The following is a 57,671-nucleotide window of genomic DNA, read 5'->3' on the forward strand; positions in this document are numbered from 1 at the left end:
GGCCATTGCTATTAGCCTTTACCTAAGCCGCCGGCCAGCTTACTCATGGCTTCCAGGCTTTCGTCGTATGCGGTCACCTGTTTCATGCCTTGTTGCAGTAACGCTTTGATGGCGGGTTCGGCATTAATGGCTAAATCAACCCGGGCATCGGTGCCACGTGTATAAGCCCCGAGAGTAATCAGGTCGCGGTTTTGCTGATAGGTGGAATAAACCTGGCGAATACGACGAGCCTGAAACAAATGTTCTTCACTCACTACCTGCGGCATAACCCGACTGATAGAGGCCTCAATGTCAATGGCCGGGTAATGGCCGCTTTCCGCCAGCGAGCGTGACAGTACAATATGACCGTCAAGAATTGCACGGGCGGAGTCGGCAATAGGGTCCTGCAAATCGTCACCTTCTGTCAGGACAGTATAAAAAGCCGTGATCGAGCCCTGATTTTCGCTGCCATTACCGGCGCGCTCTACCAGAGCCGGCAAGCGGGCAAATACTGAGGGCGGGTAGCCTTTAGTAGCCGGTGGCTCGCCTACCGCCAGCGCAATTTCACGCTGGGCCATAGCATAACGGGTTAACGAGTCGATAAGTAACAGAACATTCATGCCCTGATCGCGGAAGTATTCGGCAATAGTAACGGCGGTTTCGCAGCCCTTTAAACGCATCAGTGGCGAGGTATCGGCAGGTGCTGCAACGACAACCGCGCGCTGACGTTCTTCTTCGGTAAGGATATCGTGGATAAATTCTTTTACCTCGCGGCCCCGTTCACCCACCAGACCAACCACCACCACATCAGCTTTGGCACCGCGGGTCATCATACCGAGCAGCACACTTTTACCCACGCCACTGCCGGCGAATAATCCCATACGCTGTCCTACCCCTACGGTAGTGATGGCATTGATTGCACGCACGCCCACATCCATGGGTTCGGCGATAGTTCGCCGGGCCAGCGGATTAATTGGCGGTTTGGTGGTAGGCACCCGTTCAGTGGACTCAATGGGACCAAGCCCGTCAAGCGGCTGGCCATTGCCGTCTACTACTCTGCCAAGCATGCCTAACCCCACGGATAAACCGCTGTCCCGATTAAGCGGTAACACCCGTGAGCCGGGCACAATCCCGCGCACCGCCTCGGTGGGCATTAAATAGGTAATGTGATCGCCAAAGCCAACCACTTCGGCTTCTATTTCACCGTCGATGGTTTGCACCATACACTGGCTACCGACGGGTAATTGACAGCCTACCGCCTCAAGCGTCAGGCCAATGCCTCGAATAAGCTTACCGGCCGCGACAACCGGTGGTGATGGCACCTGCTTCTGAAGTTGTTGCAGGTGGGATACCAGACTAACTGTCATCAGATAAGCCCTGCTCTAACAGGAATTTATCGAGCACATTGCGACTGCGTCGTTCAATGGAAAGGTCTACAGCATTGTGCTGGGTAACAATATCGCAACCGCCGCGCTCCATGCCCGGAGTATCAATAAGTGTCCAGCCGCGTTCTTTGATGGTTTCTTCGCCAAAATGAGACTGCACCAGCTGGATATCTTCAGGATGAAGATGAATACTGTAGTGGTTTTCTTCCACCGGCAGCGCTTTAAGGCCTTCGCTGAGCGCCTGAAGAATAATGTCTTCGTTGGTTCTGACTTCCGTGCGGACTACCGAACGTGCCAGCGCTACGGCCAGTTTAACCACTTCTTTGCGAACCTGTTCATCTACCCTGGTTAACGGCTCATGAAGCTGCGTGACCAGCGATTCCCACAATTCGGTTTGCTGGCTGATTTGTGCCTGCCCCTGCTCAAGCCCCTGAGCCAGCCCGGCCTCGTGACCACTGGCCAGGCCTTCTTCATGGCCTTGCGCCTGGCCTTCGGTTTTACCTTCTTCAAAGCCGGTTTGTTTGCCTTCATTATAGCCTTCTTCATAAGCGGCCTGACGAATGGCTTCTATTTCCTCGGCAGTGGGCGGCTTAATTTCTTCCGGTTCTTCCGGTGGCTCATATTTCCAGTCGCTGCGGCGATTCAGCGCGTTAGTTTTGCTCTCTTGCGTTGACTCCGGCTGCTCAACATGTGGCAAATCCCAGCCTTTGGCGTCTTCGAGCTCTTCAACTGTGAATGATTTATAGGATTTCATAGCTTATCCTGTTAGAGGAATTCTTCGCCGCCACCGCCGCCAAGCATAATTTCACCGGCATCAGCCAGGCGTCGGGCCACCGACAGAATTTCTTTCTGTGCAGTTTCCACTTCGCTGATCCGCACCGGCCCCATGGCCTCAAGATCATCAGTGAGCATTTCTGCTGCACGTTTCGACATGTTGTTGGTGATCTTGTTCTTGAGTTCTTCGTCGGCGCCCTTAATGGCTTTAAGCAGCGAGTCCTGCTGCACCTCGCGCAGAATAGCCTGAATACCACGATCGTCCACATCCACCAGGTTGTCGAACACAAACATCAGATCCTGAATTTGCTGACTGAGTTCTTCGTCCTGCTCGCGAATCGCATCCATCAGTTGGCCTTCAATACTGGTATCCAGGTAATTCATAATATCGGCAGCAGACTTCAGGCCGCCCATTTTGGCTGCCTGGGTACCGGCCTGACCGGCAAACTGTTTCTCCATGATCTCATTAAGCTCCTGCAACGCAGCAGGTTGAACTTCTTCGAGGTTGGCTACCCGCATCAATAAATCCAGGCGAACTTTTTCGGGGAACTGCGACAAAATCTCGGCAGATTGCTCGGGCTCCAGATAAGACAACACGATGGTCTGGATCTGCGGGTGTTCGTTGCGAATAATACTCGCCACCTGCTTGGAATCCATCCACTTAAGGGAATCCAGGCCTTTAGCGCCGGAGCCCATCAGGATCTGATCAATCAGGTTGGCGGCTTTGTCTTCACCCAACGCGGCAGTTAACGCCCGTTTCACAAAGTCCTGACTCTGGAAACCAATGGTTGAGTAGTTCTGAATTTCTTCGATAAAATGCTTATGTACAGAGGTAATTTTTGCCTGTGTCATATCATCGATACGGGCCATGGCCGCACCGAGTTTTTGTACCTGTTTTGGCTCCAGATGTTTAAGGATCTGGGCAGCATCTTCTTCCGACAGGCTCAGTAGCAGGATCGCGGCTTTCTCAACGCCTTCGAGCTTACTTACGTCGTAAGTTTGTTCTTCTTGTGTGGCCAGTTCTTCTGCCATGTTACGACCCCTTAATTACTCATCCTGCAACAGCCAGCCCTTCACTACCTGGGCAGATAGTTCAGGTTCATTGGCCACCAGTGCACGCACCGCTTTTAACACATCTTCATCTTTATGCAGATCCGGTAACATTAACGAGCCATCCGGTGCAAAGCCAACCTGGCCGGCATCAAACTCGCTGGACAGCATGTTAATGGTATCATCACCCAGATCCAATCCTTCATCAGCGTCAAATTCATCACTAGCCTGACTATCCGCCGGATTGATCAGTTTTGACAGCATCGGTCTGATGACGGCAAAGATCAGCGTGATAACGACCAGTCCGCCCATTACCCACTTAAGTATAGGCATAAAGAAAGGTTGTTCCCAAAGTGGTAGCTCTTCCATATCACCGGCATCGATGCGACTGAACGGCATGCTGACCACTTCGAGGCTGTCACCACGGGTAACGTCGAAGCCGATACCGCCCTGCAGTAAACGGCGAATGCTAAGTAACTCTTCCTGGCTGCGGGCTTCACTGGTCACAGTGCCATCTTCAGCCGTGCTTTGTTGATAGTCCACCGCCACTGACACACTCAGACGACGGATCACACCAGTTTGTTGCTTGGTATGGCTGATAGTGGTGTCGAGTTCATAGTTGCGGGTTGATTCTTTAGTGGTACGGCCGGGGACCGGCGCAACCTGACCATTTCCTACTGCGTTTTCAGGAATATTAGCATCCAGTGGCGGCTGATTACTGATCGCGCCGGGAATGCCGGCGGCAACCGAACCCACAGAGTTTTCCTCGACCACCATTTCACTGCGCACGGCGGGTAAATCCGGGTTATACCGGCGCTGGGTTTGCTCTACCGCGGTAAAGTCCATGCTGACATCTACCTGCGCTGTGTAGTTACCAATACCCAGCACGGGGATCAAAATAGCATCAATTTTTTCCTGATATTCGCTCTCACGCTGACGTTCGATTTCATATTCTTTTCGTGCCCTGGCACTGACTGAATTTTGCGAGCCGGAGTTCAGTAACCGGCCGTTACTGTCGGTGACGGTCACTCTCTCTGGTTCCATGCCCTGCACCGCCGAGGCCACGATATCGACTACCGCGTCAACTTCTTCACCGGTTATTGCCGAGCCCCGTTTTGCGGTTAATACTACCGTAGCGCTGGCTTTTTTCTCACGGCGGGCAAACACGTTTTCTTTCGGCAATGCCAGCAGTACGCGGGCCTTTTTGATGCTGGCCATGTCTTCAATCGTGGCAGCCACCTGCATTTCCCGAGCGTGTTTGAGGCGTTCCATTTCCACCCGCTGTGACACGCCAAAGCCCATATCCTGCATGATAATGTCGCTGCCAGCCTGTTCGGCCTGCGCCAGACCTTCACGGCTCATACCCAGTTTAATTTTTTGGTATTCGTCGACCCGAACGTGAACGATATTACCTTCCAACTGATATTCAATCTGGTTGGCATCAAGATAATCGAGGGTTTCAATCAGCTCTTCGGTGTCCATTTTAGCCAGCGGACGGAAATCCGGTTCCTGGATAAACAACACCACAAAGATGGCGATAGCTACGCTGATTACCAACACAACGACCAGCGTCATCTGGCGCACCATATCGGTACTGCCAATGGTATCCATAAAGCCGGATTTTTGCTCGTTATCGGAATCCGACGCGTCAGAGACGGCCAGATTTGTTCCCGTTGCTTCAGCCACAGTCAGTTACTCCACTACACCGGCATATTCATGATTTGCTTGTACGCTTCCAGCACTTTGTTGCGCACCTGAACGGTGGCTTCAAACGCAATGCCAGACTTCTCTTTAGCCAGCATTACTTCCGCCAGGCTGAGGGATTTGTCGCCCATTTCGAAACGCTGAGTCATTTCTTTGGATTCGAGTTGCATACTGTTTACCTTCTCAACAGCATTGCCCAGCATCGCGGCAAAATCGCTTTTCGAAGTATTTAACTCTGTACTGACTTCAAGATTTTGCTGTGGATTAACGTCCAGACGAGTCTGCGCGATCATAGCCTGCATTTCCTGATACAAACTGTTGGCTTTAACGTCCATAACGGCTCCTGATGTGTGTTGATTGCCAGTCCGGTGGTGCCGGATTTATGGCTTTAATTGTACTTACTGGGATCTACAGCAAGGACCAGACCAACTTTTATTATTATTTAATATCAGAAGCTTACGTATTTATGCCAATTTTATGACGGCAATTGGAGGGTAGTAGCAAACAGGGCGCTGAAATAAGCGCCCTGCAGGTAGGTGGGTAAATGTAGTATCAGGCCGGTACTTCGATACCCTGCTCGCGCATGCGCGCCAGTTTATAGCGCAGCGTACGCGGGCTGATGCCGAGCTTTTCGGCCACATCCTTGCGCTTTCCTTTGCAGGACGCCAGAGTATCCAGAATGATCTGGTGCTCCTGGTAGCGCAGCTCCGAGCCCAGCCGGCTATCATCTTCTTCATAATCTGCTTCACTGGCAGAAGCAAAGGACTGCCCGCTCATAGGTTCGATCATCAGATCGCTGGCATCAATTACCTCGGATTCACATAGTATCAATGCTCGCTGACAAACATTTTCCAGTTCACGGACATTACCCGGCCAGCCATGCTGTAACAGTTTACTACGTGCTGACGCACTCAATTTTAACTGCCCTAATCCTTGCTGAGCAGCATGACGATTGATCAGGTGTTCGGCGAGAGGAATAATATCCCCTACCCGCTGTGCCAGTGGCAACCAGGTGATTGGAAACACATTCAGTCGGTAATATAAATCCTCCCGAAATTCGCCCCGGGCCACGGCTTCTTTAAGATCGCGGTTGCTGGTGGCAATCACCCGCACATCCAGTTCAATGGTTTTGCGAGCACCCAGACGCTCCACTTCTTTTTCCTGCAGGACACGTAATAACTTAGCTTGCAACGCCAGGTCCATCTCGGTGATTTCGTCGAGCAGCAAAGTGCCCCCCTGTGCTTGTTCGAACTTACCAGGACACGCCTGCACTGCGCCGGTAAATGCACCTTTCTCATATCCAAATAAGGTAGCCTCCAGCATATTTTCAGGAATGGCCGCACAGTTAATCGCCACAAAAGGTGACTGACTGCGCTGCGAATTGTCATGGATATAACGGGACAGCACTTCTTTACCCGAACCACTTGGCCCCAACACCATCACGGTTGCCTCTGAGCGAGCTACCTTACGCGCTAGTTGCAGTAATTCCAGGCTGCTACTGTCGCCTACAATGGGTTGACGGGACTCTACTTTTTGCGCCGGTGCATAGCGGCCAACCAGATTCAGCAGCACTTCGGGAGCAAAGGGTTTGGACAAATAATCCGTCGCACCATCGCGCATGGCACTCACGGCGTCATCCACTGTGGCATAAGCCGTCATCAGCAGTACCGGTAAATTGGCATCTTTGCTCTTAATCGCTTTTAATAGCGCCAGGCCATTCATTTCGCCCATCTGAATATCACTTACCACGATATCCACCGACTGCTTACTGAGCAGCATAATCGCCTGCTCTGCTGAATCGGCGGCGACCACCTGATAATCAGCCAGTAACAGCGTATCTACCAGCGCCTCGCGCAGGCCTGCATCATCCTCGACGATCAGTACGGTTGTTTTTGGCATGGGTTATTCCTCTGGTTGGGTGTCGGCAATTACCATATCACTGGCAAATGCGCGAGGTAACATTATGGAAAAACAGGCGCCTTCGTCGGCCAGATTTTCCACATTAATGCGGCCCTGATGTGCTTTCACCACCGACTGCACTACGGCCAGGCCAAGGCCGGTGCCATGCGTTTTGGTGGTGTAAAAGGGTTCGAAAATTTTATCTTTCAGGGCGTCAGAAATACCCGGTCCCTGATCACTGATGGTGATACACAACCAGCGGTTTAGTACGCTGAACTGCACGGTCACGTCACTGCCCTTCGGGCTAATCTGGCTGGCATTCTGGATCAGATTGAGTAAAGCACCCTGCAAAGCGGTAAGATTACCGGTGATCGACGCATTAATATGCTGACCTTTATAGATAACGAGCTGATCCTGGCTCTGAGTAATGGTTTGCGCTGTCGGCGCAATTGCCTCATACAGTTCTTGCACTGAGATATCGTTAACGACCTGTTGCTCACCGCTTTTGGCGAACAGCAACATGTCGTTGACCTGGCTCTCCAGTTCTTTGAGTCGGTCCTGCAGTTTATGCGCAAACTGAACGCCGGATTCCGGCTGCAGATTCTTGCGGGTCAGATTGGCCGCATACAGCATTGCCGCTGACAGTGGCGTACGAATTTGATGGGCCAGAGAAGCAACCATTTTGCCCAGTGAGGACAAGCGCTGCAGGTGACTCAGACGTGCTTGTAACTGGCGGGTTTCCGTCAGGTCGGTAAGCACGATAAGTTGCCCTGGTTCATTCACCAGCGGCGTAATAGACAGTTTAACCCGACGCCCGTCGAACAACGACACTTCGTGACCATCATCGGCGCGGGGTTTAAAAGAGCGGGCAATAATGGTTCGCCACAGCTCACCTTCGAGCGGCTCGCCAAGTAGCAGAGAGGCTTGCTCATTAGCTTGCTGGACATACCCTTTGCCATCCAGCACGATAACCCCGGCAGGCATAACCTGTAACAGGTGGTTAAGGCGGGACGCTTGTTGTCGTAAGGAGTCGAGTTCCTGCTGCTGTGATTGAGCAGTTTCGCGTACCAGCGATAAATCGGCCGCGGCCTGACGGCTTTTCCCCGGCTTTATCGATACTTCTTCTACGGTATTGGCAACACGACTATTTAATGCCATACATTCCTCGTCAATTTGCAGACACTTGTTGGACTGCTAAGGAATTAGCATTAGTCGTGCCAGAAATTTAGGCATTAAATTTCAATAAGATAAGTGATTTCTGACGAAGTCTTCGCTGTCAATATAATGACAAATGGAGGTTATCGGCGTTTACCTACAGAGATGGAGCTAACCGAATGATTAACTCTTTCTCAGGCCAACGGTGTTAGTCACGCTGAATATTGTACTTGCGCATTTTCTCAACCAGGGTGGTTCGGCGCATTCCCAGCTTATCGGCAGCCCGGGCGACAACCCACTCCTGCTGATCGAGGGCTTGCTGGATAAGATTAATCTCCAGCTCCGAGAGATACTCTTTGAGGTTTACCCCTTCATCCGGTAAATATCCGTTGATAGCCGGTTCAGGCTCAGATGTATCATCATCGTACCCGGCCGACTCGGCAAAGAGTTCATTGAAGGCATCCCGCTCAAGCACTTCTTCCGGGTAATCCGGCTCGAAGCGCTCCATATCACCATACTGATATTTTTGCGGCAGATCCTGCACATCGACAATCTGGCCTGGATAGAGGATCATCAGCCGTTCCACCAGGTTAGACAATTCGCGGACATTGCCCGACCAGGGGTGTTCCATCAGCGAACTGATAGCACGCTCGGTAAATTTCACCGGGTCAACACCATCCCCCTGAATGCGGCTGATCAACTCCTGCAACAGTAACGGGATATCCTCTCGGCGTTCACGCAGGGCCGGACTGTCAATAGGGAACACATTCAGACGGTAATATAAATCCTCGCGGAACTTATCATCGGCAATCATCTTTTCCAGATCGCGATGGGTAGCGGCGATAATTCGCACGTCACACTGTATGGGCCGGTTACCACCGACTCTTTCAAACATTCTTTCCTGCAGAACGCGCAGTAATTTCACCTGCATCTGCAGCGGCATATCACCGATTTCATCGAGAAACAATGTGCCGCCTTCGGCCAGCTCAAAACGGCCTTTACGGGCACTGATAGCACCGGTAAAAGCGCCCTTTTCGTGACCAAACAGCTCACTTTCCAGCAGTTCACCGGGTATGGCACCGCAGTTTACCGGGATGAACGGCCCATCTTTGCGCTCAGATAAAAAGTGAACATTACGCGCGACAACTTCTTTACCGGTTCCAGACTCCCCCAGAATAAGCACTGTGGCTTCAGTGGGTGCAACCTGTTCTACCAGGCGACGAACGCCCTGAATTTGCTCGCTTTTACCCACCAGACTGCGGAATAACCGGGTTTTAGTGGGGACCGCGCCGTTGCGTACGGGGTGACTACGAATATATTCCTGGCAGCGGTGAATAGCCTGCGTCAGTGCCGGGTAAGTTATCGGCAGCGTGATATGCCCCACCAAATTGCCTACGCTAAGGCCTGGCTGGTCGGCCATATTGATTGCTACGAACGGATGCTGAGGATAATTTTTGATTAACGCCAGGGCATCGTTGCCGGTTTCTACATCGATGATCACCGCAACGGGTGATTTGTTTTCGAGCAACGATTGCGCTTCAGACACCGAAAGTGAAACACACGGCTCCCCTAAAAATGTCAGGATCGTGTGCAGATTTTGTTGTAATGCATTGTTATCACTAACAAGCAATATATCCTTCATTCAGTCCCCAAACGCTATTGTTATATTTACTAGTTTATACCAAACCACGGTTTTGTGTGTGCGACTGTCAAAAATCGGACACAATTTTTACCGTCATCAACATTTCCACCTTCCCGGTTGGTAAACATCGATTGATTTGGCAGCAGTACAGTCTGGCGGCCGAAATCAAGGGTTGATAATACCTATTTGCATAGATAAGCATGCAATTTGGTATAGAGCGCTCTGGCAATTGTAGCGGTAACAATGTGAATCGCAATGAAAAAAGCGGATTATTGGCAATAAAAAAGGCAGGTAAACCTGCCTTTGTTCTAAAAATGCTCGATTTAGTTATTCAGCAAACTCAGTACCTGACCCTGCTGCTGATTGGCCTGTGCCTGCACCGTCAGTGCCGCCTGATTCTGCACGTCATTGACAGCTTGCTGAGAACTTGCCTGAGCATAATCCGTATCCTGAATCCGACTGCGTGCCGCCGCCTGATTCACATTGGTTTCGGTAAGATTACGCGCAGTAGATGCAAACTGATTTTGTACCGCGCCAAGGTCGCCACGCGCACCGCCTACGGCCTCGATGGCAGCATCAGCGGCAGCCAGTGAATCTTCCAGTGACTGCGAAGTTATGTCTACTGACAGAACGTCTGATAACTCGCTGCCAATATCACGGGTGCCCACACTAATCTGCTGCCCCGCCTGACTACCTACCTGAAAATCAATTGAGCCACTGTCCGACAACAGGGGCTTACCAGCGAACTCGGTTTGTTCAATGGTCTGGGAAATATTCTGCTGTAACTGGGATATCTCAGACTGAATCGCCTGACGATCGGCATCGTTCAGAATACCACTGCCTGATTGCAGCGTTAACTCACGAATACGATTCACATCGTTATTAATGCCTTCCAGCCCGCTCTCTGCAACTTGTGCAAGCGAGATTCCATCGTAAGCATTGTTTACGGCCTGGCGACCGCCTTCAACTTCAGACGTTAAGCGGTCAATAATTTGCTGCGCAGCAGCGCCGTCGGCAGCACTATTGATTTGCTTACCGGAAGCGAGCTTCTCAGACATCTTATCCTGGCGTTGCTGAACTTGTTCGAGCAGCGACATGGGTTTATCTGTATTAAAGTTAATCATACCTTTCACCTCAGCTCCAGTTTAGCAGTTGTACAAAGGTTAGCCAACCAAAGCCATATCTCGCAAATTGCATATTATGTATAGTAATGAATACGGAAGTATAAATACGGAGGGGTTGCCGCTTACTGGGTATCAACTGTATTGCTATACTCAAAACACAGCAGTGCCTCAGCGTGTTTTGCCGGACAAAAGTTTGCATTGAGGAATGCCTGCTGACTCGCTGTATTTTCAGGTTTAATTTCAGCTTTAACAACATGAATATTTTCGAAGCGGCTATTTAGCAAAGCAATCCCCTCGGTTATGCAGGCTCTTGCCAGACCGCGGCCACGTTGATGGGGAGCAATGTTGATTGAAATCAGGGCACGGTTGCCTTTAACTTCAAAGTGCACAATTCCTATTTTATCGCCGCATTCATCTTCACATATCACCAGTAACCGACGTCTGTTTTTTAAAGACGCGGCAAACCATTCTTCATGCTCTTTGCGTGCGACTTTGTCTGTCGTTTGAGACATTTGTCTGGTTACTTCGTCATTCCGCCAACGGTATATGTCTAAACAATCCTCCGGCGATGCTTCTCTAACCTTTACCAAAGCGATATACCCTCCACCTTACTCACACTGGCTTACAGTAACTATGAAAGATCCAGTATTGAATTCAGCAAGCAAAATGCCCCGTCTTTGGTTGCATAGTCTGAGGCAGCCAAACTCATACGGCTCAACTTCTCACCATCGTGCCACATCGATGTCACGTGCTTACTGATTTGGTCTAAATCAATACAATCAAGAGCATCATACATCATGCACCATCCCTGCTTTACAGATTGTTCGGTTGTATTTCGCTGATTTTCGGCAACTACCAGCAAAACGGCTGGTGTGTGGCAGGCTGCCAGCTCAAACTGACTCCCTCCGGCAGCGGTGATAGCAAGACGGGAGTTGCTCCATAAATCGGCCATATCCTGGCAGTTGTGCACATGCTGAATGGCGTAACCGGAATCGTTTATATAAGCTTTTATCGCCTCAAGCTGCTCACTATCCATACCCGGACCGGTAACAACTCTGATGGGAGCATCAGTTACTGTTTTATTTATTGCCTGCAATAACGGCAATGTATAACCAAGCGGATCACTGCCCCCTAAATTAATGGTCAGACTAAAGCGACGTTCTATTGGCAAGGGGATTGTAGCGGTAAATTCCCGTCTCAGAAGGCGATATTCGGCACCCAAACATAGTGTCGCCTGCGGATTGTGCTGTTGATAATATTCCTGCCACTCACGCCCTGCCGGATTACAAATCAGACTGGCAAACTGAATGCCCGGCTGACGTATGTCATCAAGTAATACCAGAGGGAATACACTCTCCCCTAACGACTGCAAAAATGTCTCATTAAATGCATAGCCATCCACAACGATAGCGATGGCTCCGATATCACGCGCAACAGCCAGTAGTTGTGCAGCTAATTCATTTTGCTCAGCCGGCGCGGTTATCTGTTTCCCGCACCAGTCATGTCGGCTTAAGGCGATTTCTCTGGCGGCTTCATTCACCACAAAGACAGCATCAATTCCATGCTCCTGTGCTGCCTGCGCTAACGCCTGACAACGCATCAGATGGCCAATTCCACTCGCTTTGTTACCGCCGGTGCAAAACAACAAGCCACTCATTGGCTGATATGCTCCCAACTCAGCGCGGTGCCTTTTTTAATAAAGTCAGCGGCTTTCTTATGTAACACTGAGTCCCAGTGCTTTGGCGCTAAACCAAAGGCCGGTCGGACAATTTTAAGATTGTCCGGTCCCAATGCTTCACCGGGCTGGATATCCTGACTGGCATAAATGGAACGACGGTATTGTTTGGATTTATCTTCCGCCACCGTACCACCGTACTTCACCTGGCCCAACGCCTGCCAGGCACGTTCACTTTCCACTACTAAAGAAGTAAGTTCTTCCGGCTCCAGGGAAAACGCCGCATCAACGCCACCACCATTACGATCCAGTACAAAATGTTTTTCGATGACGCTAGCGCCCAACGCTACAGAAGCAACGGCAGCGCCGATGCCACCAGTGTGGTCACTTAACCCTACCTCACAGCCAAACGCATCCCGCAAATGCGGTATCGTCAGTAAATTGGTATTCACCGGCTCCGCGGGGTAAGTGCTGGTACATTTTAATAAAATAATATCCTCACACCCGGCATTGCGAGCGGTGTCGACGGCCAGCTCAATTTCGCTCAAACTCGCCATGCCGGTCGACATAATCAAAGGCTTGCCTTTACTGGCCGCTTTGCGGATAAGGGGAATGTCGGTTAATTCAAATGACGCAATTTTAAAGCACGGTACATTCAGCTCATCAAGAAAGTCTACAGCGGCTTCATCAAAGGGCGAGCTAAACGCCAGCATGCCAAGGGAATTGGCATAGTCAAACAATTCGGCGTGCCATTCATAGGGCGTGGCCGCTTTTTGATACAAACGATATAAACTGGCACCATGCCAGAGGCTGTCCTGCTCTTCAATAACAAACCCTTTATCCGTGACATCCAGTGTCATGCTGTCCGCGGTATAAGTTTGCAATTTGATCGCGTGCGCACCGCTTTCTGCCGCAGTTTTAACCATCGCTCTGGCCGTGTCCAGTGACTGACTATGATTGCCACTGAGTTCTGCGATGATAAAAGGCGCTTGTCGGGCACTAATTTCACGATGACCGATATATATCGGGTCAGAAGATACGCCTTTAGCCATATGACTACTTATCTCCCTTCGTTTGCATGTAGGCCCGATACATCAGTTCGGCCCGGATCCAGTCTTCTTCGGTATCGATATCCTGGACCAGATAACGAGGTAAAAATACCGGCATACTCTGTTTGGAAAACAAAGGGTTATTGTCCAGCCAGGCATCCTTTTTTCCCCAGTAAAACTGGCCTGCATCGTGATAGTATTCTTCTAAATCCTGCGAGCGTTTTTCCATCTGACTGGCATCTAACGGTTCAACGCCCTTATCAGCCAGTCTGATAGCCCGTTGAATGGGAAACTCAAAGGTGGTCACTGAAAACGCAAAATCCATGGTTTGTTCGCTTTCCAGTTTGCTTAATGCCTGTGCTAATACATCACCATTCAAAAACGGCGCAGTGGCATAGATACAACAAACATAATCCGGCGAATCATTTTGCGATTGATAACTCTCGATAGCATGCCTGACGACAGGAGAAGTACCGGTATAGTCGTCAGCTAAGGCCGCCGGCCGCTCAATGACAGATGTCGCTCCCCATGCTTTGGCAACGCGGGCAATTTCGTCTGAGTCTGTAGAGACCACAATATCATCAAACACCCCGGCTCGTTTGGCGGCATCAATAGAGTATGCAATGAGTGGTTGGCCGGCAAATGACCTGACATTTTTACTTTTGATACGCTTACTGCCGCCTCTGGCGGGGATCACTGCTATATTCACGATAACACCTCTCTTAACTGCGTAATAACCTCCTTCTGGTTATCGGCAGTTAGTGCGGGAAATAAAGGTAAAGTCAGGGCCCGTTCGTAATAGGTTTCCGCATGCGGAAACTGACCCAACTTAAAGCCTAGTTGCTGATAGTATGGTTGTAAATGAATCGGAATGTAATGCACATTCACGCCAATACCACGTGCTCGTAGTTCATTAAACACGACTTTGCGATCATGGGTGGTTAACTCAATCATATACAGGTGCCATGCACTGTTAGTATCCAGCACAGGTTTAATAACGGGGAGTTCTTCAAGGGCTTCATCATAGCGCTCTGCGAGCGCCAGACGCTGAGTCACAAACTCATCCAGATGCTTAAGCTGGGAACGACCCAGCGCGGCATGTACATCACTTAAACGGTAATTAAAACCTAACTCATGCTGGGCATAAAACCAGGGCTCGTCATTATGTGACTCCCCAAGCATTGCCGGGTCGCGGGTTATCCCATGACTGGCATAACGGCGTAATAATACCGCAAGTTCTTCGTCATTGGTGAGCACAGCCCCGCCTTCGGCGCTGGTAATGGATTTTACCGGATGAAAACTCAGCACGGTCATTGCTGAATATTTACAGGCACCGACTTTATGCTGCAGGGAATCGTTTGCCCCCAGCGCATGTGCTGCATCTTCAATCAGTGTAATACCATAGGGCTCGGTGATTTCGGCAATGGCGGCCATATCACAACTGCTACCGGCAAAGTGCACCACCACGATAGCCTTAGGTATTTTATTTTCGGCCAGTGCCAGATGGAGTTTATCTACCAGTGCATCAACACTCATATTGCGGGTCACAGGATCGATATCAACAAAATCAATCTCCGCACCGCAATACAGGGCACAGTTAGCCGAGGCAACAAAGGAAATAGGCACGGTCCATACCACGTCACCGGGTTTTACACCTGCCGCCAGACAGGCGATATGTAAACCTGATGTACCGCTATTACAAGCCACACCAAACGCTGCGCCGGTATACTGGCACAATGCACTTTCAAATAAGGGCACCTGCTGTCCCTGAGTTAAAAACCCATGCTCAAGAACATCCGTCACTGCCCTGACATCATCGGCAAATATCCGATGCTTACCATAGGGGATCATAACGTGTCCTTGTCCAGTGCTTTTAACTCATCAATAGTCAGAAAATGTGGATTGGTACCAGAGTGATATTCAAACTTATCAGTAACGGGATTGCCTTTTTCGCCAAGCCGGTTGCTGCGGTAATCAATATTCTTATCGAAAAACGTAATCGCTGGGGCAATCACATAATGATCGTCAAATTCAACCGTGTGGTGCGCCATTTCTTCCGGCACCATCACTTCATGCAGCTTTTCACCGGGGCGGATCCCAACCAGTTCATAATCGGATTTGCCACTCATTGCCGTAACCAAATCAGTAATACGGATAGACGGAATTTTGGGGACGAAAATTTCCCCACCCTGCATTCTGGCAAAGTTTTTAACTACAAATTCAACGCCTTCATCAAGGGTAATCCAAAAACGGGTCATTTCCGGATGAGTCACCGGTAACTCGTCACAACCTTCCGCCAGCAATTTACGAAAAAACGGTACTACCGAGCCCCTTGAGCCTACGACGTTGCCATAGCGAACCACTGAAAAGCGCGGTCCGGAGGCTCCTGAGATATTGTTTGCGGCCACAAATAGCTTGTCCGAGGCTAATTTAGTTGCGCCGTAAAGGTTCACCGGATTTGCCGCTTTATCTGTAGACAGGGCAATAACAGTAGATACATCATTTGCCATGGCTGCATCAATCACATTTTGCGCACCATTGATATTGGTCTTAATGCATTCATTAGGGTTGTATTCGGCGGCTGGCACTTGTTTTAGTGCAGCAGCATGCACAACATAATCAACGTCTTTCATGGCTATTTTCAGACGTTCATTATCTCTTACGTCACCAATAAAATAGCGCATACTCGGCGCATTAAATTGCTGCTGCATTTCGAATTGTTTAAGTTCATCACGAGAATAAATGATTATTTTTTTCGGTTCTGACTTGGCCAGCAAATACTCGACGAATTTCTTGCCAAACGATCCTGTGCCACCAGTAATCAATATCGTTTTACCGTTAAAATCATTCATTATTTATTCTCATTTAGTGATGTTGACTGTTCACTGAAAACTTCTTGTTGCAGCTTAGCAGGCATTTCAGTGGCGACCAGTAATTCAGGTGTAAAGTGAGGGACAAACCTTGCACGATCACCCAGCCCAATCAGTTTATTATCTTCAGCGATAGGCGCTGGGCTGAATATAAAAAACAATGGCAAATCGTAAGCATAATAATCGTCTAAAAACGCTAAATCGTAAAGTTTATCAGCGACTAACAGAGACTCTCCCGCCGGAAGCTTAGGCACCACAATACAGGCTCCGCACTGCAAAGTCGCCGCCGCCACTGCCAGCAAGCATCCATAATACAGGTTGTTATAATTAGATAATTCATTCACCGGACAATACAAAGTAATTACGTTTGACTGAGTTAGCATTGACGCAGACGGAAGAGCTTTGTCGGTATGCAGATAAACCTTTGTCACATCGCTTTGATGAGCGGATTCGATATACTCAATGTCTTGTGTGATAACAACATTGAAATCATCATCAGCCAGGGTATTCGCGATACCCCAATAGTCCAGAGCGGACTTTAATAAGTCGTTGAGATCGCTATCGGCGGCTGTATATTTGATCTGGTTACTGGCGATATACTGAGGAAACACGACATCTTGCCGGGTATCATAAAACGCATACACCGAGTCAAATGCATAGGGCTCTGCCGTCACCGATATTAAAAATGTATTGAGTGACTCATGCCACAGACTAAGTACTTCAGATGCTAGTGTTAATGCCAGTTTCTCATCATCAATTGACACAATTTTTGTCAGGGCGCTGTTCACAAAATTCAGCGAACCATTCAAATAAAAATACAGCAAACTATGGCTACCCTTTACAGATAACAATAACACTGTACGTTGCGTCTCTATTAATTCTTCAACATCCTCGACTGACTCTACGTCCCGTTCGGTCAGAGATATTAAACGTCGAAAATCTTTACTCAAATCATCTTGTTGATATTTAGCGTTAAACCGGGTTTGAAACTCGTCGGCATCGAGGCGCTCAAACCCTTTGGATTTGATACTGCTCAGACAAGCTTGTTTTATCTCAGGTGTAGATAAAATAAGCGTATCTTCTTTATGCAAAGGGCGTGTTCCTTCGAATTTAGCACCATCACTGAGGTTATACACCTCATCACAGTCTTTAACAGCTCGCTCCAGAATTTCTTTGGCTAATTTAAATTCATATTTGGTATTCACAAAAGGTCGGAAATTTCCCGCTACTGTTAACGAGGTATTGTGTACTTTGCTGTAATCATACTGCTCTTTACCATCGTTCATGTAATAGCCGGAGGCTTTAGAGTGGTGGTGTTTTTCATCAATAAACCCTAAATCCACCCCAAGCAAGTAAAGCTGCGAAAACCCGAACTGACTGGCAAAGGCCAAAACAAAGTTGGTTACGGTCGGGTAGGCATTTTTTGTCAATGCAAACGGAAAGCTTTCATACAATCGCTGCACGGCGGTTGTACCGGATTCACCGGGCTTAAAGGTTAAATAAACATCCTTAAACAGGTCACTGATATCGGGATGTATCCCATTACAACTGATCAGGCTGACTTGCTTAAGAAAACTGAGGTCAGCACCTCTGCTTATCCAGTCATAGGGAGAGCGATTAGCCTCAATTTCAGCGTGAAAGTCCGGCGTTATGCCATGGCGATATAAACTTTGTAACGCGGTGCCACAGGAGATGATAATCACGCTTTCCTGAGATTCTTTCAGGGTATCAATCAAGCCATCGAGCGAGGGGCCGTTACCGACAATAAAAACAGGTACATTTCTTTCTGCCTGGCTGAGATACTGAGCCGGCTTTTCGCGTAAATGTGGTATACCGTCCAGTATCGCCTGGCGCGTATGGGCAACCAAATGACGGGAGTGATCAAAATAATCCCCCATCGCTATCAGCACTTGCAGTTGCTCTCTTAACTGCGCGATAGCATTGACTAAATTTTCGTTGTAGTAGGCCTGATAAAAAAACGTGTTGGCTAACACGTAAGGGCCAACCACTTGAAATTGCGTTACTAATTCATGAAAAGTATGTGTACCATCGTCACCGATATTCAGGTACAAGGAACCGCCTTGTTCATCTATTCGGTGTAAAATAGTATGCCAGTCCAGGGCATAAAGTGAGGCGTAAAATAAATCGCGATTCGGTTCACAAATAAATAACCTATCCAAGGTGTAGGCATTACTCAGCAACTCAAACTGGTAACCAACCCCCAGGCCAAAAATAATCAGCGACCGCACTTTTTCTGGCAGCTCTGCCTGTTTATCTTCAAGCTTTTTCAGTAATGGCTCAACTTTGCTGACTAATTGGTAGTGAAAAAAGTGACGCTTTTTTTCGCCCCCCGTGCCCGTTGCTAATGTGTCTTTATGAGGATGTGAGGCAAAGAATTCAAAGCTATTGCGGCATTCCTGTAACGGAGAATCGCCGTACAAATTAATATTCTTTACTTTATGAAACAGGTTTACTTCTGCATTGGCGTTCGCTCTGGGCAGCCAGCACTCAGGCTCATAGTCGGCAAACTCTTCATAAATGTCGTTAAAAAACTTTTTAAACGCGCTAAGGTTTTTATTAAACCTTTCCTGAGATAACTGAGTCGCTGTCCAGGCGTCACTATCCAGCGGGACTGACCAGCGCGGTGAAAGATCACCAACACTTTCTTTTTCCAGAGCATAAAGGGATAAACCCGAAATACTGAACAGGCCATGCTGCTGAATTTGCGTAAGCAGTGCATCAAACACGATATGATTATAATGTTTGTAAAAATAACACTCGTTTGCCTGGGTATTCTGCCTCAACTCAGCTAAATCTTGCTGGACATTACGCCCGTCTTCCTCAAGTTGAAAATAGAGTGCGGTGCCTTTTTTTTGCGCCAAACGCAGAATATTCTGCCACGACAGCATGCTCATTGAACATTTGAGATACTGATGTTGTGGTTCATAAATGATCAGATGTTTGATGGTATGGCGTTCAATTAACTGCTGGATGTGATAACCCGCGCCAAGACCAAATACCACTAATGCATCCAGCGATAAAGGTAAAGCGCGCTGCGCCCATTCCCCGGAGTTTAAGTTAACCAAATCGGCCTGCTGTGCCACCTTGTTAACCTGTGCGGTGACTTCCCTAAGCGGCTCATCCCCATAAAACGTTTGACCTGAACTATAGTCAACAATATTCAGTTCCTTTGCTTTATTGCAAAAAATGGAAATATTGCTTTTTACCTGGGCGAACACATAAGGCAACAACGACGGAATATAACGCTTTAACGCATTGATGCCCTCACGCTGGTTTTGCTGAATCTGAGACGACACGGCAGCCTCATTACGAGACTGAAGCTGCTCATCACTGCAAAGCTGCAAGCGAATATCATTTAACATTTATTTATACCTATTTACCGCCTTTCGACCACGTATAAACTGTACCAGGTCATCCTTTACCGATGAAAGCAAAGACTGCGCCATTTCTACAAACTCTTGATTTAATTGATATTCAGCTTTAGCAAATTCACTTAATTGAGGTTCTTGTAATTCCGATAACCGTTTTTTGACTAATTTGTCACGCGTTTCAGTAAGCTGCGTAAACTGTTCATAGTTATCTGGGTTTTCGGAGTCTTGATTACTCAGAAGTTGAGCGAGTTGCAGGTTTACTCGCTCAAGCTCCGGTGTAGTATGTGGGGATTTAGTATTAACTGGGTTCAAATGGCTTGTTGTTTTTGACGCTGAATTTCGTACGCTTCCTGTTTTGCTGATTCAGGAATCTGTACCCACGCATCACGAATTGTTGTTAATAGGCTAGACACTTCATCCAAATACTGCAAGCTGTTAGTTATATGGGCTTCATTGATACGATTGATCATGTAGTCATACAGCTCAAACAGATTTGCCGCCATCTCCTGCCCGGCTTCAAGATCGAGTGTATCGCGTAAGTTAATCAGGATTGCAACAACCCGTGAAATAAACTGCGCTTTTTGCTCATATTCACGACGTTCCATTGCTCCTTTTGCATAAGCAATGCGATCCAGCGCGCCCTGCATCAACATTAAAGTCAGCTTATGCGGATCGGCATTGGCAATATCCTGTTTAAGATTACCCTTGCGGTACGCATTGATGCCTGTAAGTGCCATTATAAATTCTCCTGCTACTTCTTAATATTAATAATATGAGCCTAACGAAGCCAATAAAGCCGAGCCCGTCTGGTTAAGTCTCGATACCGTTTGATCCAGATTCAGATACTTAGCTCTGACCATAGTCTCGTAACCCAGCATATGCTGCTCCAGGCGTGCGCGCGCATCTTCGATCTGACTTTGATTATCTTGCGCCGCTTTTTCCCGTGAGCTAATCAGTCCTCCTGAAGAGGCGTATTCATCAGCGATATCATAAAGCCGGGTCGCAATACCCTGAGTTTCGTCGGTAAAGATCTTAGCGATATCATCAAAGCTATTTTCCAGTGCATCGTCAAAACGCGACTCTCCGGATCCCAAACCAAAATCGGTGGAACTAATTTCTAACTTGCCATCAGTGGTCAATTCAATACCGATTGCAAACAATCCGCCCAACTCAGAACTTTGAACACTTGACCCAACTATGGTTGCCATCCGGCTGCTTACGCCGCGCAGTAAGGAGTCACCAGCCAGTGCACCATCTTCTTCAAGCTCAGACTCTCCGTAGCGGGTCACATTTTTGATTTCATCAATAATACCGTTATAGCTATCAATAAAATCATTGATCTTGGTTTCCAAACCCTCTTTGTCGTAGCCAATTTCCATGGTTGACGATTGTCGTGTTACGCCATCGCTGTTAAGCGGTGAAACTTTATTGGCAGTAAATGTGACATTCTGGATGGTGTTATCAAACGTATTAGTCTCACTCTCGACCTGAATACCGTCGATAGTGGCTTTTGCATTTGCAGCGGTGAGTACTGGCGTTAAATTGGTCGCCGTTTCTGCAGAGTCGGTTGTCGTCAGGCGATCTAATTCAGCGCGATCACCATCGTTGACGATGACCAGATCATTACCTGTGCCGGTTGTATCAGACGTAAAAACTAATTTAGCGCCTCCGGTCGCTGTGCCGGTATCGATAATATTGGCATTAACGCCAAAGTTATCTGCATTATTGTTTATTGCCTCTCGCAACTCTGCCAATGTCATATTTTGGGTGACATTAACCGTGAAACTGTCCCCGGTACTATCAATTTTAAATGTCATAGTGGTGTCACCAGCACCATCGGTAAGCACTGCATCAGTGGGGCTGGTAAAGGCGGCGTCAGCGGTTTCTATGCGTGAACCAGATGCAAGTTGAGAAACGCTTATGTCGTACGAACCTCGTAAGGCCGTATTGGTTGCTTCTGCGCTGAAGATTTCGATATCTTCAGAGGGGTGAGTTATCGTCGGTTCCCGGCCATTGATACTGGCGTCAGTACGTAAGTCATCCACCGCGTCTTTAAATGCGGAAATCTTGGATTTGATCTGTCCGAGTGCGGAAATTTCATCCTGCACTCTTTCTTCTCTGGCATCAAGACGCTGCTCTTTAGGCGTCCGTTCTGCACTGATAAGCTGCCTGACCAAATCATCAAGCGCAAGACCGGACCCAACACCTAACGATTGTATAGTCATAGCTCACCTCATACTTGTTTATTAAAAAGTACTCCTACCTTGCTTCCTATATCTTGTTGGAGTTCTTTTATTCTTTCCGCTAACCTCAACACTTCTTCGGATGGAATTTGTCTTATCACATCACCTGAAGAAGAGTCTTTAACAGTGACTACAGGCCTTCTGGAACTTTCATCCACAGAAAAAGCCAAATTACGGTTTTGTACCTGCAAAAAGCTCTGAACTTCTTCGACTGCAGTATCCAGAACTTGTCTCTGCCCCTCTCTTGAAAGGTTATCGGCAGATTCCTGTTGACCTTGAGCACCTTCTGTCTGAAGTTCAACCTTATTTTGCTCACTTGCCTTCTGGGTATCAGCAATACTCTGGTTAAGTTTGACTTCCACTCCAGGCTCACCAGGAGAATTGACTTTAACATTCGCTGCAAAGTTCTGGCCAGTTTGTGTAGCTTGAAGACCCACAATTAATCCCCCGTATTAAAACAGGTAAAACGGGCCTGCTTATCGCAGTCGCCCGCTCATTCAATGTTTAACATTGGTATGTTAATACCACATTGTTAATTCAATTTTAGCCTAATAGCGACAATGCGGTTTGTGGACGCTGATTGGCCTGACTCAAAACAGAGACTGACGCCTGTTGAATAATCTGGTTACGGGTCAACTCGGCGGTTTCCGCAGCAAAATCTGTATCACGGATTTGCGAGCGCGCAGCCGACACGTTTTCTGAAATATTACTCAGATTACGAATAGTTGATTGAAAGCGATTTTGCAACGCCCCCAGATCAGCGCGAGCGCCCCCGATAGCAGAGATTGCATCATCAATATCAGCTAACGCAGCTGACGCCGCAGCTGATGTACCCACGCTCACACCATCAATCCCTAAACCAGATGCGCCATAAGATTGAGCACTTAATGACACAACGATTGTTTGTCCAGCGTTCGCTCCTACCAGGAAGCTTGCGCCAAATGTACCGTCCAGTAGCGATTTGCCGTTAAAATCTGATTCAGATGCAATCCTTGAAATTTCGGTTTTCAGTGCGGTAACTTCTTTGTTTAAAGCACTGCGATCTGCAGCACTATTCACACCGTTTTGCGATTGCACTGCCAATTGACGAATACGCTGCAATGCAGTGGTGGTCTCATCCAGCGCACCTTCGGCAGTTTGCGTCAGTGAGATAGCATCGTTAGCGTTACGTACTGCCTGGTTCAGGCCCTGAATCTGCGTTGTCATACGATCAGTGATCTGTAATCCCGCGGCATCATCTGCAGCACTGTTAATTCTGAAACCTGAAGACAAACGTTCAAAAGATGTACCCAGCTTGCTGCTTACATCAGATAACTGACGCTGTGCATTCAAGGCCGATACATTTGTATTTACATATAAAGCCATAATAAACCTCCTGGGATTATAACTGTCAGAATTGTTCAAATTCCGTTAAGTTATAATCTTCATATTCAATTTAGCTAAACAGTATTCAGCTAAATCACCTCATCGTTGTAGCGCCTCTCACAGCGGCCACGCAATTCATGAATGAATTATCCCTCAACTATAGGTATCGGCCCAACCTTGAGATTCTTTAGTTTTTTTTCTAAAAAAATTAAAAAAAACGAACAATAAAAACCAACCATTTGTTTTAAAAGGTTTTTCCTTGGAGGATTATTCATAAGGACGTCTGAATAATATTCTCAAACCGGTATATATCGCGCATTTTAGCGCTAATTTTTTAGGCGAAGGACTTACGATTAAGGAAGAGTGGAGAGCAGAAAAGTCGATGGTGACTACGTCGCTGTGCCGTCCCTTTTGCATGAACAACATCTCTCTGAGAGAAAGATCTAATAGTGCCAGCCACCCGACCCAACCTGTACAGACCAAATCCTGTAATGATTGTCAGGCAGGTCGTGAATCTGGGCGAAAACACTAAGCGAACACAAGAGTAAAAGGCTGGCATCAATAATAACAACAACACATTTTAATTTCGGCCATGCATACTGAACAACCTGAACAACACTGGTGATATTGCAGTTGGATAAAAGCGGCAAAACCAGGGCACTTATTCAGGATAACAGGCAAGTCTTGTCCGCTTTTATTGCGGATTTAAGCTATTTCTAACTGCTGATTTTTAAGAGTTAATGCAGATTGGCAATACGAGAATACGACCTTAACCAATAATATAAAAAATTGGCATCACTGTTGCTTTATCTTTAATGTAAGTGACGGGAAACGATTTGGTAATTACAATAAAAAAGGCCGAGTCAACGAAGTGACCCGGCCAGCTTGCTCACGTTAGGAGAAGGAGCAAATTCGGTTTTAGTCGGCTTGCAGAATAATAGTAGATAAATACTGGCCTCTCAACCAACTATTCTACACTCTCAATTCTGCTAGTCGGCGTTTTAATCCTTGTTTTGGTGGCCTTACGGCCGCCATCCCTGGCAAGGGTTGGCCTCTCAATTCCACCCTCTTATGGTATTTTTCACAACTTTCATCTCCCGGCTTATCATTGGCAATCGCAGCGTACGACCTGGCGCTCAGGTTTTGTCAGCGCTTTGCGTTAATGCGGGGGATCGCTTTATTTATATCAAAGGCAGTTTCTGCCGCTCAGGTGGCAAAACATGTAAAACAGAGGTTTACCGTTGCCGCCTGCCAGTTTCTCTGGACCCGGTATGAACAACTAGTAAGCTTATGTCTAAGCCTCTATGTCGCAGGTGGTAGCTCTGCCATACTCCAGTGCATTAATCAAACAACTCAATTTATTTAATTGGCACACCTTATGCTTTAAGAAGAGGGTCAGTGTTAATTTACTGACGCTTTGCTTGGCTTATGTATAAAGTTAAGTAGTGCTAACTGAGCTTAGGCTCATGCTGACTGCAGGTATGTTGTTCAGACCTCATACCTCTCACTACCTCCTGGCTTCATTCCTGTCAGTCGGCAGCTTAGCTCAACACCTAACGCCCTTCAGGGTTTATGGATTAGCCCGCTTATTCTTTAATTACCTTGCAAATACTCTCTACTCATCGGTCGATTGCAGTCTGCCCCCACATATTGCAACTCGACCGTTTTTCTTTATCTACTCATCGTTTTTTGTTTATCAACTGCAGTCTGCCCCCGCTTTTTGCAGTCATTAGCGATGCCATTCACTCCACTATTGCAGTAATTGTAATGCTGCTTGTGGTCGTTGGTTGGCTTGCGACAATACATTAGTACTGGCCTGCTGAATAATTTGCCAACGGGTTAATTCTGCAGTCTCTTTAGCAAAGTCGGTATCGCGAATACGTGACCGCGCAGCTGACGCATTTTCAGAGATATTACTCAGATTTCTGATGGTCGACTGAAAGCGGTTTTGAATCGCACCCAGTTCTGCCCGTTTTGCATCAATAGCGGAAATCGCAGCATCAATAACCGGCAACGTTCCCGATGCACCGGAGGTGGTAGATACCGTCGCATTATAACCATTGGTTAACCCCGAAAAACCGAAGCCACCCGCCCGGGACAAATTAAAGTCGATAAACTGTCCGGCCTGTGCTCCCACCAAAAATGAGGTGGCAAAATCTCCGGTCAGAATATCACCACCGGCAAACTGCGAGTCAGACGCAATACGGCTGATTTCAGTTTTAAGGGCAGATACTTCTTTTTGCAGTGCCTGGCGATCAGCATCGGTATTAATACCGTTTTGCGCTTGAATGGCCAGCACCCGGATGCGTTGCAGCGCCGAGGTTATTTCTTGCATGGAGCCTTCCGCCACCTGAGCCAGAGAAATACCATCGTTGGCGTTCCGTACGGCCTGATCCAGCCCCATAATTTGTGACGTGATCCGGTCAGAAATCTGTAAACCCGCCGCATCGTCTTTTGCACTGTTAATGCGATAGCCCGATGACAAACGCTCAAATGCGGTGCTCAGTTGGTTACCAGAGGTAAACAGTTGTCGCTGTGAATTTAGCGACGACACATTCGTACTTACATATAAGCTCATTTTAATCTCCTAACGATTTTTGATAACTCAGGTTTTATTATTTTTATTAACCTGATTTTTTGACCGCTCATATTATTGTTATTAGTTGAGCTGTCAGGCATTTTTGCGTCTTTATTATTATTGTTCGCAGTGCCTTTGTAATAGTTATCGTACGCGCAGGAGAAATCCTTTAGCTTTTTTTTGCTAAATTTAAATAAACTTAATAATCAGTATCTTAGGTTGAATAACAAGCCGGACTTTTGTCCGGCTATGCTCACAGTTTTGAGAGTAAGCTCACTCCCGGGGTCAGGCTGATACCTGGTTCACTACCTCCTGGCTCCATTCCCTGACTCGTTCGGAATTGCCGGTTATCCCAGTAGCTGTAATGCCGCCTGTGGGCGCTGATTAGCCTGAGCCAGCACCGTAGTACTTGCCTGCTGAATAATCTGATTACGCGTTAAGGCAGCAGTTTCTGCTGCAAAATCAGTATCTTTGATTTGCGAACGTGCCGCCGACACGTTTTCTGAAATGTTACTCAGGTTACGGATTGTAGATTGGAAACGGTTTTGCAGTGCACCCAATTCTGCACGGGTTCCTCCGATAGCAGAAATTGCGTCGTCGATTGCTGTCAATGCAGCCGCGGCAGCCGCGGAAGTCCCGACACTCAATGTATCGATGTTTAAACCAGATGCGCCGTAAGACTGACCGCTTAAGGACACTTTGATATTCTGGCCAGCGTTTGCACCAACTAAAAAGTCAGCGCCAAACGAACCATCTAACAGGGCTTTACCATTGAACTCTGAATCACTTGCGATACGCGAGATTTCCGTTTTCAGCGCAGTCACCTCTTTGTTGAGAGCGCTGCGATCTGAAGCACTGTTCACGCCGTTTTGGGACTGTACTGCCAGTTGACGAATACGCTGCAACGCAGTGGTTGTTTCATCCAGCGCGCCTTCCGCAGTTTGGGTTAGTGAAATAGCATCGTTAGCATTACGTACGGCCTGGTTCAGGCCTTGAATCTGAGTCGTCATACGGTCAGTAATTTGCAGACCAGCCGCATCATCTGCCGCACCATTAATGCGGAAGCCCGATGATAGACGCTCAAAAGACGTGCTTAAAGAATTAGATACATCAAACAACTGGCGTTGTGCGTTTAATGCAGACACATTGGTATTGACGAACAAAGACATAAGTCTCTCCTACACTTTCAATCCAGCTAGGGCTGGCTGCCAGAATATCCGGCAATTACATTGTAATAGTAGTCATCAATACCTGAGGGGTAATTGATGAACTGGCTCTCTCAGAACTATTATCGACAATTCCCAAATTCCCTTTAATGAAATTGACTATTTTTTTATGCAGTAATGACTATAGACGTCATTTAGATAGCTAACATATTGTCATATCTAATAAATTTACGATTGATAGTGAACGGTGACTCTGAATCACCTGAAACGAATAGACCGGGGTATGATATATTGTCTGATGAAGTTTGATTTGAGCGACGGTTACAGTTGAGCAATCAACTTGCCAGTCTAAAAGAGTGATAGGGTGACAAGCTGATAGGAATAATTATGAAATGACCAAGCCTGGCTAATAAACACAAATCTATTGCTATTAAGGCGTGGAATCCACAATCCCAATGGATATAGTCACAGGATACGTCTGAATTGGTAAGCGATTATTACAGATAGCCAGAGAATGTTAACCTTTGCTCATAACTTATGCGGTGGTCAACATTCTCAGGAGCATCACGACAGATAGTTGAAAAGCGATAATCCTGAGATACGCGGAAAAGTACTTAGTGCTGCAGTAAGCGCAGCTTCCTGCTTGGCAAATTCGGCTGAGGCTTCGGCATAGTCCACGTCCTGAATAGCGCTGCGAGCTTCTTTGGTCGACACTTCCAAATCCAGGTTGGTTTCATAAACCGACTGGGCCACATTCAGCCGGGCACCAATAGACGAGGTTTCAAACGCTATTTTTTCCAGGCCATTATCAATGCCTACCAGGGCATCACTTAACGCTTCACGGTAAGCGGCATCACCCACCTGATCGTTATTAAGCACCTGCTGTAAGTCATATAGCGTGGTGGCAATATTTTTCTTTTGCGGCGCATCTAACTGAAAATCCAGGGTATTGCCGGTTCCGCCCTGCAGGTTAAAATCAATACCGGCGAAATTGAATGGCTCACCTGAGGTGAAAACTTTAGTCGCGACTACGCTACCAGTACCGAGATTCTGAATTTGCACCTGATTAGGCGCTGTGATGCTAATACGATAATTATTATTGGCGGCATTGAGCGGATCGTAGTTATTCTTATAGAAAGTATCAAAATCGCCCTGCCCGGCCACCACCGCTTCATTCACAGTAATCCCGGAATTGTTGGTGATGGTGAAGTTGCGCCGCGCCGGTACATCTTCGAATAAAGATTGCCCTGATGCGCTGCTTCTCACCTTGACACTATTAGAAAGCTGTACTTCGTTGCTACCGCTATCGCCCTGATAGGTATAAGCGTTGCCAGGACCGCCCGCATTCAAAACGAAAGGTTGAGATTCAGACTGATAACCCGAAAAATAATAGTCACCCTCGGCGTTTTGCGAGTTCATCAGATCGAAGACTTCGTCTTTGATCTGGCCTATCTCTGACGCCAGCGCTTTACGATCGGCATCAGATAAGGCTCCGTCACCGGCCTGAATAGTGAGCATTCGAGCGCGGTTAACCGAATTGGTAATGTTATCCAGAATGGTTTCCTGCTGCTCCAGCGAACCGGTTACCAGGTCATTGTTGCGTTGATATTGTTTTAAACTGGCCAGCTCTTCAGTCATGCGTAAGACTTTGGCAGTACCAACCGGATCGTCTGAAGGTCGATTAATTTTCTTACCCGTACTCAACTGCTGCTGAGTGTCAGCAAGCCCTGACTGATTATCCATAATGGCACGGATATTCTGATCATAAAGTTGATTGGTGGAAATACGCATGGCTGTTACCTGACCGACGATAAAATAGTATTAAACAATTCCTGGGCGGTGCTCAAAATTCTGGCTGCTGCAGCATAAGACTGCTGATATCGCACAAGGTTCGCAGCTTCTTCATCCAGACTCACGCCGGACACCGAATCAAACCACTCGGTAGACTGTACTTTCATGCTCTCGGCAGCCTGTAAAGCAATGCTGGCAGAGGCTGACTCTTCACCTACACGGCTCACCAGGGTGGAGTAACTCTCATGTAACGTACGTGGCTCGCTACTGGAATTGGTACTCAACTGTACCAACGACGCTTGCTTCAACGAGGCCAGTTCCAGTGCATTCTGATTATCAAAGCTACCATTAGTATTGTAGCTGATCGAAAAGGTGTCGCCGGCGGCGGGGATCCCCTCAAGGCTGATATCGTAACTGCCGTTTAAACCACCGCCAGCCTGGGCCAGCAGGTTATTAAAATCAGTGGCCCCGGTGACGGTAGATAACACCGTGCCGCCGCTATCGAGCACTTCGTAACTGTCGGCTGCGGTAAAGCGAATCTGCGCAGGGGCACCGCCATCCAGACCACCAGCACCATCAAAAAACGATGTAGTGACATCGGTGTCATACACCTGAGTATTCACTACCGAGGCATCGCCGAGATTATTGTTGCCTGCATCACCCCGTACCGGGCTGGCAAAGGCTAAGTCTTCTGGCCGCGTAGTGGCCATAGCTATATCCGACGCACTGTATTTTACCGGCTGAACCAGAAACTGGTTGCCCACGCTATAGCCACCGGCAGACTGAAATTCAATCTCAATGCCGCCCGGGATTTCGGTATAGCCGGCATTTAACGTAATGTTACTAAACACTACCGGCTGATTGTTTTCATCCAGCTTAGGCGTGCCATCGCCATTTAACAGTTCCACCGATACCTCACTGGGTACACCGGCGCCGGTCACGTTAGTAACGGACACACGAATATCAGCATCGGTAAGCTCGTTGCCTTTGCCTGGGGTAAACTGGCCGGATAAAGCCAGCGTAGGCGGTGTATTACTGTACGGCAGGCCGCTTAGCTCCGGCAACGTGAATATGTCTCCACCGAGTTGAAAATCCATATCCATGCCCAGACGATTTTGCGAATTTACCGCGTCGGCAAAAGCCACTGCCATCTGGCCAATATCCCGCTGCGACGGGCCTAATACCTCATCCCGATAGCGAAACAGGCCTCCTAAGGCGCCGCCCAGATCTTCCTCAGCAATATTGATATCGGTATTGGGTTTGCTGCCCGAAAAATTAGTCGCTAATTCCAGTTGCTTTTGCATGAAGTCAGCATTATCACTGAGCTCGAAAAGATTAAAACTGCCATCTTCCAGTACCAGCGACTCACCACTGGCCAGATTAATCAGCAAAGAGCCATTGGCATTTTTACTTTCCCGCACGGTGATATCCATGATCTCCGCCAGATCATTAATCGCTTTGTCACGCTCGTTAAGTAACGCCGAGGGTTCGCTGTCTTTAAAGTTGCCTTTTGCCACCAAAATGGCTTTATTCAGATCGCCAATAGATTCAATCAGGCTGTTGGCCTGGCTCACCATACTGTTAAATTCAAGGTTAAGCTCTTCTTCCTTCGCTTCCATAAAATCAGAAATTGACGACATGCGGCGCAGCAATGCCTCGCCTTCAGACAACACCAACTGACGTGAAGATAAATTAGTTGGATCGTCAACTGCGGTTTGCACTGAGGCGAAAAAGTCGCTGAAACCGGTAGACAGCGAATTGGCTTCGTTGGCCAACAAATTATCTATCGCTGAGGTCTTTTCAGAGAAGGTTTCCCACTCTCCCACTAACGTGGTATCACGGCGCAACTGATTTTGCGCAAACTGATTGATGACCCGCTCTGTGGTGGCACGGCCAACACCACCATAAAGCTCACTGGTTACCGATGTACGTTCGCGCACATAGCCTTCGGAGTTAACATTAGCTATGTTATTACTGGCAGTCGACAGCAGCCGGCTGCTGGCATTTACACCGCTGGTGGCAATTGAATATAAATCAACGTTGCCGCTCATAAGCACGCCTTAGCCTGGTGCGGCAATATTACCGGGCAACTCTTTTTCATGGCAGATAGCTCCGCAAAGAATCACTGTTATAAACGGCCATCACCTTATCCGCATACTGCGGATCCGTGGCGTAGCCGGCATCTTGTAACGCTTTAAAGTACGCCTTCGGGTCGCTGGCATTTTCTACTGCCGGGCGGTACCGTTCCTGACCACGAATAAACTGAACGTAATCTTCAAAACCCTGCTGTAAATTATCGTAAGAGCGAAACGCGGCGCGTTGCTGACGCGCAACCGTACCGTCAAACTCCATGGTATTGACGGTCGCCGACTCACCCTGCCAGTTGCTATTAGCTTTAATACCAAACAGGTTATTAGCACTGTTGCCACTGCCATGATGAATAACATGTTGACCCCAGCCGGTTTCCACTGCCGCCTGCGCCAGTAATGCCCTGGGCTCAATACCCAGTTCTTTTGCCGCTTTGCTGGCAGCTGGCCAAAGTTGTTCGACGAACTCCTGAGGGTTACTAAACGCGGCAGTTTTAAAGGCTTGTTGTGATTGCGGATCGCTGAGTAGTTCGGCTGTTTGTTGTGCCTGCTCAATGCGAAATTCTCGTTGTCGGTTCAGCGACGCCAGATTACCGTCATTGCGGGCCACACTGGCCGGAATGTAATCGTTGATATCATGCTGCCCCAACTGCTGCACAATAATCTCAGCCAGGCCAACACCACCACCGCTGGACAGATCCTGAGCGAGCTGTTTATCGTGCATGTCACGATAGAACTTTACTTCTTCGGTATTAAACGGGCTGTCTTTATCAGCCATGGCGTCCTGGGCTTTTCGCATGGATTTAAGCATCATCTGAACAAAAATCGCTTCGAACTGCTGCGCTGCTTCTTTGAGCGCTTTATCATCTTTCGAATAGGCAGCCTCACGCAGACGGTTCAGACTGGATAAGTCGTGAACGTTGCGGGCCGACTCTAACTGCGATTTTGTATTCAGTACGTCCATCAGATCACCACCAGTTCGCCCTGTAACGCGCCAGCCTGGCGAAGCGCTTCAAGAATAGCCATCAGATCGCCCGGCGCTGCGCCGACTTCGTTAACCGCGCGCACCAGCTGATCCAGGGTCACACCCGGTTCAAACTTAAACATGCGGCTATCGGCCAGATTGACATCAATGATGGACTGCGTTGTTACCGCTGTTTCGCCGTCAGCCAGTGCATTAGGTTGCGTCACCTGCTGGTTTTCACTGATAGTAACGGTAAGGCCACCGTGTGTAATAGCGGCTGGTAATAAACGCACGTCGCGACCAATAACAATGGTGCCGGTGCGGCTATTAACCACCACACGCGCTGGTGCATCTGCAGGAGTAAACTCAAAGTTTTCCAGCGTGGCTAAAAAGCCCACCCGCTGTCCCGGATCGCGTGGCGCGGTAACTCTTACCGACGCTGCATCCAGAGGTTCTGCAATGGCGTAGCCTTTTTCCGGCTGAGCACCGAGGCGCTGATTTATCACATCGGCGAGTGCTTTGGCGGTAGAGAAATCAGGATAATGTAAGTTCAGCGTCAGGCTGTCGCCACTGGCAAAACCGCTTGGAACTGCCCGCTCAACCAACGCACCGTTAGCAATTCGGCCTACGGTTGGCGTATTCACCACCACCCTAGAGCCGTCGCCACCTTCAGCTCCGAAACCGCTAACTACCAGACTCCCCTGAGCTACTGCATAGATGTTGCCATCCACACCTTTAAGAAAAGTTTGTAATAAAGTACCGCCCTGCAAACTGCTGGCTTCACCCACCGAAGACACTGTGACATCAATGGTCTGGCCGGGTTTGATAAATGGCGGTAACTCGGCATGGACGGCCACTGCAGCAACGTTCTTGATTTTGGGTTTAATGTTGGGGTCCAGGCTGATGCCAAAATTGGTCAGCATGGTTCTGAAACTTTGCTCGGTAAACGGGCTTTGCTCGCCGGTACCGGGTAAACCGACCACCAGACCATAACCAATTAACTGATTACTGCGTACGCCCTGAATACTGGCTACGTCTTTGATCCGCTGGGCATGAGCACTGGTAACCAGACTCAGACAACACAGTACGACACTTAATAATTTACCCATGTTCCCTCCTTAGAAAGGCCACCATTGTGATGAAAAGAACTTAGTCAGCCAGCCTTTCTCCTGAGAGCGGGCAAAGCTGCCGGTACCACTGTATTGAATGCGGGCATTGGCAATACGGGTAGACAGGATTTCATTTTCCGGCGAGATATCCGACGCACGGATAATGCCGGTTAAACGGATGTACTCATCACCGTGGTTTAACGTCAGCCATTTCTCACCGCGTATTACCAGGTTCTGGTTAGCCAGCACGTCAGTGACGGTGACCGAAATACTCCCGTTCAGGCTGTTGCTCTGATTAGCCTGAGCATCACCAGCAAATTCATTGGAAGAATTCACGCCCAGTTGTATGGACTGATTGCCTATGTTCAACGCGTTGCCACCTAAACCGGTAATGGGCTGCACATCAACACCGGTTTCTTTTGACGTGGTGGTGCCAGCAGATTTCGTGGCATTGGTGTTTTCACTGAGCGTAACCGTGATGATGTCACCCACCCGCCGGGCCGTCACATCAGAGTAAAGACTATTAGCCATACGCGGGCGAAACAGGCCGCCATCCTCAACAATTTGCTCACGCGGCATCTCCGGGATCACCGGCGCGAAGGATGGATCGTTCGCCTCAACGCGATCGGGCGAAGTACTGGCACAACCGCTAAACAGTGCAACACAAGTAAATACCAGTAATACACGCATCATGAGATCACCTCAGATTAAAGCTGCTGTATAACCTGACCAAGCATCTGATCAACCGATGAAATCACTTTGGAGTTCATTTCATATAGCCGTTGGCTTTCGATCAGATTTACCAGTTCTTCGGTCACGTTTACGTTAGATGTTTCCAGGGTTCCCTGTACGATAGTCCCCAGGCCCTGCAGGCCGGGAACCCCTTGCAAAGGTGCACCAGATACCGCGGTTTCCACATACAGGTTCTGGCCCACTGGCTGTAAGCCAGTCGGGTTAACAAAATCAGAAATATTGAGCTGACCAAGTACCTGAGGCTCAGCCTGACCGCGCACCGATGCAGACACCTCTCCATCCTGAGAAATGGTGATTTGCTGGGCATCTTCAGGAATAGCGATTTCTGGCTGCAACAGGAAGCCGGCACCCGGGGTAACAATTTGCCCCTGATCGTTTAACGTAAACTGACCATTTCGGGTATAAGCAATGGTGCCGTCCGGCTGCAGAATTTCAAAAAAGCCGCGCCCCTGAATCGACATATCCAGTGCATTGTCGGTGGTTAACAGGTTGCCCTGAGTGTGGGCTTTTTGGGTGGCGACCACTTTAGAGCCGGCCCCCACCATTAACCCTGACGGTAATTCGGTATCCGCAGAGGAACGACCACCAGGCTGATTGATGTTTTGATAGAGCAAGTCTTCAAAGATCGCCCGATCCTTTTTAAACCCAACGGTAGAAGCGTTGGCCAGATTGTTTGATACCACCGACACATCGGTTTGTGCCGCATCAAGTCCGGTTTTACTGATCCAAAGTGCAGGATGCATACTTGTCTCTCCTCTGCCTTTACTGAAATTCGCTGCGGCTTATTAAATAATCCGTAACAGCATGTTGCCACGCGTATCCAGCGTATCGGCTTTCTTCATCATTTTGACTTGCAACTCATAGTGACGCTGCAAACTGATCATATTGACCATTTCATCAATGGCATTAACGTTTGAACCTTCGAGCATACCGGTCATTACCGATACGGTTTCGTCTGCCGCAGCGATAGTGCCATCTTTCTGACGGAACAATCCGTCATTGCCGCGTTGCAAATCACTGTATTCAGGTTTAACCAGTTTTAACCGGCCTACTTCTTCGTTAACCGCAGCTGGCGCGCCTTGTGGGCGAACGGAAATTGTGCCGTCTGCGGCAATGTTCAGATTGTCCAGTGGCACCGGCAAAAATATTGGGCCGGCATCGCCCATCACTGGGTTGCCGTGCACATCTTCCAGGACTCCATCCGGCCCTAACTGAAAATTACCATCACGGGAATAGGCTTCGTTACCCTGCTCATCCTGTACCGCAAACCAGCCGTCCCCCTGAATGGCTACGTCAAGATCCCGACCCGTTTGAATCAGCGGGCCGTCTTCATAGTTGTTGGCAGGGCTTTCCGTCATGGCAAATACCCGGGACGGCAAACCTTCGCCGTATACCGGCATCGACCTTGCCTGTTCAAGCTGTGCTTTAAAGCCATTGGTTTGAGCATTCGCCAGGTTGTTAGCCCGTATTGACGTGCCTAACAGGTCCTGCGACGCACCACTGCTGGAGATATAGAGTAATTTGTCCATGACTGCCTTTTGACGCTCAAAGAATAGATATAAGGATCATTGCAAAGGCAATGCCAATAAGTAAAAGGCAGAAGAAAAGAGGTGTAAAAGGTAAAATAAATACAAAAAAGGCCGCGAAAGGCGGCCTCAGAATGATAACGGGCTCTTATCGAATATTCAGAATCGTCTGACTAAGCTGGTTGTTAACTTCCAGTGCCCGGGAGTTCGCCTGGAAGTTCCGCTGCGCAATAATCATGTCAATAAGTTCAGTAGTCAGGTTAACGTTAGCCTGTTCAAGGGCGGAGGAGTTAATTTCGCCAAAGGTCCCTGTGGTCGCCTCGCCGGCCAGCGCTTCGCCGGACTCGATTGACTCTTTCCAGGCAGTATTGCTTTGCTGGGTCAGGCCCTGCTCATTGGCAAATCGAACCAACGCAACGCGTACTACCGGCTCTGAGGTACCGTTAGAGAAAGTTGCTCTGACCAGGCCGTCTTCACCGATATCCACACCGGTTAAGCGGCCTACTGGCAGACCATCCTGCTCAAGTGAGGTTACTTCAAAGGCGGAGGCGTACTGAGTTGGCTCATTGATAGTCTGGCCACCCAGCGGATCCAGGTTGAAATCGATACCGATGGTTTGAGTTTGATCGGCACCACCAGTTAACGCAATCGCGGCGTCAGGCGAACCGTCATCCCCCAGTGGTACAGTCACGATGCCACCGGCAGGTATTTGCGAGGTAAAGTCCCCACTCTGGTTAAATGACAATCTGGCCGGTAACCAGGCCTCTGTGTTCCCCGGGTTTTGCGGGTCGTCCCTCGTTGGCAGCGGTACACTGGTATCACCGCCTGCAATATCTACCGGGGTATCATCAAGGGTGGCAAACATTAACCAGCTATTGAGCTGATCCGGGCCAGTTGGTGTCGACTGGTCGGTACCATCTTTCACAAAGTAATAAGTCATTATGTAACTTTCACCGAGTGAATCATAAACGGTTACCGAGGTTGCCGCGTTGTAGGTGAGCGTATCATCAGGATTAAATGCTGTCGGATCGAGATAATCGTCGTTCGCCGGCAGATTCATCCGCATGGTGACTTCCTGCGTTGCCTGCGGTGAGCCTGAGGAGTCGGGAATACGCACAGGTTCGGTAGTACTTAACGCCACTGACGAACTGGTGCCATCCGGGTTAACCGGAAAGCCCAGCAGGTTGTCGCCGCTGCTGTTAACCACAAAGTTGTTTTCGTCCAGCTTAAACTGACCGGCACGGGTAAAGGAAAAATCCCGCGAGGTGATATCGGGTACAGTGGCAAAGAAACCATTACCGGTAATGGCTAAATCCAGTGCCGTATTGGTAAACTGCAGGCTACCCTGACTGAACTGTTGGGCCACTTCCTGCGTGAGGACGCCATCACCTACTTTGGTTTTACCGCTGGCTAACAGTGAGGCGGCATATACATCACCAAACTCGGCCCGCGACTCTTTAAAACCTACCGTGTTCACATTGGCAATGTTATTTGCGGTAGTGTCTAAATCTTTTTGTGCGGCAGAGACGCCACTTAATGCAATGTTAAAAGACATGTGCTTTTCTCCTACTAACTGCCGATCTGGATAACGTCGTCAAGATTGATACTGACATCACCCTCTAAATTCAAAATAATGCCCTGGTTGCTGCCAGCCAGGCTTACACTGCTAACGTGGCGATGAATAGCGGTGGAAATTGCTACCCCTTCACCATTGACCTGGCCGTTTGCACTCACCAGATATTCGCCGGGCGGCATTAAATTGCCGCTGCGGTCGGTACCATCCCAGTTGAACTCAATGTTGCCGGCCCCCTGGGTGCCTGCGTCGATGGTTCTGACGACTTCACCGTTGGCATTGGTGATAGTAATTTCCATGTTCTGTACGGTTTGTTCGTTTACCACAAAACCACTGAGGCCGGCGCCTTCACTGCCCATGTAGCCTACGTTGGCTTCTACCAGCACATCCTGGCCAATCAGGCTGGAAGCCTGTAATGCCTGGTTCGACGTCATGGAGGTAGCGAAGCTTTCAAACTTCTCATTCAGTTTGCTGATGCCGTCGGCAGTGGTGAACTGGGTCATCTGCGAAACCATCTGATCGTTATCCACCGGCTTGGTAGGATCCTGATTAGACAGCTGCTCTGTTAACAGGGCGAAAAAGTCTTCCTGAGACAGGTTCTGCTCCGAGCCATCGGACACTTTGACCTTTTCTTCCTGCCAATAGAGGTCAGTATTGAGACCCTGCGTGTTGGTAATTGTACTCACGTTAGTATCCTCTTAATGACCGCTACTACTGACCACGGCCAAGGGTTAACACCCGACGGAAAATGCGCTTAGTGGTATCTGCCAGTTGGACGTTGGTTTCATAAGCTTTGGAGGCAGACATCATATCGGCCATTTCTTCGACGATATTGACGTTCGGCTTATAGATGTAACCATTTTCGTCAGCCAGGGGATTATGCGGTGCATACTCAGTTTGTAGCGGACGGTCGCTCTCGACCACACCCAGTACCTTAACTTCAGAGCCCTTGCTGTAATCATTGGTTGCGCGATTCAGCTCGGCAGCAAAAACAGCATGACGGGCACGATAGGTATCCTGCTCACTACTACTTACCGAATTGGCATTGGCAATATTACTTGCCGTGGTGTTCAGGCGTACGCTTTCAGCATGCATACCTGACGCAGAAATTGACATAACATCAAACAGACTCATTGACCTTGTCCTCCACTTAACGCTTTCTTCATGCCTTTCACTTTACCGTTGAGAAACTCAATAGTGGCCTGATAGCGCATACCTGTATCTAAGAATTCATTACGTTCGCGCTGGACTTCGACGGTATTGCCGTCGCCGGTGTCCGGCTGCGAGGGGATCCGAAAACCAATCTCTGTTGAGGAGACCATACCTCCGCTCATGTGTTTGTCGTGAGTGCGGGTCATCGACTGGCCGCTGGAGTGCTGTGCCTGAGCCATCGCTTTTTGGAAGTCAATGCCTCGGGATTTGTAACCCGGCGTGTTGGCATTGGCCAGATTACCGGCAATGACTTCCATTTTATCGTTGCGGATCTTCAACGCGTTCTGATGAAAACCAACGAGCTTGTCTAAATTAATGGCCATAGCACTTCTCCTCTATCGCGGAGATAAAAGCAAACTAAGTGCCAACAAAATCAACAGGTGGGAAATATAGCAAAATAAAAGACTAACTATTTATTTTAATTAGTCTTTTTTGGTGTAGTACAGGCCGGGATTGCATTTGACCATGCGGTAACAATCGGCCGCTGCGGCCACAGATTCCGATGCGCCGAGAAACAGGATGCCGCCTGGGTTTAACTGGGCGGCAATTTGTTGCAGTATTTTTTGTTTCAGCTCTGTAGAGAAGTAAATCAGCACATTGCGGCAAAAGACAATATCGAACTTGCCCAGCGAAGAATAGCTGTGCAGCAGGTTCAGACTGCGAAAGCTGACCATACGGCGTACTTCAGGCTTCACCTGTAACATGCCGCTGGCATGCTGCTGGAAGTACCTTTGCCGGCGCTCGGCCGATAAACCGCGTGCCAGTGAGAGCTCATCGTAAGCGCCCTCTTCACACTTTCTCAGCATATTACTGGATAAGTCAGTGGCCAGAATCTCCGCAGACAACGAACCGGCGCCGGGGTTATTACGCTGATATTCCAGTAATGACATGGCAATGGAATAAGGCTCCTGACCAGAGGAGCATGCTGCACTCCAGATCCGAATACGTCGTTGCCGGGTGGCAAGGGTTGGCAATATTTGCCGAATCAACAATTCAAATGGGTAACTGTCTCGAAACCAGAGGGTTTCATTGGTGGTCATGGCATCGATAACCTGCTGCAGTAATCCGCGATCGCGACCGGAAATGGATTGCCTTAACAGCTCATCGATATTAGTTAATTGGCGCTCGTGCAACAGCCCGCCCAAACGGCTTCGCACTAAGTACTGCTTATTATCGCCAAGCACGATACCGCACTGCTGTTCGAGAAACTCCCGAAACTGGCGGTACGCACCAGGCGATACATCCTTATTAATCAATCAGTTAATACTCCGTTGATTATTCTTCAGGCCCAAGCCATTTCTGAACAGCTGAAGCCAGTTCATCAGGATGAAATTTAGCAATAAAGTCGTCTGCGCCAACCTTTTTTACCATCGCCTGATTAAATACCCCACTTAAAGAAGTATGCAGCACTACATGCAATTTTTGCAGCTCCGGGGTATTCTTAATTTCGGCAGTGAGGGTGTACCCATCCATTTCCGGCATTTCAATATCAGACACCAGCACCCCTACCTTGTCGGTAACATCACCGGTTTCCTCGGCAATCTCTTTCAGGCGCTTGAGCGCTTCCAGGCCATTTTTGGCCATTTCAATTTCCATTCCAAGGGTGGTCAGGGCCCTTTTCACCTGATTACGGGCAACGGAAGAATCGTCAGCAATAAAAATAATTTTATCTTTATGTGCGTCAGTATTAAGGGTCGATGCAACCTCAGCGCTCACTTCAGTATTCAGTGGGGAAATCTCATTGAGGATCTTTTCTACATCAAGGATTTCAACCAGTTCACCTTCAACTTCAGTCACGGCGGTCAGGTAGCTGGCCCTGCCGGTTCCCTGCGGGGGCGGCATGATGGCATCCCAATTGGTATTGATTATGCGTTCAACCGCACCTACCAGGAACCCCTGAACCGAGCGGTTATATTCTGCAATCACAATAAAAGCAGTTTTAAGATCTTCGATCCTCCGTCCGCCAGTCGCCATACTTAAATCGATAACCGAAATGGTCTGACCGCGAATATGCGCAACGCCTCGCACCAACGGATTAAGCTTTGGCATGGCAGTAAGCGCCGGACACTGCAGCACCTCACGGACTTTAAATACGTTAATACCAAATCGCTGCCGACCGTTTAAACGGAACAGCAACAACTCCAGCCGGTTCTGACCGACCAGTTGCGTACGCTGATTAACCGAATCTAAAATTCCAGACATACTTCACCTCGATATTTCAATGTGGGCATAGAGTTTGCGTGTTTCCTGTTTAACAGAGGTGGCGTCAATTTACTGTCGCGGCTGTTCTGATTAGCAAAACTCGCTGATTTATATTTAATAATAGTCAAAATGAAAACATCTGAACATGAAAATATTGAAAACATTACTTTTGCCTGCACGCCTGGCTTTCATATTGACTACAGGTATCACCTTAGCTCACTTTGGCGCAATTGCCCAACAAAACGCCAGTACGCCGCACGAGCGTCTGACGAATGCTGTTAAAGCGTTTCTGGAAAACCGTCTGGCACCAACCCGGGAAACCGATTTAGCCGATAATTTAAGCGTGGATGTGACGCCCATAGACAGTCGCATTAACATACCGGAATGCACCGTCCCTTTTAGTTTTGATGTGGACCCTGCCACGCTGCAGCAATCATATCTCAATGTGAGGGTAAGTTGTGATAGTAACAACTGGTATTTATTTTCCAGTGCCAAAGTGACCCGCACTCGTACTATCGTTGTTACAGCAAGTATGATTAGTCCGGATACCGTGTTATCTGCCAGTCACTTGTCGCTGGCAGAAGTCGACATTAAGCAACTGCGACACACCCCTTTCACCTCGCTAAAGGATGTGGTGGGCGCCCGGCTGAAATACCGGGTCAGAGAAGGCCAGCCAGTGCAAACGAATATGCTATGCTTTATCTGTAAAGGTGATAGAATCACCATTAGCGCCAATGCGGGAGCTATGAAGGTAAAAACCTCCGGCATTGCCCGACAGGATGGCGTAATTGGCGACACCATCGAAGTGGTAAACAGCAGTTCTAATAAGTCTGTCATTGCTGAAGTGGCCAGTACCCAGGAAGTTGTGGTGAATCTGTGATAGTGTTGCTACAAGTACCGTGGGTTTTACACGAAAAATACGCAATTGAGCCTAAAGAAATTCTGCCTGCAGCCGATATATATATTGAGGTTTAGAAGGTAGTGGAAATTAATTATGGCAATTAACAACGTAAACAATGGCTTACCCAAAGCGCCTGTTGACAATAACAAGGTCAACAGTCAGCAACAGCCACAACAAAATAAAACGGCTGCGCAGCAAGCGGCCGCATCAACAGCTCAGGCTGCCAATGTGCCGCGTCAGGATTCTGTGTCATTGACGCAGTCTGCTCAGCAGTTAAATCAGGTACAGAAGAAAAGCGCCGAAGCGCCGGTTAATCAGGAAAAGGTCGATAAACTGAAGAAAGCCATTCAAAGTGGTGAGTACAAAGTGGATCCACAGTCACTGGCGAAGAAGATTGCGCGCCTGGAATCGGAGATTTTTGGATTTAAGTCCTGAAGCAATAAACCATGACGGCAATACTGAATGAGCAATTAACGCAACAGACTGACAATCTTGCATCACTCAAGGCGATGCTGGACAAGGAGTTGCATCTGATTAGCTCCAGGGATGCCGAAGCGTTAATGACGCTGCTCAAAGAAAAAGAACAATTGCTCGGTGCTATCCAAAACCTCGACGATGCCATTAACCCGCAGTTGCAGGCGCTTCAGCAAGAAGCGCCCCTCCCCGAAGACATTCAGGCCCATATTGACCAAGCCAAAACCCTGCTCAGCGAATGCCAGTATTGTACCGAAGTAAACCAGCTTGCCGTTGAGCAAGGTCAGTTACGCCTGGTTCATTTGCGCAACCTGATGATGGATGTTCGGGCCAAAGAGTCCCTGACCTACGATAAAGCCGGTAAAAAGAAAGGCGGTTTTTCAGGTAAAGGTGTAAGCGCGTAAACCACAATAACTTAAACAGTTACATTCGTGCCCAAAAGATTTTGCACGAGTAGGTTGGGTTATGCTGAGCTTGTAGTTTCTGTAATTCGTTCATCTGCACAAACGGATTAGTTGGGAAAAAACCACTTCCGGCAAATGCTAAGCACTAAGCTCTGTTCAGCAAGAATGAAAAGTTTATTAGAAGCTGCCGACCTTTTCTGTACATTTTTTGCAGCGAACTGTTAGTAATTTAAACAAAGGCTGAGTCCACGCAGTATAAATCACTAACAAACGTGCTCTTAGGTACGACTAAGCGCGTTTTGTTCTTTGACCTAGAGTGCAAGGTCAACGATGGAATGGTCTCCCCCCTCAAACGGCATCGCAATGTGCCAAACCTGGAATTGAACAATCAAGTTAACAAGGTGAGGAGACCAAAATGAGTATTACAACGGTTGGACTGGATTTAGCAAAAAGTGTGAGCCATTTAGTGTGTTGTAATCAGACAGGCAAGATTGTGCGTAAAAAATGTTGAGACGAAATCAGGTACTGCATTTTTTTAGTGAGCTATCACCCTGTTTGGTGGGAGTTGAGTCATGTGCCAGTGCGCTTTATCAACATATCGGCAATGATAGTGAGTTTAAAGTGGCGATTATCAGCCTGAATTGACAACCGCTTAAGTTAATAATGAACCAGTTCACTTCCAAGGATTGCTGAATAAACATAACGTGATGACAATACGGTTAAACCGACATATCGAAAACCTGATAAGGGCTGTGGATTATTAATCCGTGTCAACGATAAGGACGATATGGGCGAAGTTCATCGAGGCTTGAAGTCATAATACTTCAACGAAAAGCCGGATATACGCACGCAAACCATCTAGTCAAAACAACATGTTTACTCTTGCAATAATGGGGGAGACCATGTATAGACTCTAGGGCGTGCCTCTAGTTAAAAATATCAAAATAAGATTAATGAGTTCCTCATGACATACCAAACTGAGCAAGAAAACTTTTGGGCTGGAAATTTCGGCGAAGACTATATCAAAAGAAACAATTCTGAATCTCTGCTTAATTCGAAAGTTGCCATGTGGTCACGCATGTTAAGGGCCGCACATAATGTTACGTCTGCTCAGGAACTTGGTTGTAACATTGGCCTGAATCTGGTTGCACTGAAACGCTTAAACCCCGCGCTTCGGCTCAGTGGCTACGAAATAAATGAATCAGCGGCTAAACAGGCAAAAAGTTATGGTGTCGCCGACATCACGCTTGGCTCTATACTCGATTCGATTGAACATACACCTAAAGCAGACCTGACGTTTACCGCTGGCGTGCTTATTCATATCAATCCGGACTATTTAGACAACGTTTACCAGAATTTGGTAAATGGCTCTAATCGCTATGTGCTTGTGGCGGAGTATTACAATCCATCTCCCACCCAAATTACCTATTACGGCCATCAAAATAAGTTATTTAAACGTGATTTTGCCGGCGATTTGATTGATAGCTATGGTCTGAAACTGATTGATTATGGATTTATCTACAAAAGAGATAATTGGGCACCGCAAGATGATATCACCTGGTTCTTACTCGAAAAGTAAGTATTAATGCCCTTCCCGGTTAACTGACTGTTAATCAACCTGGCTCAGGGTGTTTCAACAGACCAGTGCCCCCATGCTCACCAACATGTTGGCGGCAACAAAAATGAGCTTTGTTCTATTTAATTAGCGTAAATTATGCCAATAAGGCCTGGCTTGATGCTGACATATAAATTATCAACAAAGCGGTCAGCTTTGCATTTAGAATGAGTTGATTCACGCAGTAACCGTTTCGACCTTAATAGTACCTTACCGTTTTTAGGCGTTGTGGCCGGGCCGTCGACACGTAAATGTTATACACCTGCTGCATGTCGAGTTCTAGTTCGGTGGCGTAGGTATCCTCTCCTACCGGGTAGGCTTTCACTACCTTTGCGCCGCGGATCACCCCTTCAACTGATGCCTGCAACTGCGCATTGTTAATAACCATGTTGGCCAGTGACTGCTGGCCATTGATTCGCTGCCCGTAGACCTGTTCAGCCAGTTCTCGGTATGCATCGAGCTTTGATGCTTTCATGGCCATAATATTCTTTTCTGAATCGGAGCCGCCATGCTGCGAGGCGATTGGTGCATAGCCCACCGCGGTTAGCACAGGGTATTCGTCGGGCTCAACGGTTTCCCATTCGACATGCTTATCAAACATGGATGTGCAGCCACTGATGAATAACAGGCAGCCTAGCAAAGCAAGCGCTTTGTTAATGTGTGTTAAAACCGTCATAAAACCACCGTATTTTTGTGTAGTCTGAATAGTGCCGTTGTCCGCTGCGCGCAACCAGGCGTTGGCAAAATGGACAATCACTTTGTACTTGTCAGAAGTTAGCAATATTTATGCCCAATGACGGGATGAATTTTGGGAACGATATATGCAAAGCCAACTACAACAATGACTAAACGAGTCATAGGTTTGACACCTTGCATACCGCTCCCGGCCTTTCCGGGTTTCTTGTATAAAGAGCGCAGCAAGACCAATGCCAGCGAACAACCAGCGCATTGCAACAGCAGATAAGTGGTGAGAGTAATAGTAATGAAGACAAAGTACACACTGATTGCACGGTTAACCGTTTTTTTGTCGGCGACAACCTGCCTGCTGTTAGCCTTCACAGGGCAAAGTTATGCCGTTTGGTATGAGACTCAGGGGCAATCAGTGGTATTAAACGGCAATAAGGTCCAGGCTAAACACCAGGCGACTGAAGAAGCGCTGCGCCAGGCCATGTTATTCGCCGGCGCATCGGTGCGCAGTGTTCAGCAGCTTACCGATGGCTTACTCAACGATGAACGCCTTGAAATCAGCGCGTCGGGAGAAGTTCGCCAGTTAGAGCTGATCTCAGAAACCTGGCATGAAAATGCAGTAACGGTACGGATCCGTGCCGATATTTTTCCCAGTCAACAACAGTGCTCTGCCGCCCCTTTCAGCAAAACTATTGCCACCAGCTACTTCCCGTTACTTGAACGCCAGCACGCCCAGGACGGTCAGGTTCAGGAACTGGGACGTCTGGTTACCGCCCGCTTAAAACAAGAATTCGATCAATCAGCGCAACATGCAGTGATCAGCAGCATCGAGCCTTATGTGGTGCACTGGCAGTCCAGACAAATTCGCGATCAGGCTACGGCCCTCGCCACGCAAACCAAAAGTCAGTTTGTTCTCACCGGCGTGATTGAGGACCTCAGCGTTTATCGACCGAAAAGTAACACGTTGGCGTTCTGGCAGGACGATACGGCAACCCGGAATTTTCGGTTAAAAGTCGAACTTATCGACGGTATTAATGGCGCACCACTATTAAATAAAACCTATGAGACCGAATCAGAATGGGAATTCGATCGATTTGCACAACTCGATGCGTCTTCCAACCAGTTCTGGCAAAGCGCCTACGGCCTGGCCCTGCAAAATCAGCTACGCCAGTTGCAAAGCGATGTGGACTCGACACTGGCCTGCGTGCCAGCCACAGGTCGGGTGATTAGTATCAACGGCGGCAATGAGCTAACTGTCTCACTCGGTCGCCAGCACGGCCTTAAACCGGGCGATACCCTGTCGATATATCAGATTCAGGAAGTCACTGATTATCGTGGCGTTAAATTCACCCAATATCATCTGTATCCCGAAGAAGTGACGGTGATCGAAGCCTACGCTGATAACGCCCGGGTAAAAGCCGCCGAAGAGGGCTTTCTGGCCAATATTCAGCCAAACGACTTCGTTGCCAAGCGTTAGGGCTTTAGATTTTCGCTCGCCTATCTATAATGGGGATTCGTGTCCCCATAGTTTAACTGGATAAAACAAGAACCTCCTAAGTTTTAGATCTGCGTTCGAGTCGCGGTGGGGATGCCAGCCAACTTCTACAGCTTCTATAAGTACTGAACTTTAACGCCAGTCGCGCGTACTACTAATCAGAGACTTAGTGATCGGGGGATTTATGCGGGACGACGATCAGGATTTTGAACAACTGGATAGCTTTCAGGATTTCCTGCAGGAACTCGGCGATGTTAAACCGATAAAGTCTGACGATAAGGTTCACCTTCAGCAAACCCAGCAAACTATTGAAAAACAAGTGCGCCGGGAAGCTCTGCTGGCCCAGAAACCCAAAGAAAGTCCATTAACCTTTGAAGGGGTAAAACCGGTCAAGCCGGATGACTTTCTGGAATTTAAACAGGCCGGCATACAGGATGGCGTGTACAAGAATCTGCGCCAGGGCAAATACCCAATCGAGCAAAAAATTTCGCTGGCGGGACTCTCATTGCGGGATTCCAGCATAACCCTGTATCAGAAAATTAATGCCGCCCATGAACGTGGCGTTAGGACTTTGCTGATTCAGCATGGCAAGGGCGAGCAAAGTCAGCCGTTCCCTGCGTTGAAAAAATCTTACGTAAATCACTGGCTGCCGCAATTTAATAACGTGATTGCCTTTCACACCGCCCAACCTATGCATGGCGGACTGGGAGCGACTTACGTATTACTGAAGAAACACCCAAATCAAAAGATGATAAATCGCGAAAAACAGGCAAAACGATAACCTGCCATAAATGACATAATTATCGTTAACTAATTAATTTTATTAATTATTTTGAAGTGATTTGTTGAACTTCGGTAGATAATTCAGCTGACTGGGCGGAGGTTCCAAACGCTGCTGTAACGATCATAAGCAGCACTGCAACAGCCACGCCGGTTAAGCCGAAACCTTTTGAAGAACGATTCATATTCGTCTCTTATTATTTCTAGACCACTGTAAAATTGAGCACAGCGATGTTAACCCATCCCCTACAAGTCCTTGTAACCACACAGCATTCCATACTGCATGCACTACTTTAATGCAGTAGAAGGGCGCTGGCAAGGTGTCTGGACAATTATTTGACACCTTACCGTCATTTTTTTGAAATTAATCAACAAAACGCCGTGCATTGCGGAAAATGCGCATCCACGGAGAATCTTCCTGCCACTCATCAGCACGCCATGAGTTAGCTACCGCTCTGAATACACGCTCAGGGTGCGGCATCATGATAGTACAGCGGCCATCATCAGTCGTAAGGCCAGTGATCCCCATTGGCGAGCCATTCGGGTTAGCCGGATACTGAGACGCCACTTCGCCGTAGTTATTTACATAACGAAGAGCCACTTTGTCCTGTACCGACTGTAAGTCAGTTTGTGCTGCAAATTCTGCACGCCCTTCACCGTGAGAAACGGCAATCGGCATTCTCGAGCCTGCCATATCGGCAAACAGTACCGATTTGGACTGTTGCACCTCGACCATGGCAACGCGCGCTTCAAAGCGCTCTGACTTATTGGTTACAAAGTGTGGCCAATGTGCCGTTCCGGGGATCAGAGATTTAAGGTTCGACAGCATCTGACAACCATTACAAACCCCGAGGCTAAAGGTGTCGTCGCGGTGGAAGAAACCTTCAAACTGTTCACGGGCACGCTGATTGAACAGAATAGACTTCGCCCAGCCCTCACCAGCACCAAGCACGTCACCATAAGAGAAGCCACCACAGGCCGCCAGGCCTTTGAAGTCTTCCAGCGCAACAGCGCCCGACAGCACATCGCTCATGTGAACATCGATGGCGGTAAATCCGGCCCGGCTAAAGGCTGCCGCCATCTCCAGATGAGAGTTCACCCCCTGCTCGCGCAGGATAGCTATACGTGGCTTGATGCCCTTAGCAATATACGGTGCAGCCACATCATCGTTGATGTCGTAACTCAGTTTAGCGTGCAGGCCAGGATCTTTGGCGTCTTGTTTGGCTTTATGTTCCTCATCTGCACATTCCGGGTTATCCCGCAAACGCTGCATAGCGTGTGTGGTTTCGGCCCACATTGCACGGTAAGTGGTTCGTGCCTCGCTAAGGACAATCTCGCCGCCACGAGTAAATTCGATGATATCAGAGGTATTTAATGTACCGACGTTATGCACCATCTCGCCCAGACCATTCGCTGCGAATACGGCAAGAACGCTCTCCACATCGTCAGCAGAGACCTGCAGTACCGCACCCAGCTCTTCGCTGTATAACGCTGCCAGTTCATCATCGCCCAGCGTATCAAGCGCTACACTCACTCCGGTTTTACCGGCAAAGGCCATTTCCGCAACGCTTACAAATAAACCACCGTCAGAGCGATCGTGATAGGCCAGCAATTTGTTGTCGGCCAGTAATGCCTGCACGGCATTAAAGAAATTAAGCAGTAACTCCGGCGCATCCAGATCAACCGGCGTTTTTCCTAACTGGTTATAGACCTGAGCCAGACAGCTGGCGCCTAAACGGTTTTTACCTGCACCTAAGTCAACCAGCAATAAGGCTGTCTCGCCTTTGTCGGTGCGCAGTTGAGGCGTTACCGTTTTGCGAATATCCGTTGCTGCACCAAAGGCGGTGATCACCAGTGACAGTGGCGCGGTAACCGACTTATCTTCACCGTTGTCTTGCCAGGCGGTTTTCATCGACATAGAGTCTTTGCCCACCGGAATGGTCAGGCCCAGTGCCGGGCATAATTCTTCCCCTACCGCTTTTACGGCTTCATACAGGCCCGCGTCTTCGCCCGGATGTCCCGCTGCAGCCATCCAGTTCGCCGACAATTTAATGCGTTTCATGTCACCAATGTGGGCGGCTGCGATATTGGTAATAGACTCACCTACTGCCAGTCGTGCAGAAGCTGCGTAATCGAGCAAGGCAACCGGGGTACGTTCACCCATCGCCATTGCTTCACCATGATAGGTGTCGAATGCCGATGCAGTTACGGCAACATCGGCAACCGGTACCTGCCAAGGGCCCACCATCTGGTCGCGGCTCACCAAACCGGTTACGCTGCGATCGCCTATAGTGATTAAGAATGTTTTCTCAGCTATGGCCGGTAAGCGCAGCAAACGCTCTGCGGCATCGGCAACGCTAATCTCTGCACAATCCAGTTCAGCAGAACTGTGCGTGGCGCTGGCCACATCCCGATGCATCTTAGGCGGCTTACCGAGTAAAACTTCCAGCGGTAAATCGATAGGCTGATTATCAAAATACTCATCGTTCAATAACAGGTGTTGCTCTTCAGTGGCTTCACCAATCACAGCGAAAGGCGCGCGCTCGCGCTGACAAATAGCTTCGAACACAGCCAGTTTATCCGGCGCTACCGACATTACGTAACGTTCCTGGGATTCGTTACACCAGATTTCCAGTGGCGACATGCCCGGCTCGTCTGACAACACTTTACGCAGTTCAAAGCGACCGCCACGACCACCGTCGTTCACCAGCTCTGGCATTGCGTTGGATAAACCACCCGCGCCCACATCATGGATAAACTGTATAGGATTGTCTTCACCTAATTGCCAGCAGGCGTCGATGACTTCCTGACAGCGGCGTTCCATTTCCGGGTTATCCCGTTGTACCGAGGCAAAATCGAGATCTTCACTGGACTGCCCGGATGCCATGGATGACGCTGCACCGCCGCCCAGGCCAATGTTCATTGCCGGGCCGCCAAGAACGATGAGTTTAGCGCCAACCGTAATTTCACCTTTTTCGACGTGATCCCGACGAATGTTACCTAAGCCACCGGCCAGCATAATCGGTTTGTGATAACCACGCACCTCAACGCCGTTAAAGCTGTTTACTTCCTGCTCGTAGGTACGGAAATACCCTAACAGGTTAGGACGGCCAAACTCGTTGTTGAACGCGGCACCACCAAGTGGGCCATCGATCATAATATCCAGCGCGCTAACTATACGGGTAGGCTTGCCATAATCGACTTCCCATGGACGCACTGCATCAGGCAGTTTCAGGTTCGACACGGTAAAACCAACCAGACCGGCTTTTGGCTTAGAACCACGACCGGTAGCCCCTTCGTCACGAATTTCACCACCAGAACCCGTTGCAGCACCAGGGAATGGTGAAATTGCCGTAGGATGGTTGTGGGTTTCTACCTTCATCAGGATAGCGATATCTTCGTGATGATAAGTGTACTCATGAGACTGTGGCTCAGGGAAGAATCGGCCAGCCTGCCAGCCTTCCATTACCGCAGCGTTATCTTTATAGGCAGAGAACACGTATTCCGGGCATAGCTCGAAGGTGTTCTTGATCATTTTGAACAATGACTTAGGCTGCACCTCGCCATCAATGGTCCAGTCGGCATTGAAAATTTTATGGCGACAGTGCTCAGAGTTAGCCTGAGCAAACATGTAAAGCTCAATATCGTTAGGGTTACGCCCCAACTTCACAAAATTATCAAACAGGTAGTCAATTTCGTCATCAGCCAGGGCCAGACCCAGCGTTTGGTTGGCTGAAACCAGCGCGTCTTTACCCGCGCCTAAAATATCTACCGAGCTGAACTCCCGGGGCTGATGCTTATCAAACAGTACCAACGCGTCCTCTGGCGCAGCAAATACGCTTTCGGTCATACGATCATGAAGCGCTGCGGCTACCAGCTTACGCTGTTCATCTGTGAACGGCTGTGCCGCTGTGACATAAAAAGCACAACCACGTTCAACCCGGGCAATCGCCGTTAATCCGCAGTTATGGGCAATGTCGGTAGCTTTACTTGACCACGGCGAGATAGTGCCGGGACGGGGAGTAACGAAAAAACATTCGCCGGTGGCAGCTTCCTGTGCCTGCTTCGGTCCATAGGTTAACAATTTATCCAACACCGATAATTGTTCTTCAGTTAACGCCTGTTGCGTATCCACTAGATGAACATATTCGCTGTAAAGGTGAGTAACGTCGACACCGGATTGCTGCAGTCGTTGGATTAATTTAGCTGTGCGGAAGTCAGATAACGCCGGAGCGCCACGTAGGACCAACATAGTTTGCTACCTAATTTGTGAGAACCGCCGGGTAGAAAACGCCAATCTGCCGTCGGTCCTGGTTGTGAACTTGTTTGGCGCGGATTATAGTGGAAAAGCGGCGGCTTGATAACCAGCAAGGGTTATTCAACCGTAATTTTTTTACCCAAATAACCCGATCCTGTGGTTTTAGCACTAACAGCAGTAATATAGAATAATAATGAATCCCCTACTTCACCACTTATCAGGCAAAGTCCTTCTGGTTGCAATCACCTTGAGCTGGTTGTTACCCGCCAGTGCCCGGGCCCAGTCCACGCTTAATACCGTTCTTGAGGAGCAGGTTTTGAAGGTTGGCCTGATTAATGACAGGCACCATTACCATCTGACCGGAGACGGCCCGACTGGTTTTGATTACGGCTATGCCCGTGGTCTGGCTGACTATCTGGGAGTCACTCTACAAGTCGTACCATTTTACAGCGAGGCAAAGCTCTACCAGGCACTTACCAATAACACTGTCCATATAGCAGCGCCTCGTTTTCGCCCTGCCGCCCTCAGGCCTGATCTGACCTATGGGCCGGTCTTGTTTACCGCAACGCTTGTTGAAATTGGGCCAGACAATGACGCCAGTCCCTGTGCCACGACAGAGCCACAGCAACGACGGGTACTACCATACTTGCAGGATACAGTGACGGCCATTACCGGTAGCGACTGGCAAAAATCCGACAGTGCCGACAGCGTAACACTATTAACTGAGATGCTCAGCCAGGCCGAATTCTGCACCATTCTTCCCAACACCTGGCGCGCTGCGCTCAAGGGGTATTTTCCATCCTTAAACGAGCAAGTATTGCCTGATGTCACGCTATCCAAGCAATGGTTGGTACGCGCTGAGGATACAGCGTTGCTTAGTACGCTATATGAATTTACTCATTTAAGCCGCACCAATGGCTCACTTGCCGTGCTGAAAGATAAGATACATGAACCGCAAAAAGTACTGGTGAAACCCGATCCCAGACAGCTGGTTGAGCATATCAATACCCGCTACCCGGCTATACAGCAGGCTGCTGAAGGGCTCCAAAGTACGCTGGACGGTACTTACATTGCCGCTATCGATTACCTCCTCAACGATTGGCAGGCAGCGCAACATGAACAGGCCAAAGAAAACGAAAAGCCAGCCATAAGACTGGCACAGATAGGCCGCAAACTGGACACATTGCAAGCGCAATTACCCGCCCGGATCCAGGGCACTGACCGCACCTGGTTTATTCTGGCCGCCTATTATCTGGGGGCAGAGCATATCGACGATGCCAGGCAACTCACCGTTCAGGCCGGTGCAAACCCAGATTTATGGGTTGATGTAAAACAACAGTTACCCCTGCTACAGACTGATTACTCAGCCACGCGCGCGGGATTCGCTAATGGCGCGCAGGCCGTTACTTTTGTGGATCAGGTACGCTACGTAGCAGAAACGTTAACACTGTTAATGAAAGGCACTTGATCTTTTGTCATATCACCTTCATATATGTCTATTAGAGTGAACAAGGTAATCACCGGGTTGGAACAAGACAAATAACGCAACCCACTAATAATCATGGAGATTAATATGAAAAATACGAACAGAAGACGACATCAGATGCGTAAGACAAGCCAGAAAATTTTTCAGAGACGCCGTCAGTTTTTGAATTTTGATCTGGTACAAATGGCAAAAGCAAATTAACCCACCGCTTTTGCCGCTTTCTTTTCTGCCCTTCGCCGTTTAAAAAACTCAGAAATAATTCCCCCGCACTCATCCGCTAATACACCACCGCTTATTTCAAGCTGATGGTTTAGCTGCGGATGCTGACACAGTTGCATGACACTGCCAGCCGCGCCGGTTTTAGCATCAAAGGCGCCGAATACTAACCGATTAATGCGGCTGTGCACCAGCAAACCTGCGCACATAGGGCAAGGTTCGAGAGTGACATATAGTGTTGCATTAATTACCCGGTAATTCTCAATGGTCCGAGCGGCCATGCGAATAGCTTTCATTTCTGCGTGAGCGGAAGGATCGTGATCCACAATAGGCGTATTGTATCCCTCACCGATTATCTGATCCTCGGCAACTACCACAGCACCTACCGGAATTTCGTTCATCGCTTCGGCCTTCGCGGCTAGCGATAATGCATAACGCATCCAGTGCTCGTCTTGACTAACTTGCTCACTCATTAGTGAAAAAACCCAATTCAATGGTCAAAATAGCGATAGCTATTATAGTTCCTTACCACAGAAATAACATAACTATATGTTTTAAAAACACTTTAAGTTTATGGCGAAGTACTTGCTATACTATTCCAAACGATGCTAACCGTCGCATCAACCACACCGATAAACTGGCCCGGTAAATGCGACGTTAAGCATCTGATTATACGAAACTGATTAACGAAGGGAAAATATTATGAGCTTTTGGACTGCAGTAGTTGTGATCGTTGCCATTTTAGCCGGCACCATTATTTCCACATTCAAGCATAAGGCAAAAAATAATAGCGCAGATAATGACAAAACCAACGAGCTCGAAAAAGAAATCGAAGCGCTCAAAGCTCGCATTGTCACCTTAGAAAAAATTGTTACAGACCCTGGCTACGACCTGAAGAAGCAATTTAAAGATCTGGAAGATGACCGGGTTGCGTAATTTCCTGCTCAAGACAATGACACCAGCAGTAAAATGCTGGTGTCAGGCTATTAGCGCCTCACTATCATTCGCGCTACGCTTGTTGCGCTCTCCTTTCAAAGAGCTTCTGTAATTTAACGCTAACCACCCGAATATTAAGCCAAAATTCTTGCCAACGGCAGGTTAATACAATATCGTTATGGGCGAGTTTTCTTGCACACCGGCTGTAACAGGGAGTGGTTGTATGCGTCAGTCATCGGGTTTTACGTTAATCGAACTGATTATTGTTGTCGTGCTAATTGGCGTACTGTCGGTAGTTGCTCTGCCAAAGTTTATTGATTTTTCCGGCGATGCCAGCCAGGCGACATTTCGTTCAACCGCCAGCGCGTTTAAGTCCGGGGTCGAATTCATTCACCTGAAATGGCAAGTCGCGGGTAATAACCAAGCGCAGCAGGATTTTATCCCCATCGCTGATCCGGGCGTCGGCGGAGACTTAAGCGTTAATGCCAATGGCTTTCCGGCAGATACCCGCGGCACCAGCTTAACGCTCAATAGCGACAACGATTGCCTTGATGTGTGGCGGGCAGTGCTCAATACTCGTGATGCCAGTGTTGCAACGAATGACAGCGCCCTTTATGAGGCGCAGTACAATAACAACTTTACCTGCACCTACTCATTGGTAAGCAATCCTTCATTAACCGTTGATTATGATTCCACCAACGGAGAGGTAACCATTAATTTCTAACCTGTTAACGTATTTCAGTAACCATCCAGAAGGTAACGCTCGGCGCGTTCGATTCGCCTTGGCTTGCCAGCAATGACCAGAATATCGCCCGGTATTAGCCGCTCCTGAAAATCCTCGGCTGTAAATTCCTGGCCGGCGCGGCGCACCGACTTAATTTTGACCTTATCTATCATCGCGGTCAGTTCATGCAACTGCTTATCTACCGCAAACGCATCTGTGCCCAGTGCTATAGCATGGATAAACTCCAGTTTATCGGCGGTGTTATAGCTGATTTCGGTCGTCTCGCCGGGATAGAAACCGTGCAGGTGATCGTATCGCCCTTTACGCTCCTCACGCACTCGCTTAAGAATTTTTGACATTGGTACCCCGGCGTAATGCATCACCTGCGAGATAAGCATCAGGCTACCTTCCTGAAGTTCCGGCACTACCTGACTTGCCCCGGCGCTATAGAGCGCTTCGAGCTCCACATCCCGCGGCGTTCGTACCATCACATCAACGTCATCTTTTACCTGACGTGCGGCATTGATCACCAGCTTGGCTTTTTCTGCCTCAGAAAAAGTGACCAAAACCAATTTGGCTTGTTCTAACCGGGCGCTGTGCAGCAGGTCTTTTTGCGTGGCATCACCATAAATAACATGCTCACCGGCACTGCGGCTCTCAAAGACCCGGATAGGGTCAACATCAATAACCAGATAAGGAACGTCTTCCATGCTGAGCATTCTGGCCACCGACTGCCCTACCCGACCAAAACCACAGATGATCACATGATCGCGCATACCGCTAACATCAATCTCAGGTACTTCCGGCTCAATATTATCGTGCGTTACAGGGCTTAAACGCTGTGCTAATTCAAGGCTGTGCTCTACTAACCAGGGAGTCACAGCCATACTAATGACCCCCATGGAAATCAAAATCGACGACTGAGTCGGGCTGATAACTGAGTGACTGTTAGCCAGAGCAGCAATAACAAAGCTGAACTCCCCCACCTGACAAAGCTTTAACCCGGCCGACCAGCCATCAATAGAAGAAATTGAAAACACGCTGGCAGACAATCGCACGAGCACTACCTTGGTAACCATCAGCAGGATAACGCCAAGCACAATCCAGTGGCCGTAACTCATCAGCACAGAGAGCTCTAACTGCATTCCCACGGTGACGAAAAACAGTCCCATAAGGATGTCACGGAAGGGTCGGATATCGGCTTCCAGCTGATATTTGTACTGGCTTTCACCAAGCATCATCCCGGCCAGGAAAGCGCCCAGCGCCATAGACAAGCCAAAGGCATAGGTAAGACCGCCTGCCAGTAACGCTACCAGAATGGTACTCAGCACAAACAACTCATCGGTGCGGGTACGCGCCACTTCCCTGAAAACCCAGGGCAGCACCCATTTGCCCACAGACATGAGCATACCCACTACCAGTACGCCTTTTACCAGCGCCAGGGCCAGTGCCATTGCCAGACTGGTCTCGCTTTCCCCGGATAGCAGCGGAATAACTATCAGAAAAGGCACCACGGCGAGGTCCTGAAACAGCAGAATACTGACCGCCAGTTGCGTGCGGACATTATTTAATATGCCCATCTCAGTTACTTGCTTGATAACAATAGCAGTGGAACTAAGCGCCAGCATGCCGCCAATCACAATGGCCGCCGACAAGCTGGTATCCACCAGCATCCATACCGCTACTGAGCCCAGTACGGTGGTCAGCACCATCTGCATCAGCCCGGCGCCAAATACCAGCGAGCGCATTGCCATCAGTTTAGGCAATGAAAATTCAAGACCAAGGGAAAACAACAGAAAGACAATGCCAACTTCGGCGGCGAGATGCATGTCTTCAGGGTGAGAATAAAGGGCAAAGCTACTGGGACCAGCAATAATACCGGCAAATAAATAAGCGAGAATGGGTGGCAAATAGATCCGCTTGAATAAAGCCACACTCACCACTGCTATAAGCATTAACAGTACAATTTGAACGAAACCGTGTTCTACCACCTAAATTCCCCGCAATGCATTTTGGGCATGTGTTTTGCTTAGTTAATGGCAACGATACCATTAAGTCTAATCAAAGCACACATTTTCGCAAGAAACGACATTTTTTTGTCATCCTTAAAGTGAAGTGGGTGCCAGACATTGAGTCAAGGGGCAGCACTTGGATATTTCAATGATTCACTTTGAACACGCTACAGCAGAAAGCAGCTTTCTTGGCGGTGCTGAGCCTGAAGTTTTGACCAGTGATCAGGTCAATACGGTGCTCAACCAATTAACCTCAACGATTGAAATCTATACACTGGTATCACTCTATTTTACACAGGTAAACAGATACTTGCCTCTGGTAGGTATCGATATGTCAGAGTTTGACAAAACATTGAATGCGGGTCTGCTTAGCAGCGAATTTGCCGTGAGTCTGCCGGTCAGCGCGGTTCGCCTGGACCAGGGCAAACACGCCGCTTTCGTGCGCTATATTTTTGACGAAAACTTGTCACCGTCCCAGCGCCGTGTGCTGGCAACATTACATCAGTTATTTACCCGGCCGCTCATTCACGCCATGGAGTTCCAGCGTTTACGCCTGCTGGCCACTAAGGATCCACTGACTAACCTGGGCAACCGCAATGGATTTAATGAAGCCGCTCAGCGTTTAATTAACCGTCACACCCGCAACGGCCAGTCGTTTGGTCTGCTGGTGGTAGATTTGGATAACTTCAAGCAGGTCAACGATAAGCACGGTCACCAACAGGGTGACGAAGTCCTTATGATCACAGCGTCGGTGCTTACCGACACGATCCGCGGCCATGAAGAAGCATATCGCTTTGGTGGTGATGAGTTTTGCTGTTTGCTGGATGTCAGCTGTCCGCGGGAATTATCGGCCATTGCTGGCAGGATCCACGACGCCATGCACGCCCACCCGCTACTCAAAGCGCATCATGTCACTTGTAGCATAGGCGGCTCACTGCTGCGCGAAAACGACAGTATGGGGGACTTATTTGACCGCGCCGATAAAGCCCTTTACGAAGCAAAAGAAGACGGCAAAGACACTTACCAGGCCGCCTGAAACGGCAACCACTTGCCGATGGCCAGCCATCGGATTGCCACTTTCTACAGCGCGTAAAGCTGCAGTGAAAACTGATACTGCCCCGTTGCAGAAAGCGCTATTATCCGCCCCTTTCCGACCAAGGCCAACGGCTGCTCTGTATCACTCAATAGTAACCAGTCACTGCGCTCCCAGGGCGGTACCTGCCATTGCTTAAACCATTGTTTCAAGGGTTTATGATGCGCCTCTCCTGCCGGTTTAACCGCTAAAGATAATACTGGCTGGCTAAGCGAGAAATGGCTTTCGGCGGCGGCCATACTTACAGAACATACAGCCCCCTCTTGCCGCTTGCCAATCATTAGTTGTTGCTGCTGTGGCTCGATGGAGATGTATTCCTGAGT

Annotated in this window: 53 protein-coding genes and 1 tRNA gene (2 of these 54 running past the window's edge); 11 read left to right on the top strand and 43 right to left on the bottom strand. The window is 48.5% G+C overall.

Going from position 1 to position 57,671, the window contains the following annotated elements; translation table 11 throughout:
- The 37 genes from fliJ to AC566Q_RS16735 all read right to left on the bottom strand — a co-directional run.
- Positions 1-6: the 5' portion of a flagellar export protein FliJ gene (gene fliJ / locus AC566Q_RS16555; RefSeq protein WP_296046598.1), read on the bottom strand. 459 nt of this gene lie to the left of the window's left edge; the window shows 6 of its 465 coding nt (coding positions 1-6); its start codon is at positions 4-6; its stop codon lies off the left edge, out of view.
- Positions 7-11: 5 nt separating this feature from the next.
- On the bottom strand, positions 12-1,346 hold the full coding sequence (fliI, locus tag AC566Q_RS16560; protein ID WP_296046596.1) for a flagellar protein export ATPase FliI: 1,335 nt from the start codon (positions 1,344-1,346) through the stop codon (positions 12-14).
- Complete coding sequence (gene fliH, locus AC566Q_RS16565) at positions 1,336-2,118, bottom strand: flagellar assembly protein FliH (protein ID WP_296046594.1); 783 nt, start codon at positions 2,116-2,118, stop codon at positions 1,336-1,338. The genes fliI and fliH overlap by 11 nt, the downstream gene beginning before the upstream one ends.
- An 11-nt stretch (positions 2,119-2,129) precedes the next feature.
- Complete coding sequence (gene fliG, locus AC566Q_RS16570) at positions 2,130-3,170, bottom strand: flagellar motor switch protein FliG (RefSeq protein WP_296046589.1); 1,041 nt, start codon at positions 3,168-3,170, stop codon at positions 2,130-2,132.
- 15 nt (positions 3,171-3,185) lie between these two features.
- Complete coding sequence (fliF, locus tag AC566Q_RS16575) at positions 3,186-4,874, bottom strand: flagellar basal-body MS-ring/collar protein FliF (RefSeq protein WP_499608301.1); 1,689 nt, start codon at positions 4,872-4,874, stop codon at positions 3,186-3,188.
- 14 nt (positions 4,875-4,888) lie between these two features.
- Positions 4,889-5,227 (bottom strand): flagellar hook-basal body complex protein FliE, encoded by a 339-nt coding sequence (gene fliE / locus AC566Q_RS16580; RefSeq protein ID WP_105933517.1) that lies wholly within the window; start codon positions 5,225-5,227, stop codon positions 4,889-4,891.
- 217 nt (positions 5,228-5,444) lie between these two features.
- Positions 5,445-6,791, bottom strand: a complete 1,347-nt coding sequence (locus tag AC566Q_RS16585; RefSeq protein ID WP_296046585.1) for a sigma-54-dependent transcriptional regulator — start codon at positions 6,789-6,791, stop codon at positions 5,445-5,447.
- Positions 6,792-6,794: 3 nt separating this feature from the next.
- Positions 6,795-7,949 carry a sensor histidine kinase gene (locus tag AC566Q_RS16590; protein ID WP_499608307.1) on the bottom strand — a complete coding sequence of 385 codons (1,155 nt, stop codon included), beginning with the start codon at positions 7,947-7,949 and terminating at the stop codon, positions 6,795-6,797.
- A 205-nt stretch (positions 7,950-8,154) separates the two neighbouring features.
- The gene (locus tag AC566Q_RS16595) at positions 8,155-9,588 is read right to left on the bottom strand and encodes a sigma-54 dependent transcriptional regulator (RefSeq protein ID WP_499608310.1); all 1,434 of its coding nucleotides are present in this window, start codon (positions 9,586-9,588) and stop codon (positions 8,155-8,157) included.
- Positions 9,589-9,911: 323 nt separating this feature from the next.
- Positions 9,912-10,712 carry a flagellin gene (locus AC566Q_RS16600; RefSeq protein ID WP_499608313.1) on the bottom strand — a complete coding sequence of 267 codons (801 nt, stop codon included), beginning with the start codon at positions 10,710-10,712 and terminating at the stop codon, positions 9,912-9,914.
- A 122-nt stretch (positions 10,713-10,834) separates the two neighbouring features.
- Positions 10,835-11,302, bottom strand: a complete 468-nt coding sequence (locus AC566Q_RS16605) for a GNAT family N-acetyltransferase (protein WP_499608316.1) — start codon at positions 11,300-11,302, stop codon at positions 10,835-10,837.
- Between the two features lie 41 nt (positions 11,303-11,343).
- Entirely contained in the window at positions 11,344-12,369 is a 1,026-nt protein-coding gene (gene pseG, locus AC566Q_RS16610; protein WP_499608321.1) for a UDP-2,4-diacetamido-2,4,6-trideoxy-beta-L-altropyranose hydrolase, read from the bottom strand.
- The gene (gene pseI / locus AC566Q_RS16615) at positions 12,366-13,439 is read right to left on the bottom strand and encodes a pseudaminic acid synthase (protein ID WP_105933510.1); all 1,074 of its coding nucleotides are present in this window, start codon (positions 13,437-13,439) and stop codon (positions 12,366-12,368) included. Before pseI ends, pseG begins: the two co-directional genes overlap by 4 nt.
- A 4-nt stretch (positions 13,440-13,443) precedes the next feature.
- On the bottom strand, positions 13,444-14,145 hold the full coding sequence (pseF, locus tag AC566Q_RS16620) for a pseudaminic acid cytidylyltransferase (RefSeq protein WP_105933509.1): 702 nt from the start codon (positions 14,143-14,145) through the stop codon (positions 13,444-13,446).
- A complete protein-coding gene (pseC, locus tag AC566Q_RS16625; RefSeq protein ID WP_105933508.1) occupies positions 14,142-15,287 on the bottom strand; it encodes a UDP-4-amino-4,6-dideoxy-N-acetyl-beta-L-altrosamine transaminase in 1,146 nt (381 codons plus the stop codon). The genes pseF and pseC overlap by 4 nt, the downstream gene beginning before the upstream one ends.
- On the bottom strand, positions 15,284-16,288 hold the full coding sequence (gene pseB / locus AC566Q_RS16630; protein WP_105933507.1) for a UDP-N-acetylglucosamine 4,6-dehydratase (inverting): 1,005 nt from the start codon (positions 16,286-16,288) through the stop codon (positions 15,284-15,286). The genes pseC and pseB overlap by 4 nt, the downstream gene beginning before the upstream one ends.
- The gene (locus AC566Q_RS16635; RefSeq protein WP_499608330.1) at positions 16,288-19,689 is read right to left on the bottom strand and encodes a motility associated factor glycosyltransferase family protein; all 3,402 of its coding nucleotides are present in this window, start codon (positions 19,687-19,689) and stop codon (positions 16,288-16,290) included. The genes pseB and AC566Q_RS16635 overlap by 1 nt, the downstream gene beginning before the upstream one ends.
- A complete protein-coding gene (locus AC566Q_RS16640; RefSeq protein WP_105933505.1) occupies positions 19,690-20,010 on the bottom strand; it encodes a hypothetical protein in 321 nt (106 codons plus the stop codon).
- Positions 20,007-20,435 carry a flagellar export chaperone FliS gene (fliS, locus tag AC566Q_RS16645; RefSeq protein ID WP_105933504.1) on the bottom strand — a complete coding sequence of 143 codons (429 nt, stop codon included), beginning with the start codon at positions 20,433-20,435 and terminating at the stop codon, positions 20,007-20,009. The genes AC566Q_RS16640 and fliS overlap by 4 nt, the downstream gene beginning before the upstream one ends.
- Before the next feature lie 27 nt (positions 20,436-20,462).
- Positions 20,463-21,923, bottom strand: coding sequence for a flagellar filament capping protein FliD (gene fliD, locus AC566Q_RS16650; protein ID WP_105933503.1), 1,461 nt, complete (start codon positions 21,921-21,923; stop codon positions 20,463-20,465).
- Between the two features lie 8 nt (positions 21,924-21,931).
- Entirely contained in the window at positions 21,932-22,378 is a 447-nt protein-coding gene (locus AC566Q_RS16655) for a flagellar protein FlaG (protein ID WP_499608335.1), read from the bottom strand.
- Between the two features lie 106 nt (positions 22,379-22,484).
- Positions 22,485-23,306 (bottom strand): flagellin N-terminal helical domain-containing protein, encoded by an 822-nt coding sequence (locus AC566Q_RS16660; protein WP_105933501.1) that lies wholly within the window; start codon positions 23,304-23,306, stop codon positions 22,485-22,487.
- A gap of 1,750 nt (positions 23,307-25,056) precedes the next feature.
- Positions 25,057-25,884 (bottom strand): flagellin N-terminal helical domain-containing protein, encoded by an 828-nt coding sequence (locus tag AC566Q_RS16665; protein WP_499608339.1) that lies wholly within the window; start codon positions 25,882-25,884, stop codon positions 25,057-25,059.
- Between the two features lie 347 nt (positions 25,885-26,231).
- Positions 26,232-27,053 carry a flagellin N-terminal helical domain-containing protein gene (locus AC566Q_RS16670; protein WP_499608342.1) on the bottom strand — a complete coding sequence of 274 codons (822 nt, stop codon included), beginning with the start codon at positions 27,051-27,053 and terminating at the stop codon, positions 26,232-26,234.
- A gap of 561 nt (positions 27,054-27,614) precedes the next feature.
- Positions 27,615-28,841: a flagellar hook-associated protein FlgL gene (gene flgL, locus AC566Q_RS16675; RefSeq protein WP_499608345.1), complete on the bottom strand. Its 1,227-nt coding sequence runs from the start codon at positions 28,839-28,841 to the stop codon at positions 27,615-27,617.
- A gap of 5 nt (positions 28,842-28,846) precedes the next feature.
- Positions 28,847-30,892 carry a flagellar hook-associated protein FlgK gene (gene flgK / locus AC566Q_RS16680; RefSeq protein ID WP_499608349.1) on the bottom strand — a complete coding sequence of 682 codons (2,046 nt, stop codon included), beginning with the start codon at positions 30,890-30,892 and terminating at the stop codon, positions 28,847-28,849.
- A gap of 46 nt (positions 30,893-30,938) precedes the next feature.
- The gene (gene flgJ / locus AC566Q_RS16685; protein ID WP_499608355.1) at positions 30,939-31,892 is read right to left on the bottom strand and encodes a flagellar assembly peptidoglycan hydrolase FlgJ; all 954 of its coding nucleotides are present in this window, start codon (positions 31,890-31,892) and stop codon (positions 30,939-30,941) included.
- Positions 31,892-33,001 (bottom strand): flagellar basal body P-ring protein FlgI, encoded by a 1,110-nt coding sequence (locus tag AC566Q_RS16690; RefSeq protein WP_123326670.1) that lies wholly within the window; start codon positions 32,999-33,001, stop codon positions 31,892-31,894. Before AC566Q_RS16690 ends, flgJ begins: the two co-directional genes overlap by 1 nt.
- Before the next feature lie 9 nt (positions 33,002-33,010).
- Positions 33,011-33,691, bottom strand: a complete 681-nt coding sequence (gene flgH / locus AC566Q_RS16695) for a flagellar basal body L-ring protein FlgH (protein ID WP_499617534.1) — start codon at positions 33,689-33,691, stop codon at positions 33,011-33,013.
- A 17-nt stretch (positions 33,692-33,708) separates the two neighbouring features.
- Positions 33,709-34,497 (bottom strand): flagellar basal-body rod protein FlgG, encoded by a 789-nt coding sequence (gene flgG, locus AC566Q_RS16700; protein ID WP_499608361.1) that lies wholly within the window; start codon positions 34,495-34,497, stop codon positions 33,709-33,711.
- 42 nt (positions 34,498-34,539) lie between these two features.
- Positions 34,540-35,283 (bottom strand): flagellar basal-body rod protein FlgF, encoded by a 744-nt coding sequence (gene flgF, locus AC566Q_RS16705; protein WP_499608367.1) that lies wholly within the window; start codon positions 35,281-35,283, stop codon positions 34,540-34,542.
- 145 nt (positions 35,284-35,428) lie between these two features.
- Positions 35,429-36,835, bottom strand: a complete 1,407-nt coding sequence (flgE, locus tag AC566Q_RS16710) for a flagellar hook protein FlgE (RefSeq protein ID WP_499608370.1) — start codon at positions 36,833-36,835, stop codon at positions 35,429-35,431.
- A 14-nt stretch (positions 36,836-36,849) separates the two neighbouring features.
- A complete protein-coding gene (gene flgD, locus AC566Q_RS16715; protein WP_499608376.1) occupies positions 36,850-37,539 on the bottom strand; it encodes a flagellar hook assembly protein FlgD in 690 nt (229 codons plus the stop codon).
- Positions 37,540-37,564: 25 nt separating this feature from the next.
- Positions 37,565-37,987 (bottom strand): flagellar basal body rod protein FlgC, encoded by a 423-nt coding sequence (gene flgC, locus AC566Q_RS16720; RefSeq protein WP_105935075.1) that lies wholly within the window; start codon positions 37,985-37,987, stop codon positions 37,565-37,567.
- Positions 37,984-38,388: a flagellar basal body rod protein FlgB gene (gene flgB / locus AC566Q_RS16725; protein ID WP_499608381.1), complete on the bottom strand. Its 405-nt coding sequence runs from the start codon at positions 38,386-38,388 to the stop codon at positions 37,984-37,986. Before flgB ends, flgC begins: the two co-directional genes overlap by 4 nt.
- A gap of 99 nt (positions 38,389-38,487) precedes the next feature.
- Complete coding sequence (locus tag AC566Q_RS16730; protein ID WP_499608384.1) at positions 38,488-39,321, bottom strand: CheR family methyltransferase; 834 nt, start codon at positions 39,319-39,321, stop codon at positions 38,488-38,490.
- Between the two features lie 19 nt (positions 39,322-39,340).
- Complete coding sequence (locus AC566Q_RS16735) at positions 39,341-40,267, bottom strand: chemotaxis protein CheV (RefSeq protein ID WP_499608388.1); 927 nt, start codon at positions 40,265-40,267, stop codon at positions 39,341-39,343.
- Positions 40,268-40,460: 193 nt separating this feature from the next.
- Between AC566Q_RS16735 and flgA the strand changes: the two genes are divergently transcribed.
- From flgA to AC566Q_RS16755, 4 genes are all read left to right on the top strand, one after another.
- Positions 40,461-41,147, top strand: a complete 687-nt coding sequence (gene flgA / locus AC566Q_RS16740) for a flagellar basal body P-ring formation chaperone FlgA (RefSeq protein ID WP_499608391.1) — start codon at positions 40,461-40,463, stop codon at positions 41,145-41,147.
- A gap of 114 nt (positions 41,148-41,261) precedes the next feature.
- A complete protein-coding gene (flgM, locus tag AC566Q_RS16745; protein ID WP_279318224.1) occupies positions 41,262-41,603 on the top strand; it encodes a flagellar biosynthesis anti-sigma factor FlgM in 342 nt (113 codons plus the stop codon).
- 11 nt (positions 41,604-41,614) lie between these two features.
- Complete coding sequence (flgN, locus tag AC566Q_RS16750) at positions 41,615-42,046, top strand: flagellar export chaperone FlgN (protein ID WP_499608395.1); 432 nt, start codon at positions 41,615-41,617, stop codon at positions 42,044-42,046.
- Positions 42,047-43,010: 964 nt separating this feature from the next.
- A complete protein-coding gene (locus AC566Q_RS16755; protein WP_499608397.1) occupies positions 43,011-43,625 on the top strand; it encodes a pseudaminic acid biosynthesis-associated methylase in 615 nt (204 codons plus the stop codon).
- Positions 43,626-43,860: 235 nt separating this feature from the next.
- Here AC566Q_RS16755 and AC566Q_RS16760 read toward each other — a convergent pair whose 3' ends face one another.
- Positions 43,861-44,337 carry an LPP20 family lipoprotein gene (locus AC566Q_RS16760; RefSeq protein ID WP_499617536.1) on the bottom strand — a complete coding sequence of 159 codons (477 nt, stop codon included), beginning with the start codon at positions 44,335-44,337 and terminating at the stop codon, positions 43,861-43,863.
- A gap of 306 nt (positions 44,338-44,643) precedes the next feature.
- On the opposite strand from AC566Q_RS16760, the gene AC566Q_RS16765 reads away from it, so the two are divergent.
- From AC566Q_RS16765 to smrA, 3 genes are all read left to right on the top strand, one after another.
- Positions 44,644-45,825 (top strand): flagellar assembly protein T N-terminal domain-containing protein, encoded by a 1,182-nt coding sequence (locus tag AC566Q_RS16765; RefSeq protein ID WP_499608402.1) that lies wholly within the window; start codon positions 44,644-44,646, stop codon positions 45,823-45,825.
- Positions 45,826-45,866: 41 nt separating this feature from the next.
- Positions 45,867-45,942: transfer RNA gene (locus AC566Q_RS16770), tRNA-Arg, on the top strand.
- Positions 45,943-46,027: 85 nt separating this feature from the next.
- Complete coding sequence (gene smrA / locus AC566Q_RS16775) at positions 46,028-46,624, top strand: DNA endonuclease SmrA (protein WP_499608406.1); 597 nt, start codon at positions 46,028-46,030, stop codon at positions 46,622-46,624.
- Between the two features lie 46 nt (positions 46,625-46,670).
- Here smrA and AC566Q_RS16780 read toward each other — a convergent pair whose 3' ends face one another.
- Positions 46,671-46,808, bottom strand: a complete 138-nt coding sequence (locus AC566Q_RS16780; RefSeq protein WP_164464596.1) for a hypothetical protein — start codon at positions 46,806-46,808, stop codon at positions 46,671-46,673.
- A 179-nt stretch (positions 46,809-46,987) separates the two neighbouring features.
- Positions 46,988-50,875, bottom strand: coding sequence for a phosphoribosylformylglycinamidine synthase (gene purL / locus AC566Q_RS16785; protein ID WP_499608413.1), 3,888 nt, complete (start codon positions 50,873-50,875; stop codon positions 46,988-46,990).
- A gap of 199 nt (positions 50,876-51,074) precedes the next feature.
- On the opposite strand from purL, the gene AC566Q_RS16790 reads away from it, so the two are divergent.
- Positions 51,075-52,349, top strand: coding sequence for a membrane-bound lytic murein transglycosylase MltF (locus AC566Q_RS16790; protein WP_499608416.1), 1,275 nt, complete (start codon positions 51,075-51,077; stop codon positions 52,347-52,349).
- Between the two features lie 215 nt (positions 52,350-52,564).
- Here AC566Q_RS16790 and tadA read toward each other — a convergent pair whose 3' ends face one another.
- On the bottom strand, positions 52,565-53,056 hold the full coding sequence (gene tadA / locus AC566Q_RS16795) for a tRNA adenosine(34) deaminase TadA (RefSeq protein ID WP_105935081.1): 492 nt from the start codon (positions 53,054-53,056) through the stop codon (positions 52,565-52,567).
- A 229-nt stretch (positions 53,057-53,285) separates the two neighbouring features.
- Between tadA and AC566Q_RS16800 the strand changes: the two genes are divergently transcribed.
- Together AC566Q_RS16800 and AC566Q_RS16805 are read left to right on the top strand one after the other, a co-directional pair.
- Positions 53,286-53,519, top strand: coding sequence for a hypothetical protein (locus tag AC566Q_RS16800; protein WP_499608421.1), 234 nt, complete (start codon positions 53,286-53,288; stop codon positions 53,517-53,519).
- Positions 53,520-53,742: 223 nt separating this feature from the next.
- Positions 53,743-54,243 carry a type II secretion system protein gene (locus tag AC566Q_RS16805; RefSeq protein WP_170308491.1) on the top strand — a complete coding sequence of 167 codons (501 nt, stop codon included), beginning with the start codon at positions 53,743-53,745 and terminating at the stop codon, positions 54,241-54,243.
- Between the two features lie 14 nt (positions 54,244-54,257).
- On the opposite strand, the gene AC566Q_RS16810 is transcribed toward AC566Q_RS16805, so the two are convergent.
- Positions 54,258-56,198, bottom strand: a complete 1,941-nt coding sequence (locus AC566Q_RS16810; RefSeq protein WP_499617537.1) for a cation:proton antiporter domain-containing protein — start codon at positions 56,196-56,198, stop codon at positions 54,258-54,260.
- A gap of 193 nt (positions 56,199-56,391) precedes the next feature.
- Between AC566Q_RS16810 and AC566Q_RS16815 the strand changes: the two genes are divergently transcribed.
- On the top strand, positions 56,392-57,291 hold the full coding sequence (locus AC566Q_RS16815; protein ID WP_105935061.1) for a GGDEF domain-containing protein: 900 nt from the start codon (positions 56,392-56,394) through the stop codon (positions 57,289-57,291).
- Between the two features lie 44 nt (positions 57,292-57,335).
- Here the strand turns inward: AC566Q_RS16815 and tilS are convergent, their stop codons facing one another.
- Positions 57,336-57,671: the end of a tRNA lysidine(34) synthetase TilS gene (gene tilS / locus AC566Q_RS16820; RefSeq protein WP_499608427.1), read on the bottom strand. The gene runs 1,011 nt beyond the window's last position; only the last 336 of its 1,347 coding nucleotides appear in the window; its start codon lies off the right edge, out of view; its stop codon occupies positions 57,336-57,338.

The sequence above is a fragment of the Alteromonas sp. H02 genome, from assembly GCF_059682525.1.

Coding starts and splice junctions, on each gene's coding strand:
- fliI (WP_296046596.1), bottom strand. CDS start 1,346: ATGACAGTTAGTCTGGTATCCCACCTGCAACAACTTCAGAAGCAGGTG.
- fliH (WP_296046594.1), bottom strand. CDS start 2,118: ATGAAATCCTATAAATCATTCACAGTTGAAGAGCTCGAAGACGCCAAA.
- fliG (WP_296046589.1), bottom strand. CDS start 3,170: ATGGCAGAAGAACTGGCCACACAAGAAGAACAAACTTACGACGTAAGT.
- fliE (WP_105933517.1), bottom strand. CDS start 5,227: ATGGACGTTAAAGCCAACAGTTTGTATCAGGAAATGCAGGCTATGATC.
- AC566Q_RS16585 (WP_296046585.1), bottom strand. CDS start 6,791: ATGCCAAAAACAACCGTACTGATCGTCGAGGATGATGCAGGCCTGCGC.
- AC566Q_RS16590 (WP_499608307.1), bottom strand. CDS start 7,949: ATGGCATTAAATAGTCGTGTTGCCAATACCGTAGAAGAAGTATCGATA.
- AC566Q_RS16595 (WP_499608310.1), bottom strand. CDS start 9,588: ATGAAGGATATATTGCTTGTTAGTGATAACAATGCATTACAACAAAAT.
- AC566Q_RS16600 (WP_499608313.1), bottom strand. CDS start 10,712: ATGATTAACTTTAATACAGATAAACCCATGTCGCTGCTCGAACAAGTT.
- pseG (WP_499608321.1), bottom strand. CDS start 12,369: ATGAGTGGCTTGTTGTTTTGCACCGGCGGTAACAAAGCGAGTGGAATT.
- pseI (WP_105933510.1), bottom strand. CDS start 13,439: ATGGCTAAAGGCGTATCTTCTGACCCGATATATATCGGTCATCGTGAA.
- pseC (WP_105933508.1), bottom strand. CDS start 15,287: ATGATCCCCTATGGTAAGCATCGGATATTTGCCGATGATGTCAGGGCA.
- pseB (WP_105933507.1), bottom strand. CDS start 16,288: ATGAATGATTTTAACGGTAAAACGATATTGATTACTGGTGGCACAGGA.
- AC566Q_RS16635 (WP_499608330.1), bottom strand. CDS start 19,689: ATGTTAAATGATATTCGCTTGCAGCTTTGCAGTGATGAGCAGCTTCAG.
- fliS (WP_105933504.1), bottom strand. CDS start 20,435: ATGGCACTTACAGGCATCAATGCGTACCGCAAGGGTAATCTTAAACAG.
- fliD (WP_105933503.1), bottom strand. CDS start 21,923: ATGACTATACAATCGTTAGGTGTTGGGTCCGGTCTTGCGCTTGATGAT.
- AC566Q_RS16660 (WP_105933501.1), bottom strand. CDS start 23,306: ATGGCTTTATATGTAAATACAAATGTATCGGCCTTGAATGCACAGCGT.
- AC566Q_RS16665 (WP_499608339.1), bottom strand. CDS start 25,884: ATGAGCTTATATGTAAGTACGAATGTGTCGTCGCTAAATTCACAGCGA.
- AC566Q_RS16670 (WP_499608342.1), bottom strand. CDS start 27,053: ATGTCTTTGTTCGTCAATACCAATGTGTCTGCATTAAACGCACAACGC.
- flgL (WP_499608345.1), bottom strand. CDS start 28,841: ATGCGTATTTCCACCAATCAACTTTATGATCAGAATATCCGTGCCATT.
- flgK (WP_499608349.1), bottom strand. CDS start 30,892: ATGAGCGGCAACGTTGATTTATATTCAATTGCCACCAGCGGTGTAAAT.
- flgJ (WP_499608355.1), bottom strand. CDS start 31,892: ATGGACGTACTGAATACAAAATCGCAGTTAGAGTCGGCCCGCAACGTT.
- AC566Q_RS16690 (WP_123326670.1), bottom strand. CDS start 33,001: ATGGGTAAATTATTAAGTGTCGTACTGTGTTGTCTGAGTCTGGTTACC.
- flgH (WP_499617534.1), bottom strand. CDS start 33,691: ATGCGTGTATTACTGGTATTTACTTGTGTTGCACTGTTTAGCGGTTGT.
- flgG (WP_499608361.1), bottom strand. CDS start 34,497: ATGCATCCTGCACTTTGGATCAGTAAAACCGGACTTGATGCGGCACAA.
- flgF (WP_499608367.1), bottom strand. CDS start 35,283: ATGGACAAATTACTCTATATCTCCAGCAGTGGTGCGTCGCAGGACCTG.
- flgE (WP_499608370.1), bottom strand. CDS start 36,835: ATGTCTTTTAACATTGCATTAAGTGGCGTCTCTGCCGCACAAAAAGAT.
- flgC (WP_105935075.1), bottom strand. CDS start 37,987: ATGAGTCTGTTTGATGTTATGTCAATTTCTGCGTCAGGTATGCATGCT.
- flgB (WP_499608381.1), bottom strand. CDS start 38,388: ATGGCCATTAATTTAGACAAGCTCGTTGGTTTTCATCAGAACGCGTTG.
- AC566Q_RS16735 (WP_499608388.1), bottom strand. CDS start 40,267: ATGTCTGGAATTTTAGATTCGGTTAATCAGCGTACGCAACTGGTCGGT.
- flgM (WP_279318224.1), top strand. CDS start 41,262: ATGGCAATTAACAACGTAAACAATGGCTTACCCAAAGCGCCTGTTGAC.
- flgN (WP_499608395.1), top strand. CDS start 41,615: ATGACGGCAATACTGAATGAGCAATTAACGCAACAGACTGACAATCTT.
- AC566Q_RS16755 (WP_499608397.1), top strand. CDS start 43,011: ATGACATACCAAACTGAGCAAGAAAACTTTTGGGCTGGAAATTTCGGC.
- AC566Q_RS16760 (WP_499617536.1), bottom strand. CDS start 44,337: ATGACGGTTTTAACACACATTAACAAAGCGCTTGCTTTGCTAGGCTGC.
- AC566Q_RS16765 (WP_499608402.1), top strand. CDS start 44,644: ATGAAGACAAAGTACACACTGATTGCACGGTTAACCGTTTTTTTGTCG.
- smrA (WP_499608406.1), top strand. CDS start 46,028: ATGCGGGACGACGATCAGGATTTTGAACAACTGGATAGCTTTCAGGAT.
- AC566Q_RS16780 (WP_164464596.1), bottom strand. CDS start 46,808: ATGAATCGTTCTTCAAAAGGTTTCGGCTTAACCGGCGTGGCTGTTGCA.
- purL (WP_499608413.1), bottom strand. CDS start 50,875: ATGTTGGTCCTACGTGGCGCTCCGGCGTTATCTGACTTCCGCACAGCT.
- AC566Q_RS16790 (WP_499608416.1), top strand. CDS start 51,075: ATGAATCCCCTACTTCACCACTTATCAGGCAAAGTCCTTCTGGTTGCA.
- tadA (WP_105935081.1), bottom strand. CDS start 53,056: ATGAGTGAGCAAGTTAGTCAAGACGAGCACTGGATGCGTTATGCATTA.
- AC566Q_RS16800 (WP_499608421.1), top strand. CDS start 53,286: ATGAGCTTTTGGACTGCAGTAGTTGTGATCGTTGCCATTTTAGCCGGC.
- AC566Q_RS16805 (WP_170308491.1), top strand. CDS start 53,743: ATGCGTCAGTCATCGGGTTTTACGTTAATCGAACTGATTATTGTTGTC.
- AC566Q_RS16810 (WP_499617537.1), bottom strand. CDS start 56,198: ATGCTTATAGCAGTGGTGAGTGTGGCTTTATTCAAGCGGATCTATTTG.